At 59.9% G+C, this 57487-nt stretch carries 56 protein-coding genes and 3 tRNA genes (2 of these 59 running past the window's edge); 35 read left to right on the top strand and 24 right to left on the bottom strand.

What is annotated here, in order from left to right; translation table 11 throughout:
• Window positions 1-1532, bottom strand: the start of a protein-coding gene (locus ON14_RS03015; RefSeq protein WP_010203056.1) for an SCO7613 C-terminal domain-containing membrane protein. It extends 2539 nt beyond the left edge of the window; the window shows 1532 of its 4071 coding nt (coding positions 1-1532); its start codon is at window positions 1530-1532; its stop codon lies off the left edge, out of view.
• Window positions 1533-1583: 51 nt separating this feature from the next.
• Window positions 1584-1769, bottom strand: coding sequence for a DUF2510 domain-containing protein (locus tag ON14_RS15380; RefSeq protein ID WP_081503499.1), 186 nt, complete (start codon window positions 1767-1769; stop codon window positions 1584-1586).
• 208 nt (window positions 1770-1977) lie between these two features.
• Between ON14_RS15380 and ON14_RS15920 the strand changes: the two genes are divergently transcribed.
• Together ON14_RS15920 and ON14_RS03005 are read left to right on the top strand one after the other, a co-directional pair.
• The gene (locus tag ON14_RS15920) at window positions 1978-2151 is read left to right on the top strand and encodes a hypothetical protein (RefSeq protein WP_010203055.1); all 174 of its coding nucleotides are present in this window, start codon (window positions 1978-1980) and stop codon (window positions 2149-2151) included.
• Window positions 2152-2157: 6 nt separating this feature from the next.
• Entirely contained in the window at window positions 2158-3051 is an 894-nt protein-coding gene (locus ON14_RS03005; protein WP_010203054.1) for an alpha/beta hydrolase fold domain-containing protein, read from the top strand.
• A gap of 117 nt (window positions 3052-3168) precedes the next feature.
• On the opposite strand, the gene ON14_RS03000 is transcribed toward ON14_RS03005, so the two are convergent.
• A tRNA-Gly gene (locus tag ON14_RS03000) sits at window positions 3169-3239 on the bottom strand.
• Window positions 3240-3494: 255 nt separating this feature from the next.
• Between ON14_RS03000 and ON14_RS02995 the strand changes: the two genes are divergently transcribed.
• Window positions 3495-3568: transfer RNA gene (locus ON14_RS02995), tRNA-Pro, on the top strand.
• Window positions 3569-3603: 35 nt separating this feature from the next.
• A complete protein-coding gene (gene tig / locus ON14_RS02990) occupies window positions 3604-4935 on the top strand; it encodes a trigger factor (protein WP_010203053.1) in 1332 nt (443 codons plus the stop codon).
• Window positions 4936-5081: 146 nt separating this feature from the next.
• On the opposite strand, the gene ON14_RS02985 is transcribed toward tig, so the two are convergent.
• Window positions 5082-5570, bottom strand: coding sequence for a tetratricopeptide repeat protein (locus ON14_RS02985; RefSeq protein ID WP_010203052.1), 489 nt, complete (start codon window positions 5568-5570; stop codon window positions 5082-5084).
• A gap of 119 nt (window positions 5571-5689) precedes the next feature.
• Here ON14_RS02985 and ON14_RS02980 point away from each other — a divergent pair, with 119 nt between their 5' ends.
• Entirely contained in the window at window positions 5690-6310 is a 621-nt protein-coding gene (locus tag ON14_RS02980) for an ATP-dependent Clp protease proteolytic subunit (protein WP_010203049.1), read from the top strand.
• A 2-nt stretch (window positions 6311-6312) separates the two neighbouring features.
• A complete protein-coding gene (locus tag ON14_RS02975; protein ID WP_010203048.1) occupies window positions 6313-6987 on the top strand; it encodes an ATP-dependent Clp protease proteolytic subunit in 675 nt (224 codons plus the stop codon).
• 129 nt (window positions 6988-7116) lie between these two features.
• Here the strand turns inward: ON14_RS02975 and ON14_RS02970 are convergent, their stop codons facing one another.
• The 3 genes from ON14_RS02970 to ON14_RS15085 are packed head-to-tail and all read right to left on the bottom strand — an operon-like array spanning window position 7117 to window position 9125.
• A complete protein-coding gene (locus ON14_RS02970; protein WP_010203047.1) occupies window positions 7117-7740 on the bottom strand; it encodes a copper resistance CopC family protein in 624 nt (207 codons plus the stop codon).
• An 8-nt stretch (window positions 7741-7748) separates the two neighbouring features.
• Window positions 7749-8489: a YcnI family copper-binding membrane protein gene (locus tag ON14_RS02965; RefSeq protein WP_010203045.1), complete on the bottom strand. Its 741-nt coding sequence runs from the start codon at window positions 8487-8489 to the stop codon at window positions 7749-7751.
• Between the two features lie 57 nt (window positions 8490-8546).
• Complete coding sequence (locus ON14_RS15085) at window positions 8547-9125, bottom strand: hypothetical protein (RefSeq protein WP_010203044.1); 579 nt, start codon at window positions 9123-9125, stop codon at window positions 8547-8549.
• A gap of 192 nt (window positions 9126-9317) precedes the next feature.
• Here ON14_RS15085 and clpX point away from each other — a divergent pair, with 192 nt between their 5' ends.
• The gene (clpX, locus tag ON14_RS02955) at window positions 9318-10595 is read left to right on the top strand and encodes an ATP-dependent Clp protease ATP-binding subunit ClpX (protein WP_010203043.1); all 1278 of its coding nucleotides are present in this window, start codon (window positions 9318-9320) and stop codon (window positions 10593-10595) included.
• A 487-nt stretch (window positions 10596-11082) separates the two neighbouring features.
• Here clpX and ON14_RS02950 read toward each other — a convergent pair whose 3' ends face one another.
• Window positions 11083-13107 (bottom strand): M3 family metallopeptidase, encoded by a 2025-nt coding sequence (locus ON14_RS02950; protein WP_010203042.1) that lies wholly within the window; start codon window positions 13105-13107, stop codon window positions 11083-11085.
• A 23-nt stretch (window positions 13108-13130) separates the two neighbouring features.
• Between ON14_RS02950 and ON14_RS02945 the strand changes: the two genes are divergently transcribed.
• Entirely contained in the window at window positions 13131-13802 is a 672-nt protein-coding gene (locus ON14_RS02945; RefSeq protein WP_337459746.1) for a class I SAM-dependent methyltransferase, read from the top strand.
• 197 nt (window positions 13803-13999) lie between these two features.
• On the opposite strand, the gene ON14_RS02940 is transcribed toward ON14_RS02945, so the two are convergent.
• The 13 genes from ON14_RS02940 to ON14_RS02880 all read right to left on the bottom strand — a co-directional run bounded on the left by ON14_RS02940 (window position 14000) and on the right by ON14_RS02880 (window position 27749).
• Window positions 14000-14656: a PKD domain-containing protein gene (locus tag ON14_RS02940; RefSeq protein ID WP_010203038.1), complete on the bottom strand. Its 657-nt coding sequence runs from the start codon at window positions 14654-14656 to the stop codon at window positions 14000-14002.
• Window positions 14657-14826: 170 nt separating this feature from the next.
• On the bottom strand, window positions 14827-15375 hold the full coding sequence (locus ON14_RS02935) for a hypothetical protein (protein ID WP_010203036.1): 549 nt from the start codon (window positions 15373-15375) through the stop codon (window positions 14827-14829).
• Between the two features lie 144 nt (window positions 15376-15519).
• The gene (locus tag ON14_RS02930; protein WP_010203035.1) at window positions 15520-15750 is read right to left on the bottom strand and encodes a hypothetical protein; all 231 of its coding nucleotides are present in this window, start codon (window positions 15748-15750) and stop codon (window positions 15520-15522) included.
• The gene (locus ON14_RS02925) at window positions 15750-16229 is read right to left on the bottom strand and encodes a GNAT family N-acetyltransferase (protein WP_010203034.1); all 480 of its coding nucleotides are present in this window, start codon (window positions 16227-16229) and stop codon (window positions 15750-15752) included. The genes ON14_RS02930 and ON14_RS02925 overlap by 1 nt, the downstream gene beginning before the upstream one ends.
• 63 nt (window positions 16230-16292) lie before the next feature.
• Window positions 16293-18887: a valine--tRNA ligase gene (gene valS, locus ON14_RS02920; RefSeq protein WP_010203033.1), complete on the bottom strand. Its 2595-nt coding sequence runs from the start codon at window positions 18885-18887 to the stop codon at window positions 16293-16295.
• 139 nt (window positions 18888-19026) lie between these two features.
• Complete coding sequence (locus ON14_RS02915; RefSeq protein WP_010203032.1) at window positions 19027-19713, bottom strand: hypothetical protein; 687 nt, start codon at window positions 19711-19713, stop codon at window positions 19027-19029.
• A 115-nt stretch (window positions 19714-19828) separates the two neighbouring features.
• Window positions 19829-20419, bottom strand: coding sequence for a TetR/AcrR family transcriptional regulator (locus ON14_RS02910; RefSeq protein WP_010203029.1), 591 nt, complete (start codon window positions 20417-20419; stop codon window positions 19829-19831).
• A gap of 4 nt (window positions 20420-20423) precedes the next feature.
• The gene (gene nikE / locus ON14_RS02905) at window positions 20424-22118 is read right to left on the bottom strand and encodes a nickel ABC transporter ATP-binding protein NikE (RefSeq protein ID WP_010203027.1); all 1695 of its coding nucleotides are present in this window, start codon (window positions 22116-22118) and stop codon (window positions 20424-20426) included.
• A complete protein-coding gene (locus ON14_RS02900; protein WP_010203026.1) occupies window positions 22115-22996 on the bottom strand; it encodes an ABC transporter permease in 882 nt (293 codons plus the stop codon). The genes nikE and ON14_RS02900 overlap by 4 nt, the downstream gene beginning before the upstream one ends.
• Window positions 22993-23991: an ABC transporter permease gene (locus ON14_RS02895; protein WP_010203025.1), complete on the bottom strand. Its 999-nt coding sequence runs from the start codon at window positions 23989-23991 to the stop codon at window positions 22993-22995. The genes ON14_RS02900 and ON14_RS02895 overlap by 4 nt, the downstream gene beginning before the upstream one ends.
• A 12-nt stretch (window positions 23992-24003) precedes the next feature.
• The gene (locus ON14_RS02890; protein WP_010203023.1) at window positions 24004-25638 is read right to left on the bottom strand and encodes an ABC transporter substrate-binding protein; all 1635 of its coding nucleotides are present in this window, start codon (window positions 25636-25638) and stop codon (window positions 24004-24006) included.
• A gap of 147 nt (window positions 25639-25785) precedes the next feature.
• Complete coding sequence (locus ON14_RS02885; RefSeq protein WP_010203020.1) at window positions 25786-26385, bottom strand: biotin transporter BioY; 600 nt, start codon at window positions 26383-26385, stop codon at window positions 25786-25788.
• Window positions 26386-26537: 152 nt separating this feature from the next.
• The gene (locus tag ON14_RS02880; protein WP_010203019.1) at window positions 26538-27749 is read right to left on the bottom strand and encodes a TDT family transporter; all 1212 of its coding nucleotides are present in this window, start codon (window positions 27747-27749) and stop codon (window positions 26538-26540) included.
• Window positions 27750-27908: 159 nt separating this feature from the next.
• Between ON14_RS02880 and ON14_RS02875 the strand changes: the two genes are divergently transcribed.
• From ON14_RS02875 to ndk, 7 genes are all read left to right on the top strand, one after another.
• Window positions 27909-29162 carry a cation:proton antiporter gene (locus ON14_RS02875; RefSeq protein WP_010203018.1) on the top strand — a complete coding sequence of 418 codons (1254 nt, stop codon included), beginning with the start codon at window positions 27909-27911 and terminating at the stop codon, window positions 29160-29162.
• Between the two features lie 64 nt (window positions 29163-29226).
• Entirely contained in the window at window positions 29227-29577 is a 351-nt protein-coding gene (locus ON14_RS02870) for a GntR family transcriptional regulator (protein WP_010203017.1), read from the top strand.
• Entirely contained in the window at window positions 29574-30578 is a 1005-nt protein-coding gene (locus ON14_RS15915; RefSeq protein ID WP_010203016.1) for a DUF1648 domain-containing protein, read from the top strand. The genes ON14_RS02870 and ON14_RS15915 overlap by 4 nt, the downstream gene beginning before the upstream one ends.
• A 248-nt stretch (window positions 30579-30826) precedes the next feature.
• Window positions 30827-34117, top strand: coding sequence for an isoleucine--tRNA ligase (gene ileS / locus ON14_RS02860; protein WP_010203012.1), 3291 nt, complete (start codon window positions 30827-30829; stop codon window positions 34115-34117).
• Window positions 34110-35639 carry a bifunctional folylpolyglutamate synthase/dihydrofolate synthase gene (locus ON14_RS02855; protein WP_010203011.1) on the top strand — a complete coding sequence of 510 codons (1530 nt, stop codon included), beginning with the start codon at window positions 34110-34112 and terminating at the stop codon, window positions 35637-35639. Before ileS ends, ON14_RS02855 begins: the two co-directional genes overlap by 8 nt.
• 32 nt (window positions 35640-35671) lie before the next feature.
• Window positions 35672-36037: a DUF4233 domain-containing protein gene (locus ON14_RS02850; protein WP_010203009.1), complete on the top strand. Its 366-nt coding sequence runs from the start codon at window positions 35672-35674 to the stop codon at window positions 36035-36037.
• On the top strand, window positions 36034-36450 hold the full coding sequence (gene ndk / locus ON14_RS02845; RefSeq protein ID WP_010203007.1) for a nucleoside-diphosphate kinase: 417 nt from the start codon (window positions 36034-36036) through the stop codon (window positions 36448-36450). The genes ON14_RS02850 and ndk overlap by 4 nt, the downstream gene beginning before the upstream one ends.
• Window positions 36451-36625: 175 nt before the next feature.
• Here ndk and ON14_RS02840 read toward each other — a convergent pair whose 3' ends face one another.
• Window positions 36626-37225: a vitamin K epoxide reductase family protein gene (locus ON14_RS02840; protein WP_026037495.1), complete on the bottom strand. Its 600-nt coding sequence runs from the start codon at window positions 37223-37225 to the stop codon at window positions 36626-36628.
• A 329-nt stretch (window positions 37226-37554) separates the two neighbouring features.
• Between ON14_RS02840 and ON14_RS02835 the strand changes: the two genes are divergently transcribed.
• The 5 genes from ON14_RS02835 to ON14_RS16285 all read left to right on the top strand — a co-directional run bounded on the left by ON14_RS02835 (window position 37555) and on the right by ON14_RS16285 (window position 43784).
• A complete protein-coding gene (locus ON14_RS02835; protein WP_010203003.1) occupies window positions 37555-40425 on the top strand; it encodes an Rne/Rng family ribonuclease in 2871 nt (956 codons plus the stop codon).
• Between the two features lie 143 nt (window positions 40426-40568).
• Window positions 40569-41531, top strand: a complete 963-nt coding sequence (locus ON14_RS02830) for a permease (protein ID WP_010203002.1) — start codon at window positions 40569-40571, stop codon at window positions 41529-41531.
• Entirely contained in the window at window positions 41521-42270 is a 750-nt protein-coding gene (locus ON14_RS02825; protein ID WP_010203000.1) for a TIGR03943 family putative permease subunit, read from the top strand. The genes ON14_RS02830 and ON14_RS02825 overlap by 11 nt, the downstream gene beginning before the upstream one ends.
• Entirely contained in the window at window positions 42251-43654 is a 1404-nt protein-coding gene (locus ON14_RS02820) for a hypothetical protein (protein ID WP_202800889.1), read from the top strand. The genes ON14_RS02825 and ON14_RS02820 overlap by 20 nt, the downstream gene beginning before the upstream one ends.
• Before the next feature lie 10 nt (window positions 43655-43664).
• The gene (locus ON14_RS16285; RefSeq protein WP_141629909.1) at window positions 43665-43784 is read left to right on the top strand and encodes an ACT domain-containing protein; all 120 of its coding nucleotides are present in this window, start codon (window positions 43665-43667) and stop codon (window positions 43782-43784) included.
• 10 nt (window positions 43785-43794) lie between these two features.
• Here the strand turns inward: ON14_RS16285 and ON14_RS02815 are convergent, their stop codons facing one another.
• On the bottom strand, window positions 43795-44067 hold the full coding sequence (locus ON14_RS02815) for a DUF4031 domain-containing protein (RefSeq protein WP_010202997.1): 273 nt from the start codon (window positions 44065-44067) through the stop codon (window positions 43795-43797).
• Between the two features lie 316 nt (window positions 44068-44383).
• Here ON14_RS02815 and rplU point away from each other — a divergent pair, with 316 nt between their 5' ends.
• The 15 genes from rplU to ON14_RS15375 all read left to right on the top strand — a co-directional run bounded on the left by rplU (window position 44384) and on the right by ON14_RS15375 (window position 57011).
• Window positions 44384-44692, top strand: coding sequence for a 50S ribosomal protein L21 (gene rplU / locus ON14_RS02810; protein WP_010202995.1), 309 nt, complete (start codon window positions 44384-44386; stop codon window positions 44690-44692).
• A 28-nt stretch (window positions 44693-44720) separates the two neighbouring features.
• Complete coding sequence (gene rpmA / locus ON14_RS02805) at window positions 44721-44972, top strand: 50S ribosomal protein L27 (protein ID WP_009772526.1); 252 nt, start codon at window positions 44721-44723, stop codon at window positions 44970-44972.
• Window positions 44973-45087: 115 nt separating this feature from the next.
• Window positions 45088-46632 carry a GTPase ObgE gene (gene obgE, locus ON14_RS02800; protein ID WP_010202993.1) on the top strand — a complete coding sequence of 515 codons (1545 nt, stop codon included), beginning with the start codon at window positions 45088-45090 and terminating at the stop codon, window positions 46630-46632.
• Window positions 46625-47422, top strand: a complete 798-nt coding sequence (gene proB / locus ON14_RS02795) for a glutamate 5-kinase (protein ID WP_010202991.1) — start codon at window positions 46625-46627, stop codon at window positions 47420-47422. Before obgE ends, proB begins: the two co-directional genes overlap by 8 nt.
• Window positions 47423-47461: 39 nt before the next feature.
• Window positions 47462-48730, top strand: a complete 1269-nt coding sequence (locus tag ON14_RS02790) for a glutamate-5-semialdehyde dehydrogenase (protein ID WP_010202989.1) — start codon at window positions 47462-47464, stop codon at window positions 48728-48730.
• A 30-nt stretch (window positions 48731-48760) separates the two neighbouring features.
• On the top strand, window positions 48761-48955 hold the full coding sequence (locus ON14_RS02785; RefSeq protein WP_010202988.1) for a hypothetical protein: 195 nt from the start codon (window positions 48761-48763) through the stop codon (window positions 48953-48955).
• 9 nt (window positions 48956-48964) lie between these two features.
• Window positions 48965-49570, top strand: coding sequence for a nicotinate-nucleotide adenylyltransferase (nadD, locus tag ON14_RS02780; RefSeq protein ID WP_010202987.1), 606 nt, complete (start codon window positions 48965-48967; stop codon window positions 49568-49570).
• Window positions 49567-51501: a hypothetical protein gene (locus ON14_RS02775; RefSeq protein WP_010202985.1), complete on the top strand. Its 1935-nt coding sequence runs from the start codon at window positions 49567-49569 to the stop codon at window positions 51499-51501. The genes nadD and ON14_RS02775 overlap by 4 nt, the downstream gene beginning before the upstream one ends.
• A 36-nt stretch (window positions 51502-51537) precedes the next feature.
• Window positions 51538-51927 carry a ribosome silencing factor gene (gene rsfS / locus ON14_RS02770; protein WP_010202984.1) on the top strand — a complete coding sequence of 130 codons (390 nt, stop codon included), beginning with the start codon at window positions 51538-51540 and terminating at the stop codon, window positions 51925-51927.
• 133 nt (window positions 51928-52060) lie between these two features.
• Complete coding sequence (locus tag ON14_RS02765; protein WP_010202982.1) at window positions 52061-53050, top strand: methionine ABC transporter ATP-binding protein; 990 nt, start codon at window positions 52061-52063, stop codon at window positions 53048-53050.
• Window positions 53047-53748 carry a methionine ABC transporter permease gene (locus ON14_RS02760; protein ID WP_010202981.1) on the top strand — a complete coding sequence of 234 codons (702 nt, stop codon included), beginning with the start codon at window positions 53047-53049 and terminating at the stop codon, window positions 53746-53748. The genes ON14_RS02765 and ON14_RS02760 overlap by 4 nt, the downstream gene beginning before the upstream one ends.
• A gap of 72 nt (window positions 53749-53820) precedes the next feature.
• Entirely contained in the window at window positions 53821-54648 is an 828-nt protein-coding gene (locus ON14_RS02755; RefSeq protein ID WP_010202980.1) for a MetQ/NlpA family ABC transporter substrate-binding protein, read from the top strand.
• Between the two features lie 199 nt (window positions 54649-54847).
• A tRNA-Ala gene (locus tag ON14_RS02750) sits at window positions 54848-54924 on the top strand.
• Between the two features lie 248 nt (window positions 54925-55172).
• Window positions 55173-56582 carry a DUF2130 domain-containing protein gene (locus ON14_RS02745; RefSeq protein ID WP_010202979.1) on the top strand — a complete coding sequence of 470 codons (1410 nt, stop codon included), beginning with the start codon at window positions 55173-55175 and terminating at the stop codon, window positions 56580-56582.
• Between the two features lie 36 nt (window positions 56583-56618).
• Window positions 56619-57011 (top strand): DUF2510 domain-containing protein, encoded by a 393-nt coding sequence (locus ON14_RS15375; RefSeq protein WP_010202978.1) that lies wholly within the window; start codon window positions 56619-56621, stop codon window positions 57009-57011.
• Window positions 57012-57069: 58 nt separating this feature from the next.
• Here ON14_RS15375 and ON14_RS02735 read toward each other — a convergent pair whose 3' ends face one another.
• On the bottom strand, window positions 57070-57487 hold the end of the coding sequence (locus ON14_RS02735) for a cation:proton antiporter (RefSeq protein WP_010202977.1). Its footprint extends 782 nt past the window's final position; only the last 418 of its 1200 coding nucleotides appear in the window; its start codon lies beyond the right edge, outside the window; the stop codon is at window positions 57070-57072.

Below are 57487 nucleotides of genomic sequence, written 5' to 3'. Positions count from 1 at the left end.
CGCGAAAATTTGAGTCCGCTACTTTCGGTGAGTACCGCGAGCGTCGTGAGCGTTGCCACTACGGCGAACACGGTTATGGCAGGGGCGCCGACCAGTCTCTGGCCCGAAATCGCATCTGCGACGAGATTCCACAGTGCCCAAGCAACGAGAACACCCGCGGTGGTTGCGAACAGCTTGCGGATGAAGCGGGTGAACCCTGCACGATAGGCGGCAGCACTGTGAATGGCTGCGGTGGCACCGAGAATGAGTACCCACCCTGCGGTCGACGAGTTGGTGCCCTCGATGAGGTCGAAGAACGAACTTGTGAAGCCAAGTGTGAGCGCCAACATCGCGTAGCCGAGAGTGATGCCCCTCTCAGCTCTACCGGGATAGTTATCGTGTGAGGCGGTCAGGTAAATGAGGGCAGCCAGGGAGAGGGCGACCATGGGAACAACCAGGGTTGTCTCGAGGGAACTACCGGCTGCGAGCCCAGCCACGAACAAAGCCACCGCTGGCGGGAAGACTACATAACCGATGATGTTGACGAGAGCGATTCTGCTTGCCCGGTGCCAGAATATGAACCCAATCGAGGCGAGCATGAGCGCAGCGCCCCAGTATGCACGCCCGGCAAGGTCTCCGATCACCAGCAGGTCGTTGGCGCGAACAGCATAGATATCGAGCGCAACTAAAACGACCGCGAGTGCTGAGAGGGCTTCGGCTGTCGCCGACAGTCCTCGTTTTTTTACGACAGTGGCGCCCACGATGCTTGCGATCGTGATGGTTGCGATGATTGCTGACCGCCAGATCAATCCAAAACTGATAAAGGCGTAGATGAGGAAGAAGATCGCGCCGACCGAGAGCAGTGACACTCCGACGATCAGCAGGATGACTTGGATGCCAACGTGTGAGCGAGCCGGGGGAGCCAGCGCGGTCGCAGAGTTAGGTGGCGGTAGCGTGCCGTCGGCCTGCGATTGCTGAGCGGTCGTCGCTGAGTGGGGCGTCTGCGCGATGTGGGGCGCCGGTGCGACGAGATTTGATTGATTCGCCGGCGAGTGTTCGGTTGCAGCGGTGCTCAGATGCACGGTTGTTGACGAGCTGGATGCAGACAGCGACGAAGGGCTGAACATGTTTACGGCCGTGGCCTCTGCTGCCCGGCGTGTGGCGGCAGTTGCTCGGCGTTCAGCGTCTGCTTCACGAAGCGCTCGCTCTGCGGCAATTGCGCGAGTTGCCGTTGTGGCGATTGCTGCGGCGGCGGCTTCGGCCGCTTTGCTCTGCTCGACGAAAATTCGGGTGCGTTCAGCTTCGGTCTCGAACCGTATTTTGCCGATGAGCTCTAGGCGGCGGTCTAGCGACGCTGCTGCGGCTAGCGACTCTTCCCGTAAAAGAATCGCGTCAGAATGATTGAGGTCGAAGCCGCAGCCTGCGCAAATGAATGAGGGCGGAACCGTCACAAAGCAAGCAGGGCACCGAGCGACGTCAGTGAGATCTTTCGGGCCACGAGGAAAAAGCACATGTCCGACATGCTCAAGAAAGGAACGCGGTGCATCGACCATCTACTCTGGGTTCCTTTCGGGCGGAACCCTCAGAGTAGCGGTGAATAATCCTTAGGAAGCGATTAGTCGAGAAAGTGTGGACTGTTGTTGTGAGTAGCCCTTGGCCGTCTGAATCTCGGGACGAGGCTTTTCAAGGCGGTTCGTCCAGGCTTGGCCATCCCACCAGCGGAGCATGTGGCTACCAGCGGGGTCAGGGTACCAACCGAAAGGGGGAAGCTGAGTTGCAGTGTTAGACATCGGGGAGTCCAAGGTGCCCTGCCGCGGGGGGCGATACGGGTGCGACGAGTGACCCAGCCGCGGAGGATCAGTTCGGGGGAACGGCTAGCCCCAGTATAGGGGGCAACAGAGAATTGTGACAAGGGGTCATTTGTGGGGAGAAGTGACCCAATCTATGGAGCATCCGCGCGTCTTCGACTGCAGTGCCTAGCGTGGGTAAGATGGGGGCGTGAACATCTTCGGCTTCGTAATCTCTTTGGCGCTCTTTGTCGGCGGAATCTACATGATGGGTGAAGCTTTCTACGTAGAGGGCCTCGAATCTGTCGTCTTTATGGGCGGGCTCCTCGTCACGAGCCTCGGTGTGTTCATTCCCGTTCACATCATGAAGCGCATCGACAGCTAACTAGTCATGGCGAGCTTTCTGAGTCGGCTCGCGCCTGTTGTTTTGACCCTTCGCGGCTCAAAACGCATGTTCAGCGATCCGCAAAAGACACTTGAGCGGGTTGAACAACTACGGCAGCGTCCTGCAAAAGCCGTACCGCCAGCATCCATTTCTCGTCACGTAGATGTCACCTCTCGCGTCGTCGACGGATGGACCGTGTTTGACGTTTCTCCGCGTTCGGGAGACAGCATCGCGCGGGCAGTCTTTCTCCACGGCGGCTGCTACGTCTTCGAGATCGATCCGCTGCACTGGAGATTCGTCGCCCAGCTGGTTCGCGAAACCGGGGTAACGATCAGCGTGCCCATCATGCCGCTCGCACCTCAGGGGCAGGCATCCGTCGTGGTCGATAAGGTTGCCAACCTCGTGCAGTCGATCATCGCCGGCGTCGGTGCGCGCAATGTCAGCATTGTTGGTGACTCGTCTGGTGGCGGAATGGCCCTCGCTGTGTCCATGGAGCTGCGCGATCGAAAGCACGAACCGCTGCAGGCGATCGTGTTGTCCGCGCCGTGGCTCGACATCAGCGGAACAGATCCGAAGCTTGCCGAAATTGCGCCAAGCGACCCGTGGCTTGCCGTGCCCGGGACAAAAGCCGCTGGTGCTCTCTATCGCGCAGAGCTGCCCGAGACTGATTGGCGCGTAAGCCCGATCCATGGAGATCTCACCGGGCTTGGCCCAATAACGGTGTTTACGGGAACCCGAGACATCGTTCACGCTGACGCGTTGCGGCTTCTCGCCCGAGCGACCGAGCAAGGAATCTCTCTCGACTTTCACGTGGGAGAAGGCATGATTCACAACTACCCGATCCTGCCGATTCCCGAGGGCGCGGCAGCGCGAGCGATCGTCGCGAAGGCTATTTCATGATCGAGTTTTGAGCTTCGCCTCAGTGCCGGCAGCGCCAGATAGCTTCCGGCAGCGCTAAACGATTCATGGCGGTTAACGACTAAAGGCCGCCTCAATCGAGGCGGCCTTTATCAGCGGAGGGGATACGGAGAATCGAACTCCGGTCATCAGTTTGGAAGACTGAGGCTTTACCATTAAGCTACATCCCCGCTCGGCACCCGATCGTTCTGTGCGCCGAGGAATACTGTACCTGAAACCTGGCGAAGAACGAAGTCGAGATCGCTGGCCGCGTAATTTGCCCCAGTTTTGCTGGGTTGTAGGCGGATAAACGCCGAATGCGCGCCACGAAAGCGGTCGATCTCCGTATCTCGTCAACATTCTGTTCTCGCTCACGCTAGACTTGCCGAGGCCAATTGAGTACCGGCGTGATTTTCTACGTCGCGGTCAGATCTATGTACGGCGCCCGGGGCGTAGCTCAGCTTGGTAGAGCGCTCGGTTTGGGACCGAGAGGTCGCAGGTTCGAATCCTGTCGCCCCGACGAAATACACACAACGAATTACAGGAGTCCACAACGTGAAGACAACCGTTGAGAAGTTGAGCCCGACCCGCGTCAAGCTCAACATTTCGGTCACCCCAGAAGAACTCAAGCCGAGCATTGACCACGCGTACAGCCACATCGCGTCGCAGGTCAACATTCCCGGCTTCCGCAAGGGCAAGGTTCCGCCGCAGCTGGTTGACCAGCGCGTCGGCCGTGAAGAGATTCTCAACCACGCCGTAAGCGACAGCCTCGACGGTTTCTACCGCCAGGCAGTTACCGAAGAAGAGATTCGTGTTCTTGGCCGCCCCGAGGCAGACATTGTCACGTGGCCCGAGGTTAAGGACTTCAGCGGAGAACTCGTTCTCGCTATCGAGGTTGACGTTCGCCCCGAGTTCGATCTTCCTGACTACAGCAAGCTCACCCTCACGGTTGACGCTGCTGAGGCATCCGCCGATGACGTGAAAGACGAACTCGACACCTTGCGTGCTCGCTTCGGCACCCTCGTTACCGTCGAACGCCCCGCTAAGAAGGGCGACTTCGCTCAGCTCGACCTCGTTGCCAAGATTGGCGACACCGAGGTTGACTCGGCATCGAGCATTTCCTACGAACTCGGCTCGGGCGAACTGATCGAGGGCATCGACGAGGCACTTGACTCGCTCAGCGCCGGCGAATCGACAACTTTCGAGTCAGTACTGCTCGGTGGAGACAACGAGGGCGAGACCGCGGTCATCAGCCTGTCGCTTCTCACCGTCAAGGAGCGCGAGCTTCCTGAGGCAGACGACGACTTTGCGCAGATGGCTAGCGAGTTCGACACCATCAAGGAACTCAAGGCCGATCTCAAGGAGCAGGTCAAGCGCTCGAAGGCCTTCGGCCAAGGTGCTGCAGCTCGCGACCAGATCGTTGACGAACTGCTCAAGACTCTTGAGATCCCCGTTCCCGAGAAGCTCGTTGAAGACGAAGTTCACCGTCACCTCGAGAACGAGAACCGCCTCGAAGACGACGAGCACCGCGCTGAAGTTGTTGAAGCCAGCGAAAAGACTTTTCGCTCACAGATCCTCCTCGACTCCATCGTTGAGAAGGAAGAGATCAAGGTCAGCCAAGAAGAGCTCACCTCGTACCTCGTGCAGGGCGCTCAGCAGTACGGCATGGAGCCCGGTGAATTCATCCAGGTTCTCGACAAGAACGGCCAGATTCCCGCGATGGTTGCCGAAGTTGCTCGCAGCAAGGCCCTCGCGGTCGTGCTCAGCAAGGCAAAGGTCGTTGACACCAAGGGCAAGGCAGTAGACGTTTCGGCATTCACCGCCGTAGCAAACGCTGACGTTGTCGAGGATGACGCTGCAGCGGTAGAAGCAGCAGACGAGTCCTAAAACTCAGCTTTATACTCGTGGCCAGCTAGTTATCTAGCTGGCCACGAGTTCGTTAACGGATTATTCGCTCTGGGTGCGAGTCGGGCAGCATATGGTGCCCGAGGAGTAGCCGGCAGCGGGGCAGTGCCCGTGGGCCCCGGAATCTCTCAGTCGGCGAGAAGTTCTGCCGCATAGCCCCGCACTGACCGTTGATAGATCGGCAGGTAATCGGCCAACGCCATCAGCGCTACCGCGACAGCGTGAATGGGATCGCCACGACTCGTCAACGCTAAGGCGAGAAAAGCAGCGGAAGGGCCAGTCCACTCATCGTCTGGATGCTCGTTTAGTTGCTGCTCCAACAGTGCGATCGATTCATCGATGCGACCGAGATTGCGCAAGGTGCTGGCTAACTGGATGGTGGCACGTGGACGCAGCGCGGCATCCAACCCGTTCTCCAAAGCTCGCCGGTACAGCGGTTCGGCTTCAGCCTCGCGACCGGCGTAGTCGCGAGCTCCGGCCGCCTCGAAGAGGGCTTCGGCATCATCGCTCGCGCGTTCAGCAACTAATTCGTCAATGGCGGCAACGACATTGTTTTCTGCCATTGATTCCGCTTGGGACCAGATATCTGCGACTTGATCGCGCCAGTTCTGCTGCATTTTGCGAGCCTACAAGCATCAATCCACGACCCGGTACTTTGCCTAGGGCGAACAAGCCAGAATCGCGCACCGTAACGGGATAGATTCTTATCAAGCGATTACTGAAACGGAGCGCAACAATGGCCCAACCGGCATTGGTCTCAAGTGTTTTTGACCAACTCCTCAAAGATCGCATCATCTGGCTTGGTTCAGAGGTGCGGGACTCAAACGCGAACGAGATCTGCGCAAAGATCTTGCTCCTCGCGGCAGAGGACCCCAAGCGCGACATCTACCTGTACGTCAACTCGCCCGGTGGTTCAATCACCGCGGGTATGGCGATTTACGACACGATGAAGTTCGTTCCGAACGACATCGTCACCGTAGGTATTGGCCTTGCCGCTTCGATGGGGCAGTTCCTGCTCTCGTCAGGCACCAAGGGCAAGCGCTACATCACCCCGAACGCGCGAGTGCTCTTGCACCAGCCGTCCGGCGGATTCGGCGGCACCTCGGCTGACATCCAAACTCAGGCTGGCGTCATCCTCGACATGAAGAAGCGCATGGCTGAACTCACCGCTGAGCAGACCGGCAAGAGCGTTGAGCAGGTTCTCATCGACAACGACCGCGACAACTGGTTCACCGCACGTGAAGCACTTGAGTACGGCTTTGTTGACCACCTGCGCGAGTTCGCGTCCGACGTCGTTGGTGGCGGCGGTACCGAAGAGGGCGCATCCAACAACGACGCCACCAGCAAGAAGGACTAGCAATGACGAATTTCAACCTCGGAGCACAGGCGCCTGCCGGCATTGGTCGTCCGGATGTCGATGCTCGCTACATTCTGCCGACGTTCGAAGAGCGCACGGCCTATGGCTACAAGCGTCAAGACCCGTACGCGAAGTTGTTCGAAGACCGCATCATCTTCTTGGGTGTGCAAATTGACGACGCTTCGGCTGACGACGTCATGGCTCAGCTTCTCGTTCTCGAGAGCCAGGACCCTGATCGCGACATCGTGATGTACATCAACTCACCCGGTGGCTCGTTCACCGCGATGACGGCGATCTACGACACGATGCAGTACATCCGCCCCCACATTCAGACGGTTGTTCTAGGTCAGGCAGCTTCGGCTGCTGCCGTGATCACCGCCGGTGGAACCAAGGGCAAGCGTCTCGCTCTGCCCAACGCTCGCATCATGATTCACCAGCCCGCTGGTGGTTCAGAAGGCTCGAGCCAAGCCTCAGACATTGAGATCCAGGCTCGCGAGATTCTGCGCATGCGCACGTGGCTCGAAGAGACTCTGGCGCACCACTCGAATCGTACGGCCGAGCAGGTCAACAAGGACATCGAGCGCGACAAGATCCTGAGCGCCGCTGACGCTGTTGAGTACGGTCTTATTGACCAGGTGCTCACCAGCCGCAAGACGCTGCCAGCGATCACGAGCTAACAACGCGACACGAACTGGCGGCCCAGCGCCGCTAGTGAGCAAACACAACTGAGGCGATCATCCGAACTATGGATGATCGCCTCAGTTGTTTAATGACCGGCAATATGAGTCAGCGGTCGTTGTCACAAACTAATCGTTTGTGTCGTCAGTTTTCTTGCGTCGCACGGAGATCAAGAAGATCGCCACGGCAGCAACAAGCACCAAAGCAATCGCAGACGCGATCAGCACCACCGTCGACGCATCGACCGTGGAGACCGCATCAGCACTGGAGGATGCTTCGTCTGGTTCCGGTGTGGCCTCGTCGAGAGTTCCTCCACCACACGCAGGGGGAGCGGTGAAGCCCTCCGAGAGCGTTTGGCTGGAATCGGGCTGCCAGTCGAATCCGACCTCTCCCGAGATCGTGTGACCATCTGCAGAGACAACCTGCCACTCCATGCGGTAGTCGCCAGCTGCTCCGAGCGCCGCGCCAGTAGAGAGCGTTGCATCTCGGATGGCGAAGCATCCGTCACCGAAGTATTCTCCCGAATCGTTGGTGATCTGGATGGCGAAGCCGCCAGCATCTCCGGAAAGGTCCAGCAGGGTGTCGTTCGTGGTCACTGAGAATTCAGCCGGCAACTCGGTAATGGTCGAGCCCTCTTCAGGATTGCTCGTAACTAGGTAGTTGTGGGCGTACGCAGGCGCGGCCACGAGCAGCACGAGGGCTGCAATCATGGCCGCGCTGAGCGCAGCGCCGGTGCGAGTAATTCGACGCATTTGAGGAGCTACTTGCTGGTTGGGCGACGGAAGGCGAAGGCCATGACCGCCGCTGCGAGTCCAGCAATGAGTCCAGCAATTCCGAGACCGCGTGCGACAGGGTCACTGCCGTTTGCTGTGTCAGCATTGTCACTTGTCGCCATTTCATCGTGGCTGTCGTCGGCGCCGTTGGCGTCTTCGTCAGTTGCGGCAGCATCGTGATGGTCAACTGGCGCGTCATTGATGTAGAGCACAGGGGCGGGCTTTTCCGCGCCCTCTTCGGTTTCACTCCAGCTCACGACTGAACCATCGGTGTACGTCTGGTCTGCGACGAGCACAATGCTGCCAACGTCGGGTACGGGGCCGAGCGAGACAGGCAAGAGCAGAAGCGCACCGTCACCGAGCTCTGAACCAGCCTGGGCCGTCCAGATGATCGACGTCACGGCTTCAGTAACTTCGGCTTCGCCGACCATGACGGGCTCAGGAAGCTCGCTGCGCACAAGCTCGGCGTCCCAACCGGGAACCGGAACAAAGCGCACACTCGTGAACGGGGTGTCGGTGGGCAATTTGAGCTCTACCCGGTTAGTTTTCTCAGTTTCTGACTCATTCGGAACCTTGACCGTGATGAGTGCATACGACCCAGCTTCGGCTTGCCCCGGGTCGATCGATACGTGGGCAATTGCGGCCAATGGGGCAGCAATCGCCAGGGTGGCTCCTGCCGCGAGGGCGAGGGCAGATTTTGTGAAGGCAGCTTTATTGAAAATAGTCATTTCGGTCTCTCTGAAGGGTCGCGAGTGTGCGACGAAAGTAATGGGATGCTGTGCGGGCTAAGCCGCGGTAGTCGCGACGGGTGGGCCGCGATAGCGCATCGTTGAGAGAAAACGGGAGGCAAACGGTGCGAGGTGAAGCACTTGTTCAGGGAGGGGAACACGAGCTGTTCGCACAGCGATCGCGACAACGGGGGTGAGAAGCCGTGCCAGGAACAGCCGTGCCGTGGTGAGAAGACCCCAGAACGCGACCTCGGCGTAACGGAACATGATGATAGTGACAACGGCAGCACCTAGGTGCGAGAGCGACATGACCGAACCGGCACTCTGCGTAACAGAACTGAAGTTCGCCGACATCAGCGACATGTCATGACGTGCAATGCCATCCGGCGCGAGCATAGTGCTGAACAAGGTGTGGTAGAGGGTCTGGCTGACAACGATCGCCACAGTGAGCCGCGCAAGTGACACAGTTCTCCCGGCGAGCAACGTGCACACGGCAACTGAAATGACTAGCGAGATTGCCATGCCAAATAGTGACGGGGAAACTCCACCAGCAAAAAGATGAGAGAGAGCTGCGGCGAGGGTGGCAAAGAAAGCTGCTGCACTTCCACGAAGCACGCGCATGGCACGGGAATGCATGGGGCTCCTTCTCTCATTTGCGGCGAACTCTTAAACTCTAGTTCGTATCCGTGGGCAGATTCGCTTGGTCAGTTGCCCACGGGATGGCCCAAGCTTCGACGCGCCGAAATTCCGCTTGTAATGGTGACAGAGAGTGCCTGAATATCGGGTTAGGCTCGTAATCAAGGTATTTACTCAAGGAGAGGAACCGGCATGGCCCGAATTGGGGAAAGCGCGGACCTGCTCAAGTGTTCCTTCTGCGGCAAAAGCCAAAAGCAGGTACAGCAGCTGATTGCCGGTCCCGGCGTCTATATCTGCGATGAGTGCGTAGATCTGTGTAACGAGATCATTGAAGAGCGACTGGCAGAAGCCGGCGAAGAGGCATCGAGTGAATTCGACCTGCCCAAGCCCCGCGAGATCTATGCGTTCCTTGAGGAATACGTCATTGGCCAAGAGGCAGCCAAACGTGCTCTCTCTGTTGCCGTCTATAACCACTACAAGCGCGTGCGTGCTCGCAACACCATCACGTCGGCTGATGCCCTCATCGATGACGTCGAGATCGCCAAGTCAAACATTCTGTTGATCGGCCCGACCGGTTGCGGAAAAACCTATCTTGCGCAGACTCTCGCCAAGCGACTGAACGTGCCATTCGCCGTTGCGGATGCCACAGCACTGACCGAAGCCGGTTACGTCGGCGAGGATGTTGAAAACATTCTCCTCAAGCTCATTCAGGCCGCTGACTATGACGTCAAGCGTGCCGAGACCGGCATCATTTACATCGACGAGATCGACAAGATCGCCCGCAAGGCGGAAAACCCGTCGATCACTCGCGACGTATCGGGCGAGGGCGTGCAGCAGGCTCTACTCAAGATTTTGGAAGGCACTGTCGCCTCCGTTCCGCCGCAGGGTGGCCGCAAGCATCCGCACCAAGAATTCATTCAGGTCGACACGACGAACGTGCTCTTCATCGTGGCAGGAGCTTTTGCCGGGCTTGAAGAGATCATCTCGAACCGTGCTGGCAAGAAGGGCATCGGCTTCGGCGCCCCGCTCCACAGCAAAGGTGACGACGTTAACCTCTTCGGCGAAGTTCTGCCGGAAGACCTTCACAAGTTTGGTCTGATCCCTGAATTCATCGGTCGGCTCCCCGTGGTCACCACGGTAACCCAGCTCGACCAGGTCGCGCTCATGGACATTCTCACGACGCCCAAGAACGCCCTAGTGCGTCAGTACCAGCGCATGTTCGAGATCGATGGCGTTGAGCTCGAGTTCGAACGTGACGCTTTGGAATCGATCGCGGATCTCGCCGTTCTTCGCCAGACCGGTGCTCGTGGTCTGCGGGCGATCCTCGAAGAAGTTCTCGGACCGATCATGTTCGATGTTCCCTCGGATGAGACTGTTGGTCGCGTGATCGTCACCAAGGCTGCTGTGTTGGAGAATGCCGCACCGACGATCATCCCGCGCGAATTGTTGCGTGAAGAGAAGTCGGCCTAACAGCGCCCTTAGCTTTGTGACGTGATTGCGTGATTGCGTGATCATACGACAGCGCGCTGGTGCGATAACGCGACGCGTCATGACGTCATTGCGTACTGCCGACGCGCGGTTCGCGTTGCGTCAGTGATTGGCGCTGGACAAGTGATGTTCCTGAGGGCGATCACGCTGGGCAAATGGATCGCAGTCAGATTCGGGTAAGGCTGCAATCGGATCGCCCTCAGGGCATCGTGCTAGATGACGTCTAAGAATGAGGGGCTGCGCGGAACGCGACCGGGACTATTCTGCCCTCTGAGTGGTGTTTGCGAAAGGTTTTCACCAATTTTTGTGGATTGGGCACAATAATCCGCTGTCGAGGCCCGGCGTAACGTGCGGAAGCGACAACCGCTTTCGCCCAACGCGGTGCGGGCGTTGCGGCAAGACGGGAGCCAACCGGGCGAGCCCCTTGGGCGTGGTGGCGAAGTGAGGCCGCCGCCACCACACGCACTGGCTAGTTCAGTCCGCGACGATTCAACAGTGGCTGCAATTCGGCGTCTTGACCGCGGAAGTCACGGAATGCTTCGAGCGGATTCTTCGACCCACCAACACCGAGGAGCAGCGCGCGAAAGCGGTCGCCATTGCTGCGCGAAAGTCCGCCATTCGCGGTGAACCATTCAACGGTGTCAGCATCCAAAACTTCACTCCAGATGTAGGAGTAGTAGCCGGCATCGTAGGCAGAATTCGCGAAGATGTGCTGAAAGTACGTGCTCGAGTAGCGTGATGGTACAGCCGGGTTATCGAGGCCAACTGCGGCAAGAGCCTGCGCCTCGAAAGCACTAACATCCGTCACCTCGTCGTCGGCGCCGATACCGTGCCAGGCCTGGTCAATGAGGGCCGCCGCCAGATACTCGCTTGTCAGGAACCCCTCATTGAACGCCGCGCTTGCCTGAAGACGCTCCACAATTTCGTGGGGCATCGGTTCGCCGGTCTCATAGTGCTTGGCATAGTTGTCGAGTACCTCGGGCCAGAGCATCCACATCTCATTCACCTGACTCGGAAACTCGACAAAGTCGCGGTACGTGTTGGTGCCCGCGAACTTGGGGTAAGTGACCCGAGCGAAAAGCCCGTGCAGGGCATGGCCGAACTCGTGGAATAGCGTATTGACCTCGTCGAAAGTAAGGAGTGTCGTTTCGCCCGCTGCTGGCTTCGGCACGTTCAAGTTGTTGGTGACGATAACCGGATGCCCGAGCAGATCAGACTGCGAAATGAGCGAGTTCATCCACGCTCCGCCGCGCTTGGAATCACGAGTGTAGAGATCGAGAGTGTAAAGGCCAACCTCGGTGCCATCCTCATTCGTGACCTCAAAGACACGAACCTCGGGGTGATAGGTGGGCAGGTCATAACGCTCACTGAACGTCACGCCATAGAGCTTGGTCGCCGCAAAGAAAACACCGTCGCGCAGCACCCGCTCGGCCTCGAAATACGGGCGCATCTGGGTCGTGTCGACGTTGTACTTCTCGGCACGTACCTTCTCGGAGTAGAAGGCCCAATCCGCCGCCGTTACCTCGGTGCCCGCCAGCTTTTCAAGTGCTGCGTGTTCTTCGCGAGCGTTGCGTGCCGCCGCTGGAGCGAGCTTGCCGAGCATGTCGGTGACTCGCTGAGGGTTCTGTGCGGTCTCATCAGCGGTAACCCACGCTGCGTGGCTCTCAAAGCCCAAGAGGGCCGCACGCTGAGCACGAACCTGGGCGATCTCGAGAACGAGAGCGCGGTTGTCAAACTTGCCTCCGCGGATGCCGCGTGCACGTGACGCTGCCAAAACACGGCCGCGCACGTCAGCGTTATTCAATACCGAAAGGTGCGGTTGGCTCGTAGGCAAGATGAGGGAAATCAGGTACTTGCCCGTGAGCCCGCGGTCATTCGCCGCACTCGCGGCGGCCGAGATTTCTGACGCACCCAAACCGTCGAGCTCATCAATGCTGTCGAGCACCACGGCAAGATCGTTGGTATCGGCCAACAAGTTTTTCTCGAACTTCGTCGTGAGGCTCGAAAGCCGCGAGTTGTAGTCGCGCAACGTCGCCTTCGCATCCGCGGTAAGGCCCGCGCCGGCAAGCGTGTACTCCGTGAAATAGCGTTCAACTAGGTAGCGAGCTTCGGCATCCAACTCAGTCGACTCAAGACCATCACGGATCGTGCTGATGCGGGCGTAGAGCGCGCTGTCGAGACTGATGGCATCGTTGTGGGCGGCAAGTTTCGGCGCAATGACCTCCTCGAGAGCATCCGACGCTGCATCGCCATCGGCAGAGGTCTTATTGAAAAACACAATCGCGACCCGAGTGAGAAGCTGCCCGCTTGTCTCGAGCGGAATCATGGTGTTTTCGAACGTCGGAGCATCCGCCTGTGAGGTGATCGCCTCAATCTCTGCCAGTTGCTCAGCCATGCCTTTCTCGAACGCGGGCGCATAGTGCTCGTCTTCGATATCGGCAAATGGGGGCATGCCGAAAGGCTGCGTGCTTGGCTCAAAGAAAGGGTTGGTCATGCATCCACTCTATTCTCGTCAGTATGAGTAACGAACGTTATACCCACGGCCATCATGAAAGCGTTTTGAAGTCGCACACGTGGCGCACGATCGCTAATTCGGCGGCGTACTTCGAACCGCACCTTGAGGTGGGGCTATCACTGCTCGATATCGGGTGTGGTCCGGGCACCATCACCGCCGAGTTTGCCGAACGACTGGCACCTGGTCGTGTCGTGGGGCTGGATGCCGCTGCCGCGGTCCTAGAAAAAGCCTCGGCTTTCACCGCCGACAACTTGAGTTTTATTGTGGGCGACGCGTATGCACTGCCGTTCGATGACAACAGTTTCGATCTCGTGCATTCGCACCAGACGTTGCAACATTTGGGTGATCCGGTCGCGGCTCTCGTGGAGATGAAGCGTGTGGCCAAACCGGGTGGGTTGATTGCGGTGCGCGATGTGGACTACGCGGGAACCATTTGCTTCCCCGAGCTGCCGGGACTTCGCGTCTGGGCGGAGCTGTATGACGCCGTGCACCGCAGCAACGGGGGAGAGCCGAACGCCGGGCGTCGGTTGAAGGCGTGGGCGTTCCAGGCCGGGCTGACCGATCTGACGGTCACAGCATCCGTCTGGAACTTCTCGGATGACACCGACCGCGAATGGTGGGGCAGCATGTGGGAGGCGCGAGTGTTGAGTCGGCGTTTGCGTCGGATGCTCTGAGTAAGTTATTCGCGACTCAGGAAGTGTTGCAGCAGATTAGTAGTGCGTGGCGTGAGTGGGCGGATTCGCCCGAGGGATGGATGGCGATGCCGCACGGAGAGATTCTTGCGCGCGTCTAGACGGCGATTGGGGCGAGCTAATGTCTCGCCGGTGCCGGTGCCGGTGCCGGTGCCGGTGCTGTTGACCGATTCACGTCGCTAGCAGCCGACACCGGAGGGGTTCGCGAGACAGTCTTTATCGACGAGCACAGTGGTCGCGTGGCCTGCGGTCGCGGAGAGCGGTGGCGCGACGATGGTGATGGTGCCGACGACGGTCTGCCAGTTGCTGCCGGCGACGCGGTACTCGGCGGCGTAAGTTACGGCAAGCGTGATGCTGTAGTTGCCGGGTTCTTCGTAAACGTGACTGGTGGGGGTCGGGTCGAATTCCGCTATTCGGGACTGGGCCCAGGTTCTGCCGGGATTGCTCGTGGTGGCGGTGTGGCCGTCGCCGTATTGCCAGCGGTAGCTCACCGGGGTGAAGCGAACTTGGGCGGTGCCGCCGAACAGGGTGCCATCAATAATGTGGGCGGATGCGGTGGCGTAGAAGTTGGTGTCGAGGCCAACGATCATCCACTGGTTGGGTTGCATTCCCGCAGTCGGTGGCTGTGGGCGAAAGGTGGCGATGTCGGAGATCGTGATGGGGCCGATGACGCCGGATACGTCGTCGGCCGGGGGAGTCCACGGGACGCACTCGATGCGCTGGATGTCACACCAGGAGTCCTCGACGCTGTCGAGGGTGTTGTCGACCGCGATGTACGCGACGCCGTCGGTGGTGCCGTAGTAGCTGCCGAGGTTAGGTTCGCTGGATCCTGGCACCTGTTGTGTTGCGCCTAACTCGACCGAGTCACCTTCAGCGCTCGATGTTGGACACCCTCCAGCTACGTTAGCTTCGAGGCTGCAGGCATAAACTGGCGTCGCAATGACGAAGACGCTCACTACCGGGGCCGCGAGTAGAAAAAGAATCCCTAGCGCGGAATTAGGTCCTTTCAGCATGCGTCTGTATTCCAGATATCACGCGCAGACACCAGCAACCTCTTCGAATCGGGGTCGAAATCGAAAACTATCTGCATGGTCATAGGGGATAGCGGCTTCTCTGGTCCGATTTTATCGTCACCGCGAAAGATCTCGAGGCCGGATAAATCATCACAGAGATATACCGCGATAACTTCGTAGGGCGAAGCATCTCGCGAGTATCGCTGGAGGACCACTTGATCGAAAGACTCATCTCCGAGAATGTACCTGCCGTCGGAGATGCGCTCTTCGAACTCGAGCAGCAATTCCGCTAGATGGTCACCACTCGCGACGGAGCTAAGCGGGTTCGGATCAGTCGCTTCTCGACGGTAAGTGCCGAGGATGACGCGGATGTACTCCCCGTAAGCCTCTTCAGCCGCAGCCAGCGCCTCTTCGTCGCTCGCGTAGGGCGCAGCGAAGCTCGCGCTCGGCTGGGGCGGTGCTGGTTCGGAGGGAACGCATCCGCTGAGCGTCGCTACGAGGAGCGCACCGATCGAGAGGGTGACGAGATTCGGTAGCCGCATATATTGACGCTAAACGTCGGCCGGGGCGAGGGGGCTCAACTATCCACAGCGAGGAGTTGTGGTTGCCGGCTCCGCGCTCGGTACGCGACCGAGCACGAGAGGCGGGGCCGCTGGCGCGGAGCGGGCAACAGTGAGTTGTGTGGGCTAAGAGGTGGGTTCTTCTACGCTGACGCTGCCGTCAGCGGCTTGGCGCACGGTGGTGCCGTCGTCGAGTTCGGCGACGGGACGCGATTCAAGCCACGTGAGGGTCCACCGCCACGCGTTCGTATCGAGGTGGGCAACATCCGCTTCAACGCCCGCGATTGCCTCGCGCATTGCTGCATCGAGACGTTCGGGTACATCGTCGCCGACCGACCACCGTGTGCCGAGCTGCATTAGACGTTCTTTTCGTACAGGATCCACGACGTGCGGTCAGCGACCTTGTCGTAGAGGCGCTTGGCGCTGTCGTTTTCCTTGTTGGTGATCCAGCGGAGCTTTCCGCCGCCATCTTCTGCCGCCCGGGCAGCGATGTCGTCGATAATCGTCCCGGCAACTCCGGCACCGCGGTGCTCGGGATCAACGTAGAGGTCATCCATAAACCAGCCCCAGGAGGCGGTGAAGGTGTCGGGCAGGCGGCGGTACAGCCCAAATGCGGCTACATGGCCGGGGTCGGGGGCACCCTCAGGAGCTACGGCAACAACTGCGTTCAGCTGTGCTGAGTCATCCATCAACCATTCCCAGACGCCCTGAACGATTTCATCAGTGAATTCGGTTTCGTAGAACACCCCATATTTCACGAAGTGATCTTTCCACTCCTCGAAATCGTCTTTCTGGATGTCGCGGATCGTGTATGAAGGCTTCTCTGAACTCGTCATTCACTCAACAATACGCGGTTTCAGGGTTCGGCGCCGGGGTGGCGCCGAACCCTCAACAGACTTCTAGACAGAAGCCTCAGGTGCAGCCTCAACCAGGACGATGTCGCGAACCTCAATCTCGTCGGCTTCCACGATCGTCAGATCATGGATGCGGCCGACAGCCTTCAGATCGTCGATAGCAGCAGCGATCAATGCTGGGCCCGCGAGAGTGGCCGAGCGCACCTCGGTCTTCTGCGATGCCTTGGCGTCAGTCTTGGCACGACGAATGGTGATGAGCGCCTGGCCGACGGCATGGAACAGTCCGCTCGGCTCAGCGGTGACGCCGAGTTCGTCGGCGGTTGGCCATGATGTTGCGTGAACCGAAGTGTCGTGCGTCCAGCGCCAGACTTCCTCGGTGGCAAAAGGCAGGAACGGCGCGAAGAGGCGCAAGAACACATCAATGGCGGTGTGGAGAGCACGGTTGGCGCTCGCCTGAGCTTCAGGAGTTCCGGCACCATAGGCGCGTTCCTTCACGAGTTCGAGGTAGTCATCACAGAAGGTCCAGAAGAACTTCTCGGTGACTTCGAGAGCCTTCGCGTGATCGAAGTTCTCGAGAGCCGTGGTGGCTTGAGAAACGATCGAAGCAAGCTCGGCGAGCATCTCAAGGTCGAGGGCTTCAGTGACAACCGCAGTCGAGCCCGCAGCAACAGTGGGCGCCGGGAAGGAGTACACGAACTTCGAGGCGTTCAGCACCTTGATCGCGAGGCGGCGACCGATCTTGATCTGCTTCGGGTTCTGCGGGTCAAACGCTGCGTCAGTACCGAGGCGACTGGATGCTGCCCAGTAGCGCACCGCATCCGAACCGTGGTCATCGAGCATGCCCTTAGGGGTAACAACGTTGCCCTTGGACTTGGACATCTTCTTGCGGTCGGGGTCGACGATAAAGCCGGAGATGCCGGCGTTCTTCCACGGCACCGTTCCGTGCTCGAGTTCCGAACGCAGCGCGGTCGAGAACAACCACGTACGGATGATGTCTTGGCCCTGGCTGCGCAGCGAATAGGGGAATACGAGGTTGAAGAGCTCGGGGTCGGTCTCCCAACCACCAGCAATCTGTGGGGTCAACGACGAGGTAGCCCACGTGTCCATGATGTCGAGTTCGCCCTCGAAACCACCGGGAACACCACGCTGGTCTTCCGTGTAGCCGGGGGCGGTATCCGACGATGGGTCAATCGGCAGCGAGGCTTCACTGGGAACAATCGGGGCACCCTTTTCACCGTCGGCATTGAGCTCGTACCAGACGGGGATAGGCACACCGAAGAAACGCTGGCGCGAAATGAGCCAGTCGCCCGTAAGGCCACCCACCCAGTTGTCGTACCGAACCCGCATGTGATCAGGGGTGAAGTTGATTTGCTTGCCAGCCTCGAGCAAACGGCTGCGCAGCTTCTCATCGCGGGCACCATTGCTGATGTACCACTGGCGCGTTGAGATGATCTCGAGAGGCTTGTCGCCCTTCTCGAAGAACTTCACCTGGTGCTGAATCGGCTTGGCGTCGCCAATCATTTCGCCGGATGCCTTCAACAGGTCAACCATTGAGGCTTTCGCGCTGAAGACAGTCTTGCCAGCGAGTTCGGCGTAGGCGGCCTGAGCAGCATCGCCAACAATGACATCGGGAGCGTCGGCAATGATGCGGCCGTCAGCACCGATGATCGTGCGGTTGGGCAGATCAAGCTCTCGCCACCACACAACGTCAGTGACGTCACCGAACGTGCAAATCATCGCGATTCCTGAACCCTTATCTTGCTGAGCAAGATGGTGGGCCAGAATCGGAACCTCAACGCCGAACACGGGCGTCGTGACCATCGAGCCGAAGAGGTGCTTATAGCGCTCGTCGTCGGGGTGTGCCACGAGAGCAACACAGGCCGGCAAAAGCTCGGGGCGCGTCGTCTCGATGTGGATGTCGTCGCCATCCGCCTGATGGAAGGCAAGACGGTGGTAGGCGGCAGGCTGCTCTTTGTCTTCGAGCTCGGCCTGAGCAACAGCGGTGCGGAACGTGACATCCCACAGCGTCGGAGCGAACGCCTGGTAGGCCTCACCACGGTCAAGGTTGCGCAAGAACGCACGCTGCGCGGCACGCTGAGCGTCGTCACCAATGGTGCGGTAGGTGAGGTTCCAGTCAACGCTCAACCCCAGCTGGCGCCAGAGGTCCTCGAACTGCTTCTCGTCTTCGGCAGTCAACGTCTCGCACAGCTGAACGAAGTTGCGACGAGAAATCGGCAACTGCGCGGCAGCCTTCGTCGACTTGCCTTCGCCGCCCTGCTGAGGAGGCTCGAAGCTCTCGTCATAGGGGAGCGTGGGGTCGCAGCGCACCCCGTAATAGTTCTGAACCCGACGCTCGGTGGGCAGACCATTGTCATCCCACCCCATCGGGTAGAAAATCTCCTTGCCACGCATGCGCTGGAAGCGAGTAACCAAGTCCATGTGCGTGTAGCTGAAGACGTGGCCAATGTGCAAGCTTCCGGATGCCGTTGGCGGGGGAGTGTCGACCGAAAATACGCAGTCAGAACCATCCGCCAGTGCCTTCTGGCGATCGAACCGGTACGTGCCCTCGTTCTCCCAGACAGGAGCCCACTTGTCTTCGAGTCCTTCTAGGGCGGGCTTTTCGGGAACGCTCGACGACATAACTTCTCCGGTTCGATATATGCGGCACCGAGTCAAAGAAGAGGTGCCTGAGTGTGAGTGGTGCTCTCAATCGTAACCGACAGCGGCAGGCTAGGGCAGACCCCGACGATAGTTGCGAAGGTGCGCGGTCGACCGTGAGCTACTCCTTGGTGACTGTCACCGTTTTGTGCGTCAAATTGCCGGCGGCGTCTTCGAGAGTGACGGTGTAATACTCGCTCTCTTGCCCGCACTGATAGTTGAAGTAGTACGTGGCGGTAGTCGGCACCTCTTCATAGGGGCCCTCTTTCGCATTCAGGGTTCGCACTCCGAACCACGCGGTAGCGGCGTCGGTGCTGCTCCAGGAGAACGTCATCCGGCTCTCGGGGTTCGCCACGGTGCAGCCCGACGTCGTCGGCGCCGAGAACGTGGCGAATGACGGACTCGCTGTTGTCGGTGGGGGAGCCGTTGTCGGTTCCGGGGCGGGGGCGGGCTCTTCAGCTGGGCTAGTGCTCGGCTCCGGTGAAGGGCTCTCACTCGCAGTGGCCGAAGGAGTAGCGGTCGGCAGCACCGAAACGGGGTCGCTAGAGCTGCGCGTGAACAACAGCGTCAACGCGATAACCACTGCGATCAGCACGAGCCCGGCGACAACTGCCAGAACGATGATGAGCGTGCGAGATTTGCGCTCAGGGTCAGCAGGCGGTTCGGCGGGAGGACCACCAGCGGGAGGACCGCCAGAAGGGGGTGGGGGCGTTCCCCCAGGCGGCATCCCGGCCGCCGGTTCGAAACGCACCGTGGGCGCATCATCGTTTTGAGCATCGAAACGTTCGGTCGGTTGATCGTTACTCATGGCGTCGCTCCAAGACGGGGGATCAGGAAAGCAGTCCAGTGTGGCTGAATCATAACCCCGCCCCGCAGCCGTGTCGAGAGCCGCTCAACAACGGGGCGCGCGTGCGATTCGTGCTCTATCGCGGAGCGAGAACCGAGTTGATTACCCGCTCGACGTAGGGCTCAAAACGTCCACGCTGAGGCCCAACCTGTGCCCACTCTTGAGCGGCAGCCACCACACACGCGATGAGCGAATAGGCCTGAGCGCGAGCGGTTGCCGAATCAACACCGTGATGCTGCGCATAACCACTGAGCAAACGGGCCTGCGTTGCGAAACGGCTCATGGCAGAGGCTTGCAACTCTGCCGCACTGCCAATCAGGTCGTACTGCGTGAGAATAAACGGCACGTGGTGTGACTCCAGCGGGGCAACGGCGACAAGCATTGCCGAGCGGATGGCGTCGGTCACATCAGCAGGCTGCGCCGGCTGATCAGCCAACGCCGTTTTCAGTCGCTCGGTCGCGGCATCCAGCTCCACCCAAAAGACTTCGCCCTTGGCATCGAAATAGTTGAAGAAGGTATTGCGGCTCACTCCAGCGCGGGTAGCGATCTGATCGACCGTTGTGCCCGTGTACCCATTCTCGATAAACAGATCGAAGGCAGACTCTTGCAGCAGTTCGCGGGAGGCGGCGGGCGGGCGGCCACGGGTGGCAGGGCGGGGAGGTGTCACCCAATCATCTTCTCACTCGAGGCAGGGCTGCGAGAAGGGACCGAGTGTAAGGATCGCGGGGAGCGATGAAAATCTCCTCCGTTTCGCCCGTCTCCACAATGCGCCCTTCGTTGATGACCGCCACCCTGTCGCTCATGTGGCGAATGACCCCGAGGTCGTGAGAGATGAAGAGATAGCTGAGGTGCAGGTGGCGTTGCAACTCGTCGAGCAGATTCAGCACCCGGGCTTGAGTGGACACATCCAGCGAGGACACCGGCTCGTCGCACAGGATCGTCTGCGGCCCCGGCGCCAGGGCGCGAGCAATTGCCACCCGCTGACGTTGACCCCCAGATAAGTGAAGGGGGCGTCGGTTTTTGAGCGATTGCGGCAGGTCAACGGCGTCGAGGAGCTCGGATGTCGTCGTGAGTGACTGACGAGTACCGGATGCCCCAACGCCGAGAGCATCGGTGAGGATTCGCTCGACGCTTAACCGTGGATCAAACGAGCTCAACGCATCCTGATAAATCGCGCCGAGGGTGTGGCGAAGCGGACGGCGCTCGCGGGCACTCAGTGAACCCCACTCGTTGCCATTCAGCAGCACATCGCCGCTGTCGGCGGTCTCTAGCCCCAGAGCAATACGAGCAATCGTGGTCTTGCCCGAGCCCGACTGGCCAACCAGCCCCAGGGTCCTACCAGCGTCGAGTGTGAGAGAAACGGCGTCGAGGGCCTGAATTGCTTCGCCGCGGGGGGTGGGATAGCGCCGGGAGACCGAGCGTAGCTCGAGTGCTGGAGGCCGTGCGGCCGCGGGGTGCTCGAGGCTCGCGGTGCTGAATGTCGCAGACGGGAGGGTGGGGGAAAGTGCTACGGGCGGAGAGGATGCGGCGCTCGCGGTTGGGGCGTCGGCATCCGCCGGCACACTCAGGGCAACCCCGCGCGGTACATCGACCGGGATGGCCGCGAGTAACTGTTGGGTCGGCAAAGCAGTGGGTGCCCGCAGCACCGCCGACGTTTCTCCGGTCTCCACGATGCGGCCTTCGCTCATCACGGCCACGCGACCGGCGACGCGAGAGACAACAGCCAAATCGTGGGTGATGAGGATCATGGCGGTGCCGTTGTTACGCAGTGACGCCAGCAAGTCGAGCACGCGGGCTTGCACCGTGACATCGAGCGCAGTGGTGGGCTCGTCGGCGATTATTAGGGCGGGGCCTGCGGCGATTCCCGCGGCGATGAGGGCGCGCTGGCGCAGTCCGCCCGAGAGCTCGCCGGAGCGTTGCCGGGCTCGCAGCGCAGGATCGGGAATGCCCACGGCATCCAGCAACTCCAGTACACGGGCTTGACGTTCACGCTGGCTGAGCGTGGTGTGTAGTCGCAGTACGTCATCGATCTCACGGCCAACCGGGCGCAGCGGGTCTAGCGAGACGAGCGCATCCTGCAACACCAGCCCAATGGATGCTCCGCGAATCGTGCGCCACCGTCGAGCGCCGGGTGCCGGCAGGCTTTCTCCCGCCAGAGTCAACTCGCTGAAGCTCACGTGGGCTCCGGCGGGCGCAAGGCCGAGCAGGGAGCGTGCCGTGACGCTCTTGCCTGAGCCCGACTCTCCGACAATGGCGAGGCATTCGCCAGCGGCGACGTCGAAGCTCACGTTGTCGACGGCCGGGCGGGCGCTGCGGTCGAAGTGCACGCTGAGGTCGCTCACACGCAGGAGCGGGGAGCCGGTCATCCGCGGGCCTCCTGGCGGGTGCGGGCGTTGAGGGCGCGGCCGAGCACGGTGAACGATGCGGCGGTGGCGACGATAGCGAGGCCAGGGAAGACCGTGAGCCACCACGCGACGTCGATGTAGGTGCGGCCGCTGGAGAGCATCGCGCCCCACTCGGCGGCGGGCGGGGCGACGCCGAGCCCGAGAAAGCCGAGCGAGGACGCCCAGACAATGGCTTGACCAACACCGAGCGTGCCGAGCACAAAAATGGGGGAGAGTGCCCCGGGCAGAATGTGTTGCCACACGATGCGCGCCCGAGAATGGCCGAGAACTGTTGCGGCCTCCACGTAGCTGGCGCTGCGCACACTGCGCAATTGGCTGCGGATGATGCGGGCATAGCCGGGCGCGGTCGACAGGCCCACCGCGACTGTTGAAGTGACCACGCCGGGCCCCGCGATTGCGATGAACACGAGCGCGAGCAGCAGGCCGGGGAGCGCGAACATCACCTCGACGATGCGCGTACTCACGAAGTCGCCGAGTCTGCTGCCGAGGCCACCGAGGAGGCCGAGAATGAGCGCGAGGCCCAGCCCGACCGCGGTGGCGGCGATTCCGATGAGCAGTGAGTTTCCGGCTCCGAAAACGACACGGGTGTACACGTCGCGACCGGATTCATCGGTGCCGAAGAAGTGGGCAGCCGATGGCGATTGGAAGGCCTCGGCCGGGGCAACGGCATCCGGGTCAGCGGTCGTGATGAGCTGCGGCGCAAGAGCGGCCGTCAGAATAAGGGCGAGCACGGCGAGCGCGATGATGACGCCCGAGTTGCGAAGCCAGCCGCCGCGGCCACGGATGCCGGGAGCGCGACCCGCAGGCCGCGAGAGACGGCCAGCCAAGATTTCGGTCATCGTGCTGCCACCTCCGTCACGCGAGGGTCCACGATGCGGTCGACGACATCCGTTGCGATCGTGACGATGATGAAGGTCAGCGCCGAGAGCAGGGCAACGGCGGTAACGACGGGGATGTCGCGGATGGTGACCGCGCTGAGGAGGGTTCTGCCGAGGCCCGGCCGCGCAAAGATCGTCTCTACAACAACGGCACCGCTCAGGAGCGAGCCGAAAGCCCAACCCGAAAGAGAGATACCGGGAAGAGCCGCGTGGCGCAGCACGTGACGAAGGCGCACTCCCCATTCGCTTTCACCCCGAGCTCGGGCCGATAGCACGAAGGGTTGTTCGTAGGCGTTAGCCAACGACTCGCGCATCACTTGGCCGAGGAAGCCGGTGAGGGGCAAAGCAAGAGTGAGCACGGGCAGAACAAGACCGAGGGGGCCGGGGACGCTAATCGGCGGAAGCCAATGCAACGTATTGCTCAACAGGATAATGAGCAGCGATGCCAACCAAAAATGGGGAACAGCCGCAGCTAACAGCTCAAGAGCAGACCCCAGCGCGCGCGCAACACGACTGCGACCGCTCGTGGCCAGAGTAAGGGCAAGAGCACCCAGCCACGCGACCACAAGGGAAGCGATTGTAAGCACTAGGGTCGACCACAGTTGCGTCAAAACATAGGGAGCCACCGCCACCTTGAGCGCGTACGACGTGCCGAAGTCGGCGACCGCAAGCTTGCCCATCGCCAGAAAGTACTGAACGATGAGCGGCTGATCGAGCCCATAGTCGGCGCGAATCTGGGCTACCGCTTCGGCAGATGCTTGAGAACCCGGCCCGCCCAGAATCGCATCCACCGGATCGCCCGGAATCAGACGCAGAGCAAAGAAAATGATCGTCGCCACAGCCCAGAGCACGAACACTCCACCACCGACGCGGCGCGCGATCCACCCCAGCGAACGCAATCGCGTCGCTGGGGTGGAGACACTCGCTGTTGTAGGAGTGTCAGTCGAAACCGTCACAGAGGCGTTCCTTTAGTTACTCAACCACGCATCGTAGAACGTCGGTGCCGACACCGTCGGCAAGGCCCGGAAGCCCTCAACGCTCGTGCTGTAGAGGTAGTGATTCTGCTGGTCATACAGGGGCAGAACATAGAAACCGTCAACAATGATTGACTGAGCCTCGGCGTACAGGTCTTGGCGCTCGCTGGCATCCGAAGTCTGACTTGCGGTGGTCAGGATCTCATCAAGGGCCGGATCACTCAGTTGGGCCAGGTTCGCGTAGTAACCGCTCGGGGCGGGGATGATCGAGTCCGAGTGGTACAGAATGCGCAACACATCGGCGCCGACCTTCGTGTACGGAGCGCTCACGAGGTTGTACTCGTTCGCGAAAAGGGCGCCGTACCAAGAAGACAAATCGGTCGGCTGCAGGATGACCTCAAACCCCACGTCTTTCGCGGAGGCCTGAATTTGCTCAAACAGTGACTGCTCAGCGGGGATCGACTGGTTCGTGCTGACCGGGAATGTGAGGGTGAGGCGCTCGCCGTCTTTCGTGCGGTACCCGTCGGAGTCGATCGTGTTCCAGCCGGCCTCGTCGAGCAGGATCCTGGCTGCTTCCGGGTCGGTGGTGAACACGTCGGGGGTCGAGATGCCCGCAAGCTCAACGCTCGAGAGCACCGAGTAGGAACGCTCGGCTGTGCCGAAGAACAGGCTCTCGATTCCGGGGTTCACATCCACGGAGCGGATGAAGGCTTCGCGCACTCGAATGTCGTCGAACGGTGCTTTGCCCGAGTTCAGTTCGATGCGGTTGGCGGCACCGGGTCGCGGCGCATCGAGTTCTTCGATGGTGGTCACGTCGGCGGCGGACGAGATGTTGTTGGGCTGCGCGTTGTCGATGACGTCTACATCGCCAGATTGGAGGGCCGCATAGCGAGTGGCGGCATCCGGAATGAAGCGCCACTCGAGCGACTCGAGCAGGGCGGGGCCAGTGTGCTCCGCATCTTCCGGTGCCGAGTTGTAGTCCTCGTTGCGCTCGAGGGCGATCGACTGCTGCTTCACCCAGTCGGTGACCACAAACGGGCCGGTGCCGACGGGGCTTTCACAGTTGACAGCCTGTTCGCGCTCGAGCGCGGTGGGCGATTGGATGCTCACCCACGGTTGCGAGAACGATTCGAGAAGAGCGCTGTCTGGGGCTGAGAGAGTGAAACGCACGTGGTCGGCGGCGACGACTTCGATGCCGTCGATCTTTCCTACCGCGAGGTAGCCCGTTGACGAGGCGGTTTCGGGGTCTTTCAAGTGCTCGATGTTCGCCTTGACGGCCTCAGCATCAAACGGGGTGCCGTCGGTGAAGTTGACGTCATCGCGCAGGGTGAAATCCCACGTGAGTCCGTCTGGGCTCTCGGTCCAGTCGGTCGCGAGCCACGGGATGATTTCGCCGTCGCTGTTCTTCGAAACGAGCGATTCGAGGTACTGGGTGCTGATGAGCGCTTGAGGGTAGTTGCCTCCGACGTGGGGGTCGAGGCATCCGGGCTCAGCGTCGCCGGTGGCGTACACGAGGGTGCCACCCGCAACGGGATCACCGGCGGGTTCGGTGGCTGCCGTGCATCCGGCAAGCAAAGCCGCGCTGGCCACAAAGGAGAGGGAGAGGAGGAGGGTGCGGGGCGCGCTCAAGGGGGTCCTTTTGAGTGGAGGGAGGGTGCTCGGGTGCGAGCCACTCAATTATTGTTGAACTCAGTACATTAAGTCCAACTGGACAAAAAACCGGGCCGGTTCGCGTGAGCGAAACCGACCCGGTTTAGTGAGCAATTCGAACGAGCGTTAGTCCTGTTTGCGTGAGAACTTGGTCGCGATCTTCCAGGTGGTGGGGATCACGGCTGCGGCAATGCCGGCCTTGATGAGGCCACCGATGATGAACGGGTAGAGGCCCCAAGCGAGAACCTGTTCAAACGTTCCGCCAGTAGCGATTGCCAGCCATGTGAGCCCGAACGCGAACGTCACTGCAGTGCCGCCGAGGAAGGAGAGAGCTGCGCCAAGGAACTTCTTGTCCCAGTCGCGCTGAGCCAGCCATCCGGTGAAGCCGGCAGCGAAGATAAAGCCGATGATGTAGCCGCCAGTGGTGCCAGCAATAACGCCGAATCCCGACGAAGCCTCGCTGAACACGGGCAGTCCGACAATGCCGAGAAGCGCGTAGAGCAGCATCGAGATCGCGCCACGGGTAGCGCCGAGTGACGCACCGACAAGGAGAACGGCAAGCGTCTGGCCGGTGATCGGCACAGGATAGAGCGGCACGACAACCTGGGCCATCACAGCGGTGAGCGCAGCGCCGGCGCTAACCAGAGCAATGTCAGTCGCGAGGCTGCGAGAAAAGACGGTGTCGGCAAGCGTGGGACGGCCGAGGGTCAAAGTGAGAGTCGACACGCGACGCTCCTTTCCTTTGTCAGCGAACTGTAGAGAGACCTGCCTGAATAGGCCGGTGCCTGAATAACCCTAGTCATAGTTAGCGCGAACGTGCGCGTGTGTCCGACCAACAAACCAGCTCAGATTTGTTGGATGCATAACAATCGCGCTTCTCACGCCGCGGGCGCGGCGGGAACCGTCGGCGTTCCAACGTCTGCCGCAACAGGAGGTGCCAAGAACAGCGTGCCGTGAATGACGCTCCCGCTAAAAGTGCGCACTGCGACGAGCACCCACGCTCCAACAAGAGCAACAAAACTCAGGAGTGCCATCACGTCGAGCACCGTTGAACCGGTGGCGACGGCGAGAACACTCAGCGCTACGACCATGTTGCCCACCGGGAACGTGAACGACCACCACGTGAGACTGAACGGCAAGCCGCGGCGCGCGGTGTGCACCGTCATCGTGATCGCGAGCGCCATCCAGAGGAGAGCAAACCCGAGTGTGGGAACGCCGTAAATGAAGCCGAAAAGGCGGAGAGCGTCGGCGAGCTCAGCCGACACCGCGTAGGGGGCGACCGCGCCAAGAACAATCGCTGCCGTAATCGACTGGCCGAGCGGGCCAAGCACAATCCACAGGGTCGGTACCGCTGCTGAGTTGCCGATGTTGTGTCGTGCCAGTCGTCCCCAGATCAGCGGGAGCATCACCGCGGTGGCGATTATGCTGAGCCCGAACATCGCGTAGCAGGCGAGCAGCATCGTCAGCCGCGCCTCGCCTTCAGGCAAAAACGGGATCAGTGGTGCACCGGCTGCTGCCGAGACCAAGGGCGGGACCACGGGCATCAGCCAGCCTCCGAAAGCGGAGTGATCCGTGACAGATGACGACGTGAAGGTCAAGAACGGCACAATCACGGCGGTCGCGAGGCCAAACACGGTGCCGATCGACCACAAGATCAGTGCGATGGTGAGCGCAGCATCCGCACCGATGATGTCGGGGCCGAAGAGCAACGCACCAGCGCCAATGGTCAGAATCGCCAGGGGCGGCGCACCATAGAAGTGAACCATCACCGGATGCCGGTGGTGCGAAAGCGCAGCCTCGCGGTGGGCGATCCAGTGCGCTGCGCTCGCGGCGATAAGCCCTACCAATAAGACGGTCGCGATCACCCAGACGGTGCTCGCAAACACGTGGAGTTGTGGAGCGATGAGCGGCAGCGTTGCGGCGGCGTTCGCGACGATCCCTGTGCCCATAACGGAGGCGAACCAGTTAGGGCTGATGTTCGAGATCACGAGGCGCGGGCTGCTGAGCTCCCGCAGAAGCAGGCGTCGGCGCACGCGCACGACCGGTGCACTGGTGCCCGGGTGGTTCGGGCGAGGGATCTGGCGGCGCATGAGTCGTTTCTGGTGTGCGGATGGGCAACGTGCGTCGGCCCACCGGTGCAACCGCGCGTATTCGTGCAGCATTCCCGTAGCCTTGAGCCACCCCGGTGCCGCGCAGTGGTTGTGCTCAGCCGCGGGGCGTGCCGTACCTCGTTCTGCAGTGGAGGAACTATGACCGAACTCGCGATCGTCGCCGTAGTCGTGTTCGCCTTCGCGATGGTCTCGCGCAAGCTGGCATTGTCTCCCGTCACGGCACCGATGGTCTTCACTGCTGCGGGCATTCTGTTGGGTGTCGTCGGGGCTCAGTGGTTTCAGCTCGACCTCAAGAGCGAGGTGGTGTCGATTCTTGTGGAAGCCACCCTCGTGCTGGTGCTCTTCACGGATGCCGTGCGCATCGATCTTCGAGCGTTGCGCAACCAGATCTTTCTCCCGCTGCGCCTACTGGGCATCGGCCTTCCACTCACAATCGCGCTCGGAGCGCTCGCGGCCTGGGCCCTGTTCGGCGAACTCACGTTCATCGAGGCTGCGCTCATTGCCGCAATCCTGGCACCGACGGATGCTGCGCTCGGTCAAGCGGTCGTCAGCGATAAAAGGTTGCCGGTTCGCATTCGGCAGGCCCTCAACGTGGAGAGCGGACTCAACGACGGAATCATGGTTCCGGTCGTCACGGTCTTCCTCGCGATTGCGGCGACCGAAACGGGAGCGGGCGCGGGGCAGGGCTGGGGTCTGTTCGCGGCGCAGCAGATCGGGTTCGGGGTTCTCTTCGGCAGTGTGGTCGGGCTGCTGGGCGGCTGGCTGCTGAGTCGAGCAGCGAGTGCGGGCTTCGTGGACGGCATTTACCGTCAGCTGGCCACCATCGCTATTGCCGTCGCTGCCTACGCGAGCGCCGGAGTTGTCGGCGGCAATGGCTTCATTGCCGCCTTCGTGGCGGGACTCGCCTTCAGCGCTGTTGCCCGCGACCATTGCGAGGATGTTCAAGACTTCACCGAAGATGAGGGGGAGCTGCTGAGCTCAATCACGTTCCTGGTGTTCGGCGCGGTACTCGCGGCGCCCATCCTCACCTCGCTCACTTGGCAGATCGCACTCTACGTAGTGCTGTCGCTGACCGTGGTGCGCATCCTGCCTGTGCTCATAGCGCTGGCGTGGTCGGGAACCCGCTTCGAGACGCGGCTTTTCATTGGCTGGTTCGGGCCGAGGGGACTTGCCTCGATTCTGTTCGCGCTGCTGGTGTTCGATGAGCTGAGTGGTTCCGTGGCCGACACTGTGTTCTCGGTAGCGGTGTGGACGATCCTCGTCAGTGTCTTTGCCCATGGTGCGACGGCAAGCCCGTGGACTGCCCGGTTGGCACGTCGACTGAGTTCGGCGCCCGCATCTGCCCCCGAGCTCAAGCACGTGCAAGAGATGCCCGCGCGACGCCGGTTCTGAGGCGGCAGCCGGTCTCCGTAAAACTAACTTGTGCTAGTTCAACTAGAACAACTATAGTGGAACCATGTTGGTTCGAGTCGATCCCGCGTCCGAGACGCCGCTATTCGAGCAACTCGCGGCGAGCATCCGCCAATCAGTCATCGATAAGTCGGTCACGCCAGGGGAGAGGCTTCCCAGTGCGCGTGAATTAGCCGGCTCGCTCGGAGTCAATATGCACACCGTGTTGCGGGCGTATCAAGAGCTTCGCGACGAGGGGTTCATCGAACTCCGCCGCGGTCGCGGAGCGATAGTTGCCGCCACCGCCCACAGCTACGACTCCCTCACCGAGGGCGTCGCCGCGATCGTGGCGGAAGCCCGCACCCAGAAGATTTCCTTAGCCGCACTGACCGCCCTCATCCGAGAGGAATACCAATGACCCTTCCCGCCGAGAACGTTGCGCCCCAACTCACGCGCAACCGCCGCCTCATCATCGTGATTGGCGTGGTGATCCCGCTTCTCATCACTGTGGTGGGGGCTTTCGTCATGGCCCTCTGGATCCCCGAACTCCCGAACCCTGTTGCCTCGCACTGGGGGCCGTCTGGCGTCAACGGGTACTCAACTGTCGGCGGCATGATTGCGCTTCCACTGATGATTACACTCGCCTTCGTCGCGTTTTCCGCCATCGCCAGCTGGAGGGGTGGCCCCAATGGCGGGATGCTGTGGGCGCATAAAGTGATGGTGGCGACCTCTGTCTTCTTGGCGGTATCGATCACCGTTCTTGCCGCGGGTTCTCTCGCGATTCAGCGCGGGCTCGAGAGCGCGGAGAACGCGCCAGATCCCATTGGTGTATTGCTCGCGGCGCTGCCCATCGCGGCGCTGATGGGGTTCTTGGCCTGGCTCATGCTTCCTGCAGCAGAACGAATTCAGCCCACAGCGGTGCAGGCGCGTCCTGTCGCAGGTTCGCCCACCGAACGTGTGTACTTTTCGACGACCACCCGCCTCGGACCTGGCGTGGTGCTGATTGCGGCGGTCGCCCTCGTTGCGCTCGGCCTGGCGTTAGCCATTCAGGCGGTTTCAAATCCGGCCGAGTTGTTGCTGCCAGCAGCGGTCGGTATTTTCGTCATCACACTCGCGGTCAGCACTCTGTCGTGGCGCATCACGATCGATCACCGGGGCCTGCGCGTGCGATCGGCGCTCGGTTGGCCACGAACGACGATCGCGCCTGATCAGATCTCCTCTGTCGCCGTTGTATCTGTTGATCCCCTCGGTGAATTCGGCGGCTACGGCTGGCGTTGGGCCCCGGGCGGCCGCAGCGGAATTGTGCTCTCCAAAGGTGAAGCACTCGAGGTGACGCGGATGAACGGCAAAAAGTTCATCGTCACGATGCACGACGCGCCGCTTGCTGCCGAAGCCCTCGCCACGGTCGCCAAAAAGTAGCGCTCAACGGTCAGCTAACTCGCGTATCATTGACGCCAGACGCTATGAACCGGCTATCACCGGGGAGCATTCGGAAGAAATCGTCTCAACCTCAGCTACGGCAGGGGAGCCGGCGACAGTAGAACCGAACGGGTAAGCCCGTTACAGCGATATGAGTGGTGTACCGCAGGGTGCACAAGCGGGGTGGTACCGCGGCTGAGAAGTCGTCCTCGTGCAGATTATTCGCACCTACGTACCACTGGAGCCTCATGTCGTATCCTCGCCACCGGTCAGATGATTCCGTAGCGCCGTCACCAAAATTCCCGGCGATCGAAGAGCAAATTTTGTCGTACTGGAAATCGGACGGCACTTTTCAGGCATCCATCGATCAGCGCGAAGGCTGCGATGAGTGGGTCTTTTACGATGGCCCACCGTTTGCCAACGGACTGCCGCACTACGGTCACTTGCTGACCGGTTATGCCAAAGATCTCTTCCCGCGCTACCAGACCATGCGCGGCAAGCAAGTGCACCGCCGTTTCGGCTGGGACACGCACGGTCTGCCTGCCGAGCTTGAAGCGATGCGCCAGCTCGGCATCACCGAGAAGGCTCAAATCGAAGAGATGGGCATCGACAAGTTCAATGCTGCAGCTCGAGAGTCGGTGCTCAAGTACACCGGCGAATGGCAGGAGTACGTGACGCGCATGGCGCGCTGGGTTGACTTCGAGAACGACTACAAGACGCTCGACGTCAACTTCATGGAGAGCGTGATTTGGGCGTTCAAGCAACTGCACACTAAGGACCTCGCCTACGAGGGTTTCCGAGTGCTGCCGTACTGCTGGAACGACGAAACCCCGCTCTCGAACCACGAACTACGGATGGATGACGACGTCTACAAGATGCGTCAAGACCAGACCGTCACCGTCACGTTCCCGCTCGACGGCGTGAAGGCCGAAGCGCTCGGCCTCACCGGTGTGAAGGCTCTCGCCTGGACCACGACCCCGTGGACTCTGCCCACTAACCTTGCCCTCGCGGTCGGCCCCGACATCGACTATGCCGTGCTGCCTGCTGGCCCCTTGGGTGCCGGTGATGGCTCAGAAGAAGGCTCGGCGCAGTTTATGCTCGCGGGAGACACCGTCGCTGCCCACGCAAAAGAGCTCGGCTACGAGACCGCCGAAGAAGCACTCGCCGCTGTGACGCGCACAATCAAGGGTGCCGAACTTGCTGGCGTGCACTACGACCGCCTGTGGGATTTCTACGAAGACGCCGAAACGTATGGCACCGAAAACGCATGGCAGTTCCTGGTTGCCGACTACGTTGCTACCGGTGAAGGCACCGGCATCGTTCACCAGGCCCCTGCCTACGGTGAAGATGACCAAAATGTGTGTGCTGCTGCCGGTATCCCCGTGGTCATCTCAGTTGATGATGGCGGCAAGTTCTTATCTTCTGTGCCGCCCGTCGAGGGTCTGCAGGTGTTCGATGCCAACAAGCCACTCACGAAGCTGCTGCGCGAAGAGGGCCGCCTGCTCAAGGTCGCCAGCTACGAGCACTCGTACCCGCACTGCTGGCGCTGCCGCAACCCGCTGATCTACAAGGCAGTCTCAAGCTGGTTCGTGAAGGTTCCCGAGTTCCGCGATCGCATGGGCGAGCTCAATCAACAAATCAACTGGGTTCCCGAGAACGTCAAAGAGGGCCAATTCGGCAAGTGGGTCAGCAATGCCCGCGACTGGTCGATCAGCCGCAACCGTTACTGGGGCTCCCCGATCCCGATCTGGAAGAGCGACAACCCTGACTTCCCGCGCGTGGATGTTTATGGCTCGCTCGCTGAGATGGAAGCCGATTTCGGCCGTCTACCCCTCAACCACGAAGGCGAGCCCGACCTGCACCGCCCGTTCATCGACGAACTGACGCGTCCGAACCCGGATGACCCCACCGGTCAGTCGACGATGCGTCGCATCGAAGACGTGCTCGATGTCTGGTTCGACTCGGGTTCGATGCCGTTCGCTCAAGTGCACTACCCCTTCGAGAACCAAGAATGGTTTGATAGCCACAGCCCGGCCGACTTCATCGTGGAGTACATCGGTCAGACCCGCGGATGGTTCTACACCCTCCACACGCTCTCGACGGCTCTCTTTGATCGCCCCGCATTCTCGAACGTCATCAGCCACGGCATTGTTCTGGGTAGTGACGGACAGAAAATGTCCAAGAGCTTGGGTAACTACCCCAATGTCTCCGAAGTCTTTGAACGCGATGGCGCCGACGCGATGCGCTGGTTCCTCATGTCGAGCTCGGTAATCCGCGGCGGAAACCTCATGGTCACCGAAGAGGGCATCCGCGATGGTGTCCGGCAGATGCTTCTCCCGTTGTGGAGCACGTATTACTTCTTCACTCTGTACGCCAACGCGGCAGACAACTATGAAGCGACCTGGCGCACCGATTCGACCAACGTTCTCGACCGCTACCTGCTCGCCAAGACCGGGGAGCTCATCGACGATGTAACCGCCGAGCTTGAAGCGCTCGATAGCCCCATGGCCGCTGCGAAACTGCGCGACTTCGCCGACGTGCTTACCAACTGGTACGTGCGCCGCAGCCGGGACCGTTTCTGGAGCGGCGACGACACTGACGCCTTCGATACGCTCTACACGGTTCTCGAAACTGTTGCTCGGGTTGCGGCACCGCTGCTCCCGCTGGTCTCCGAAGAGATGTGGCGCGGCCTCACCAACGGTCGCAGCGTGCACCTCACTGACTGGCCTGATGCCGCCGCTTTCCCCGCTGATCACGATCTGGTCGAGTCGATGGACCGCGTGCGTGAGATCGCCTCGAGCGGGCTCGCTCTGCGCAAGGCTCGCAGCCTGCGTGTGCGCCTTCCGCTGGCATCTCTCACGATCGTTAGTGATGCGCCGGATGCTCTGGCTCACTTCAGCGGCATCATTCGCGACGAACTCAACGTCAAGACGGTGCAATTCGAGGCGCTCGAAGAGGGCTCGTTGGAGAGCTTTGGTATCACCAAGAAGCTCACCGTCAATGCCCGAGCCTTGGGGCCGCGCATCGGCAAGCAGGTCCAGCACGTCATCAAAGAGGCCAAGTCCGGCAACTGGGAGACGACTGCCGCTGGGGTGTCGGTAGACGGTATGCCGTTGGAGTCGACGGAGTACGAACTGCAGATGGAAGCAGCCGATGAGGCGAGCGCAATCGCGTTCCTCTCCGATGGTGGCTTCGTGATCATTGATACGCAACTCACACCGGAACTCTCGGCTGAAGGCTTGGCTCGCGACACCATCCGTGTCATTCAGGATGCGCGTAAGGCCGCCGGCTTCGAGGTGAGCGACCGGATCGCTCTCGTCATCAGTGCCCTTGATGCTGCTGACCATGAAGCGATCGGCTTCCACAGCGCCATGATCGCCTCAGAAACGCTTGCAGCGCAATCCACCGTCCAGAGCTTCGCGAATGAACTTTCAGAGGGCACAATTGAGACCTACCGCACCGAACTGCCGGCAGGAAAATATGCCAACGCGGGCGCGCTGGTGATTGACATCACCAAGATGGGAACGATCAATGTCTGACCGCGATGATGAATTCGACGACACCGCCGAGCCTGAGGAATCTTTCGATGATTCGCTGACGGACGAAGAGCGAGCCGAGCTTGAGCAGGAAGCAGCAAACCCGCTCGCCGACCTCAGCCCCTTCGCCGACGGCTTTGAGGGCACCAACATTGATGACGACTCTGACTTCGAACTAGAAGACTCCGAGTACGCGCAAGATGCCGCCCTTGTCTATGACGAACTTCTTGCGCGCATCGGGGAGCAGGCTCCCCAGCCGCGCCTCGAAGCCACCCGTCGTGCTGTAGAGCTCATCGGTGACCCCCAGCGCACCTATCCCGTGATCCACGTCACTGGCACCAATGGGAAGACCTCAACGAGCCGCATCATCGAGAGCATTCTGCGCGCATACGGTTTGCGCACCGGTCTGATGACGAGCCCCCACCTGGTTCGCGTGAACGAGCGGATCGTCATCGATGGGCGGGCAATTTCTAACCGCGCTCTTGCGGCCAACTGGGCCGACATCCGTCCCTTCATTCTTATGGTGGATGCGGAGCTCCTGGCCAAAAGCGAAGAGCCGCTGACCTACTTTGAAGCACTCACGGTTCTCGCCTTTGCTAGTTTCGCGGATGCACCGATCGATGTTGCTGTGCTCGAGGTCGGAATGGGCGGGGAATGGGATTCCACTAACGTCGCCGATGGTCAAGTCGCCGTGTTCAGCCCCATTGCCCTCGATCACACCCAGCGGTTAGGCACCACGATTTCGGAGATCGCGCGAACAAAATCGGGAATCATTAAGCCTGCTGCCTCAATCGTCTCGGCAGTGCAAACCCCGGATGCTCAAATTGAGCTAGAGCGTGCCGCTGATCTCACGGAGTCCAAGCTCGGCTTCGAGGGCGACGCTTTCGAACTACTCAGCAGCAATGTTGCCGTCGGCGGCCAACTCATTTCGGTTCGCGGGCTCGCGGGCACGTACTCCGATCTGTTCGTGCCGCTCTTCGGCGAGTTTCAGGGGCATAATGCCGCCCTCGCAATCGCCGCGGTCGAGTCATTCCTCGGAGATGGTAGTCAGGCGCTGGTTGGCGATGTGCTGGCCGAGGGTCTCGCGACGGTTACCTCACCTGGCCGGCTACAGGTTATCGGTGCCGAACCTACGGTGATCGTGGATGCGGCGCACAACCCCCATGGCGCAACCGCGCTGGCGGCGGCGCTCAAGGAATACTTCACCTTCGACGAGATCGCCTTCGTTATCGGCGTTCTTGACGACAAGGATGCCAAGGGCATCGTTGAGGCCCTTGCCCCGGTCGCTAATCGCTTCTACGTCACCACTTCTCAGTCCGATCGGGCTATCGCGCCAGAAGACCTCGTTGAGGTCGTTCGCGAGTTCTCAGAAGAAACGACCGACTTCGACTCCTTCGCTGAGGCGATGGAGCTGGCGCGTGCGTGGGCTGGCGAGAACGAACGCCGTGCCGTTGTTGTTACTGGCTCCATTTCCCTCGTCGGTGAAGCACTGGCACTGGCAGACTCGGAGGGCTGGAAGCCGTGAGTCGAACCCCTCGCCCGCGCAGAACACGTTCAGTGACCGAGTTGCTGCTGAGCATCGTTTTGGTGCTTGACGCAACGCTGATCTTCTTTGTGGCGTTGGCCGCATTCGGCCTCAGGGCTCTGCCGCCCGCACCGGCGTTTATCGGGGGAGCGGTACTGATCGTTGTCTTCGTGACGCTCGCAAGAATGCTCAACCACGGTTGGGCGATGTGGGTTGGATGGGCGCTTCAGGGTGGACTAATTGCTCTTGGCTTCATCCTTACCCCCATGTTTGTCGTCGGCGCTGGCTTTGCGGCAATCTGGACGTATTGCTTCATCAAGGGTCGCCAGATCGACACCGCCAAAGCCGCCATTCTTCGTCCATCTACCATGACCACCCCCGCTGAGGAGACACAATGAACATTGAAGAAACACTGGTACTGATTAAGCCGGATGGCGTTGCTCGCAACCTGACGGGAGAAATTCTTCGTCGCATCGAAGCTAAGGGCTACCAGCTCGTTGACGTGCGCCTCGTCCAGGCCGAAGTTGACCTGCTTGCGGAGCACTACGCCGAGCACGAGGGCAAGCCGTTCTACGAGCCGCTGATGGATTTCATGCAGTCGGGCCCCACCGTCGCGCTGCGCATTGCTGGCAACCGCGCTATTGAGGGTTTCCGTTCGCTCGCCGGAACCACTGACCCCACCACGGCAGCTCCTGGAACCATCCGTGGAGATTTGGGCCGCGACTGGGGCCTCGCCGTACAGCAGAACCTCGTGCACGGCAGTGACTCGCCAGAGTCTGCCGCTCGCGAATTGGCTCTCTGGTTCGCCTAAAGCTCAACGAATCGTGCTTAGTGATTAGCTCACAGGCACCGCAAATGGCGAGAGCCTGACTTCGGTCGGGCTCTCGCCATTGGCATGTACTCACAACGGAATATGTCGAGTGAGTACGCAGTGCGGCGTCAAGAATTTGCGTAGCTCGGGCAGCGAAAAACCCTTCGGAAATCTTCTATAGGTAGCTAAGAACGTCGAGCCGTACTTGTGCGACGATCGCAATGATGATGTAGCCAGCGAGCGTAATTACGGGCACCCAGCTGTACGCGGCGGCGGCGGCTTTGCGCAGTCGGCGTGGAGCGGGGATCACCCCGACCTTAAGGTTCCTCAGCGTGACGGCCCAGAACATGGGGATCGTCACCGACCAGACGACCATGCACCACGGGCACAACGTGCCGAGGTTGAAGATGCTTTGGTAGGCAAGCCACAGGCAGAACGCAAAAGCGCCAGCGATACCCGCGTTGAACAGAGCCCAGAACCAGCTGTTGAATCGAGCGCCGGCCAAGATTGCTGCTCCAACCACAACCGGGGCCATGAAAGCGACAAGCCCGATAACGGGGTTCGGAAACCCGAAAACTGCGCCCTGTGAAGATTCAAGGTTGACCGCGCACTGCAGAACAAGGCTGAAATCGCAGCTGAGAACAGCATCCGGATTCTGCAGCACGTGAATTTTCTCGATCATGAGTTGAAATGACGCCCACAGTCCAATCACGCCGGTAATGATTAAAAATATGGCGAGGACAATGGGCCTGTTTCGAACCCCGGATACAGTCATGCTGGGATTATCGCATGCGCGTCAGGCTCACTTTCTGAGAATGCGTGCGATAATGAACCGTAGTTACTCCGAGCCGCGCTCGAAGTAATACCAAGAAGGCTTACCGGGCATAGCGACCGGACCAGTTACGCAACGCTTGTTGCGCGAGTCGGATAGCCAGTTCCGAAGTGTCGTGACAGGGCACAACTGCAACGCGAGCCACGGGCCCGTTGCAGGACCTGAAGAATTAGTAGCGGTTCTCTAGCCATAGGTTTGGCGGGGGAATAGCGCACGAGAGAGTACCCGGTAGGTGGCGCGGTCGCCTATACAGGGCAAGGAGTACACCAGAGATGGTGAATGAAAACGATAAGTCGAAAGAAGTTCCGAAGAAGAAGGGCCTTTTTGGCCGCATGCTTCCGTCTTCTAAAGCAGCAGCAGTGAAGCCCGTGGTGCAAACGCCGCCGGTCGAAGCACCTGCAGCAGCTGTAGCACCGGTAACACCAGCGCCAGCATCTGCGGCACCAGTGGCACAGCAGCCGACAGCTAACACGTCGACCACGGTTGACGCCCCTGCGAAGGCGCCGCGCACAGCGCCGGCAACCAAGAGACCGGCTGCCAAGACCGCAGCCCAGCATGTGGGGCTCGAGGTTCCCGCATCGGTTACTGAGGTTCCTGCCGCTTCTGGTTCTGACGCAGACAAGAGCACCGGCGCGCGCGCCGAGGGCTCTGCTCCTGCGCGTTCGCGTTCCCGCAAAGCTCCCGCGTCGTCAACAAAAAAGACTGACGATGGCGCGCAGAGCGACAAGGCACCCGCAATGAAGAAGGCAACGGTGGCGAAGGCTCCGTTGACGACCTCTCTGCTGTTCCAAGCTCCCGATCTGCCCGACCTTCCTGCACGCGCACCGCGGGCGCGCAACGACAACAAGTCGAATGCCGACACCCGCAGCGATGACAACGGTGAGCAAGATGAGGCAGGCAATGTCCGTCGTCGTTCCCGCCGTCGCTCAGGTGAAGATGCTCGCCCCGGCGACGAGTCACCCAATACTGTCGTTCGAGTTCGCCAGCCGCGCAAGCAGGCCGAGCCGAGCAACGAACCGACCAAGGTCAAGGGCTCTACACGACTAGAGGCTAAGAAGCAGCGTCGTCGTGACGGCCGCGATGCCGGTCGTCGTCGTCCCGTTGTGACCGAGAGCGAATTCTTGGCGCGTCGCGAAAGCGTTGACCGCGTCATGGTGGTTCGCTCCAAGTTCGATCGCATCCAGATCGCTGTTCTCGAAGACGGCGTTTTGGTTGAGCACTATGTCGCTAAGGCGCAAGACGCGAGCCTCATCGGCAACGTGTACCTCGGTCGCGTTCAGAATGTTCTGCCCAGCATGGAGGCAGCGTTCGTCGACATCGGGCGCGGTCGTAACGCCGTGCTGTACTCGGGCGAAGTTGACTGGGATGCTGCAGCGGAGAACTCTGCTGATGGTAAGCCGCAGGCGCGTCGTATTGAGCTAGCGCTCAAGCCAGGCGATCGTGTTCTCGTCCAGGTCACTAAAGACCCCGTCGGCCACAAGGGTGCTCGACTCACAAGCCAGGTTTCGCTGCCCGGCCGCTACCTTGTCTACGTTCCCAACGGTTCGATGAGTGGCATTAGCCGCAAGCTTCCCGATACCGAACGCTCGCGACTCAAGAAGATCCTCAAGGGTGTTCTTCCTGAGAACGTCGGCGTCATCGTGCGCACGGCTGCAGAGGGCGCAACTGAAGAGCAGCTCACGCTCGATGTCAGTCGTTTGACGAGCCAGTGGGCAGACATCAGCGCTCAGGTCGACAACGCACAAGCTCAGGGGCCAGCACTGCTGCACTCCGAGCCTGACTTGCTGATCAAGATTATTCGTGACGTTTTCAACGAAGACTTCCACAAGCTCGTTATTGAGGGCAGCGATGCTCGAAAGACGATCGAGGGCTATGTTCGTTCAGTCGCTCCCGATCTACTCGACCGTTTGCAAGAGCACGAGAGCACGGTCGACTCGTTTGAAGAATACCGGGTTTCTGAGCAGATCGAAAAGGCTCTTGACCGCAAGGTCTGGCTGCCGTCTGGCGGATCTCTCGTCATCGACCGCACAGAAGCGATGACCGTTGTTGACGTCAACACCGGCAAGTTTGTCGGTTCGGGCGGAAACCTCGAAGAGACCGTCACCAAGAACAACGTCGAAGCCGCTGAAGAGATCGTTCGCCAACTGCGCCTGCGCGATATTGGGGGAATTATCGTCATCGACTTCATTGACATGGTTCTCGAATCCAATCGCGACCTCGTATTGCGTCGACTCGTCGAATGCTTGAGCCGTGACCGCACCAAGCACCAAGTCGCTGAAGTCACCTCGCTTGGGCTCGTGCAAATGACTCGCAAGAAGTTGGGTCTCGGATTGCTCGAGACGTTTAGTGAGAACTGTGAAGTGTGTGCTGGCCGAGGTGTCGTTGTGCACCACGACCCCGTAACAAAGCACCGTCAGCAGCCAAGTCAGAATGAACAGGCTGGCAGCGGGCGTCGTGGTCGAAACCGCGGGGGAAACAGCAACAGCGGCAGCAACAACGGCGGCAATAACGGTGGCAACAGCGGCGGCAACAACAATGGTGGAAATGCCGGTGGTAATAACTCCGGTTCGGCAAATAACGGTGCTTCACAAAGCCAGCAGTCGAACGGTGCCGCGAAATCAGCAAACACCGCAGCGAACAATGGCAATGGTGGCAGCAATGGCACCCATGCGATCACTGAAGACGTTCGCAATGCTCTCGCTCGCGTAGCGGCCAGTACGGTAATCGCCACGGCAGATCACGGCTCTGAAAAGGATGCCGCGGTCGAGGTGCCCTCCAGCCCCGCAAAGTCCGCTTCGTCAAGCAAGCAATCTGCGTCGAACAAGCAAGCGTCATCCGACAAAACAACTTCGTCGCAGAAGTCTGATTCAGCAAAAAGCGACAAGCGTAATCAGAAGCCAGCTGCTCAGACCAGTGACGTTGTTGAAGCGACAGAACCTGCTGTTGCGCTTCTCGACTTGCCGGCATCGACGAGCCCTTCGGCGTCGCCCAAGCTCAGCAGCCAAGATGCCGAGCAGATTCTCGGATCAGTTTTGGAAGCTCTTCCTGAGCCCAAGCAACCGGGTCAAGGTCGATCGCGTGGATCACGTCGTGCCAGCAGCCAGGGCAAGATCGTCACCGCCACCCCTAGCGACGACCAGTAGTTTCGGTTGTCCACGGGGTTTTGAGAATTATTATTTTGTAGGGTTAGCGCGTGAGCCTTACTGCGTCTGCGAGCGTCGATGATCATCATCGGCACGATCATCGACCTCGCCGACCTCGTCGTTCACCACGGCGCTGGTTGTGGTTGGCGATTGGCACACTCGGGGTCGTCGGCTTGCTTGGCCTACGGGCATTCACTGGGCAGTTAGGGATTCTCGGAGTTCCCGGTCTCGGGCAAGATCTTTTGACGCTGGCAACCAGCGTCATCATCGAGTCACTTCCGTTCGTCGTGCTCGGAATTGTGCTGTCAATCGTGGTTCAGGCGTGGCTACCAGACAATTTCTTGATGCGTTATTTGCCCCACCGGCCCGTCTTTCGACGTGCAGCAATCTCCCTTTTTGGCATTGCGTTGCCCGTCTGCGAGTGCGGCAACGTGCCTCTCGCCCGTGGCCTCATCCTCAAAGGCTTCTCGGTTCCGGAAGCGATGACGTTCCTGCTCGCGGCGCCGATCATTAACCCGATCACAATCATCACTACGTACCAGGCCTTCGGGCTCGACGACGGAATCCTCGTCGGCCGAATTCTGGGTGGTCTTGCCATTGCTAACATTGTCGGCTGGCTTTTTAGTCTGCATCCGCAGCCCCCGGCCATGCTCACGGACCGCTTCGCTGCTCAGTGCTCGTCCAATTCAAGTCATCACCGTCAGTCGCGCTCCGAGAAGAGCCTCGATATTTTCATGCGTGAATCGAGCGTGCTCATGCCCGCCGTATTTATTGGCTCCCTCATTGCCGGAGCGATTCAGGTTGCTGTTCCTCGCGATGTTCTTGTTTCGCTCGGCGGCAATCCGCTGTGGTCGATTCTGGCCATGATGCTGTTGGCCTTTGTGATCTCCGTGTGCTCGAGCGTCGATGCTTTCTTCATCCTGCCGTTCGCAAGTACTTTTATGCCCGGCTCAATCGTCACGTTCTTGGTTTTCGGGCCGATTATTGACATCAAAATGCTCGCCATTATGCGCACTACCTTTACGGCGAAGGTTCTAGTCCAGCTTTCGCTGGTTGTCGCGCTGATGAGTGCTTTCATTGGGCTGGTGATTAACTATGTGGCCTAGCCTCCGACGCTGGTGGGGCGTCATCCTGATCCTGACGGCGGTCAGCGCCACTGTCTGGCTTGCAGCGACCCAGCAGTTGGTTCTCTACATTCACCCTCGCTACGTCGTCTTCACGGTCGTAATGGCCGCGATCGCGCTCGTGCTTGGCGTGCTCAGTCTCGCGGTCAGACCAATGTCAACGGATGAGCCCGAAACTCGACGTGGCTGGTCTCGTGTCGTCGGGGGACTAGCACTTCTGGTTTCCGGTGCGGTCGCTATTTCGTTGGTTATTGTGCCCCCGACAACTCTGTCGAGCGCTACCGCGAGTCAGCGCGACATCGTGGGCTCAACGGTGGGTAGTGACAGTCAGAACGTGGATGACGTGGCAAACGCAGACGACGAACTAATCGCGAGCTTCACCGTCGTCGATTGGTCCTCGCTGCTGCGCCAGACGAGTGACCCGAGTTTCTATACGAATAAGACGGCGGATGTCGTTGGCTTCATCACCGCCAGCGATGACGATCCTGCCAACATTTTCTATCTCTCGCGCTTCACGGTCACGTGCTGTGCTGTCGATGCACAGCCGACGGGAGTTGCGGTGTATGCGCCGGACTGGGCGAATGACTTTGATGTTGATGAGTGGGTCGAGATCACCGGTTCCTTTGAGGTCAACCCGAGTTCGCGCAGTGATCTGCCGCTCGTGCTTGTTCCCGAGACCATGACTGCAGTGGAGCGGCCGAGTGAGCCCTATCTCTATTAGTCCTCGTCCGCCGGAGATCGGGCACACTGCTCAGTCTTTCCGGCGCACTTTTGCGTGGACGGTTGCTGTGCTGCTCCTACTTTGCGGAGTTTTTCTGGCTTTGGGGTATCTTCAGGGCCCCAAGTTATCTAGTGCTCAGCTCGACACGGACGCGGTGGTGTCGTCGTCGGATCAAACCCTGCGTCTCTTTGCGAACCAGACCATCGCACCGGTCGACTCCACTTCGGTCACTGTAGAGCCGGCGGCTGCCGCAACGGTGTCGAGTGATGGTGACTTGGTGTCTGTGCAGTTCGCTGAGGCTCTGGATTACGACACGGAGTACACGGTCTCGGTCGAGGGCGTCGTGAGCCCCTCGGGCGGACCAACCTCCACGCTGAGTTATTCGTTCACGACGGGGCAGCCGCAGCTCTATTACCTTGACCGTGGTGAGTCGGCGGATGAGATTGTGCAGACGGAAATCGACTCGCAAGAGCGCACCGTCTTGTTCTCCGGTGAGGATATTCAAGAGTTTGTTCCGGTGGGTGACGTGCTTGCGGTCACGACTGCTGCGGCGGATCGTACGGGCACTCTCGTCCTAGTGAACCCTGACACCGGTGTGAGTGAACGCGTGTTGCTTCCCGAGGTCGGTGAGGTGGCGGCTTTGGATGCCACGCGCACCGGTTCGCTCTTAGGATTCACAATTTCGAGCCCCGACCCTGGGCCTATTCCCACGATTTCGCACACGCTGTACACGATGGATGTGAATCGGGGGCGCGATGTCGTTGCGGTCGCCGACTTGGACGGCGATCCGATGCGTGTTGTTGGCTGGCAGTTCGTGCCGGGTTCGACGACCATCGTGGCGCTCACTACCGAGAGCACGCTGGTGCGGGTCGACATGACGACAGGGCTTGTCGTGCCTCTCGGCGGTTACTTTGAGTTCGATCGTGTGTCGGCCGACGGGTCGACGGTGGTGGTCGTCGATCCCCGCGGCAGCGCGGCTGTCACTCTGTCAGACGGAGACGAACTGCGGCTGCACCCGTCAGAAATCGATGGAGAGCAACCGTTCCTCGGTCAAACCGATGCGGATGCTGCGGGAAACCTTGTCGCCAAGATGGTGTTGGTTGCCGAGAACGGTGGTTCGTTTAGCAGTGTGCTTGCTTTCGACGATGGCGAGCTATCGCGCATCCTGTATCGAACGGTGGGGGATAAAGGGGCGATCTTGGACTTCCGTGTTTCCCCGAATAACCAGTTTGTGGCTGTCGAGGTGCAACCGAACGTCGCCAACTACGACTCTGATGAATACGTGATGAATCCGCGTCCGCAGAGCGTCACGACCTATTTCGTGGAGATCGCGACGGGCGCGGTGACCCGCAGTGTCGAAGGCTTCGGACTCGTCTGGCGCTAGATTCGTGGTTATGACGGCGATTTCTGATCTCGACGAGCTGGTGGGCTCGATGGAGCCACGACTCAACGATGGCGTCTTTGTGTTTGCAACGTTTTGTCCGCTCGCTAGTCGGCTTACTCCACACCATTAGCCCGCAATTGTCACTTCCTTGGGCGGTCGCGCTGGGCGACCCGAAGCCCACTGGCTTCGAGCCGACGCACAAACTCGCGCACTCCGACTGGTTCTGCTCCGAGAGCGACAAGCTGTTGCCACATGCGGGCAGGCACGTCGTAGTGATCCAGATCAAAGCCGCGTCGTGGAATGCTGGCGCGCTCAGCAAAGTCATGCAATTCGTCGAGTGATGTGTCGCTCACGATGTGCGCCCACACGGTGTCATGGGCGGGCCAAATTGCCTGATCGATCAACACAGTCATGATCTGAGCCTAATTGAGGGCTGATCGTGACGTTGAGCTTTTGACCGAGCACGGGTCTGCGGCGTACTATTGTTGTCGCTGCACTTGAACTGTGATTGTGATCGTTGAGATTGCGATCAATCTCCGGTGTGCACGTTCTCAATTTCACCGAGTTGTCTCTAAAGACTGACTCAGGGAAAAGCGGCAGGGGCGTGTCGTTTGACCGGGAGTGCCCACGTCGAGTATCGTTGATCCTTGGCGTGTGCAGGGCTTTGCCCGCAGAATTCGCCACAATCTTCAGTAGTTCTAGCTATTAATCGTTAAGTAAGGGTCAAAAGTGGTTTACGCAGTTGTGCGCGCCGGTGGGCGGCAGGAGAAGGTAGAGGTCGGCACGATTGTCGTTCTCGACCGCATCGCAGCCGACAAGAACGGCAATGTTGAGCTCGCTCCAGTTCTGTTCGTCGACGGCGACAAGATCACTCACGACGCTTCGGCGCTTGAGAAGATCAAGGTCGTTGCCGAGGTTCTGAACGATGAGCGCGGTCCTAAGATCGTCATCCAGAAGTTCAAGAACAAGACCGGTTACAAGGTTCGCCAGGGTCACCGTCAAGAGTTGACCCGCATCAAGATCACCAGCATCAAGTAGCTGACGAGCGTAAAGGACTTCCAGGAATATGGCACACAAAAAGGGCGCAAGCTCCACCCGTAACGGTCGTGACTCCAATGCTCAGCGCCTCGGCGTAAAGCGTTTCGGCGGCCAAGTTGTTCTTGCCGGCGAGATCATCGTTCGCCAGCGCGGCACCCACTTCCACCCCGGCGTTAACGTCGGCCGTGGAGGAGACGACACACTGTTCGCTCTCGCAGCGGGCTCGGTACAGTTTGGTGCCAAGGGCGGCCGCAAGGTCGTCAACATCGTCAACGTTTAGTTTCACCGTTGCCTGTTCGCAGGCGAACGTTACAGCGAAGAGCGAGCTTCGGCTCGCTCTCGCCATTTAACAGCAATATTTTTCACCGTGGCTCACGAGAACAGGAGGAACCATCATGGCATCGTTCGTCGACCAGGTAACTCTTCATCTCGTGGCAGGACACGGCGGAAACGGTTGTGTTTCGGTCAAGCGTGAGAAGTTCAAGCCCCTTGCCGGCCCTGACGGCGGTAACGGTGGCGACGGTGGCAACATCGTTCTGTTCAGTGATCCTCAGGTCACGACGCTGCTGAACTTCCACCGTTCACCGCACCGCAAGTCTCAGCACGGTCAACCAGGTCAGGGTGACCACAAAGCGGGCACGGCAGGCGCAGAGATGCTGCTGTCAGTTCCCGTCGGCACGCTCGTGCGTGACCAGTCCGGTGAAGTTCTCATCGACATGGATGCTCCGGGGATGCGATTGGTCGTCGGCCCCGGCGGCCAGGGCGGCCTCGGCAACGCGGCACTGTCATCCACTAAGCGCAAAGCTCCTGGATTTGCCCTGCTCGGTACGCCTGGCTTCGAAGGCGACATCTTTCTCGAACTCAAAACCGTCGCAGACGTTGCGTTGGTTGGTTACCCGTCAGCGGGTAAGTCGAGTCTGATTGCCGCCATGAGCGCGGCTAAGCCGAAAATTGCTGACTACCCCTTTACTACTTTGCACCCGAACCTGGGCGTCGTTGAGTCTGGCGACGTGCGTTACACGATCGCCGACGTTCCTGGTTTGATCGAGGGCGCTAGCGAGGGCAAGGGCCTTGGGCTCGAGTTCTTGCGTCACGTGGAGCGTTGCACCGCATTGCTGCACGTTCTCGACTGTGCAACTCTCGAACCCGGGCGCGACCCCATCAGCGACCTTGATGTGATTCTCGGTGAGCTTGCCGCTTACCCGGTTCCTGAGGGCCAAAAACCATTGCTCGAACGCGAGCAGCTCATTGCGCTCAACAAGATCGACGTGACTGACGGTCACGAGCTTGCCGATCTCGTCAAGATTGAGCTTGAGGGTCGCGGCTACCGCGTCTTCGAGGTTTCTGCGGTCTCCCATGCTGGTCTCCGCGAACTTTCCTTTGCTTTGGCTGCGCTCGTTTTGGAAGATCGCGAAGCGCGCATTTCAGAGCCTGTCAAGGAGCGAATCATTCTTCGGCCCCGTGCCGTCAACGCCAAGGACTTCGTTGTCAAGGTCGAGGGCGGAACGTACGGAAACGTGTACCGCGTTGTTGGCGACAAGCCCGAACGTTGGGTTGCGCAAACAGACTTCGCGAACGAAGAGGCCGTTGGCTACTTGGCAGACCGCCTAGCGCGCCTCGGTGTTGAAGACGACCTCTTCAAAGCTGGTGCTGTTCCCGGATCCACCGTCATCATCGGTGGTGGCGGCGGCGTTGTCTTCGATTGGGAGCCCACGCTGTCATCGGCAGCTGAGCTCGTGGCGGCTCCTCGCGGAACCGACCCACGTCTTGACGATAACGAGCGCGCGACTAACCGCAGCCGTCGCAAGAACTACCTCGAGCGCATGGATGCCAAGGCCGCCGCGCGTGCCGAACTGCAGTCCGAGCGTGAAGCTGGCGTCTGGGTTGACGATGACGGTTTCGCCATCGAGAAAGACGATGAGTCGGAGAACCGTGACTAGCAAGCCCGCTGTGCGCGCCGATATTACACAGGCGCGCCGCATCGTTGTCAAAGTTGGATCGTCATCGGTCAGCGGTGTCAACGTGGGTCAGATCGGCGCTCTCGTCGACGCACTTGCTGCTGCGCACTCGGCAGGGGCAGAAGTCATTCTCGTCTCGTCGGGCGCTATCGCTACCGGCATCCCCTTTTTGAAGCTTGACGGTCGGCCCTCCGACCTTGCGACCCAGCAGGCTGCGGCCGCGGTGGGTCAAAACGTTCTTATCTATCGCTATCAAGAAAGTCTTGATCGCTATGGGGTCGTTGCAGCTCAAATCCTGCTGACCGCCGGCGACATGGACAACCCCACTCACCACAGCAACGCTCAGCGTGCCATGGAACGTCTGCTGGGACTGAAAATTTTGCCCATCGTCAACGAAAACGACACGGTGGCGACACACGAGATCCGCTTCGGTGACAACGATCGCTTAGCAGCACTCGTTTCGGTGTTGGTTCGGGCAGACATGCTTGTTCTGCTGTCGGACATTGATGCGCTCTATACCAAGCCGCCGTCGGAACCAGATGCTGAACGCATCGATTTCGTTGCCTTCCATGACGATCTCAGCCACGTAACCTTCGGCGATATCGGCGCTGCAGGCGTCGGCACCGGTGGTGCCGGCACGAAAGTTGCTGCGGCAAAGCATGCGGCGGCCGCCGGTATTCCCGTGCTTCTCGCTGAAACGGGAAGTGTCGCAGCGGCGCTTGCTGGCGAGTTGATCGGTACGTGGTTCGAGGCGGCTACGACCGCTGAATAACAGTCGGTAGCGTGCGGTGACCGCCACTACACTCTGAATATGGTTGATTCCGCAGTAATTGCGCACACAATTGGCGACAAACTTGAGGCGGCTCGTGCTGCGTCACGCACACTGTCCACCCTCACCACGGTGAAGAAAAACGCTGCGCTGGAGGCAATCGCCCGCGATGTCTCGGCCCAGGCCGCCCAGATTATTGCTGCCAATGAGCGAGACCTTGACCGCGGCAAGAGCAACGGTATGACCGAAGGTTTGCAGGACCGACTTCGGTTAACGCACGACCGCATCGAGCAGCTCTCGACAGCCGTTCGCGAAATTATCGAACTCGCGGATCCTGTTGGCATGGTTGTCCGAGGCTCGGTGCTTCCCAACGGCCTCTCTGTTTCCCAAGTTCGCGTACCGTTCGGTGTTATCGGCGCTATCTATGAGGCCCGCCCAAACGTGACGATCGACATCGCCGCGTTGGCGCTCAAGAGCGGCAACGCAGTGGTTCTTCGCGGCGGTTCAGCCGCCGAAGATTCGAACCGCGTACTCGTTGATATTATTCAGGGCGCGCTCCGCAGCGTAGGAGTAGAGCCAACGGCAGTTCAGACTGTTGATGAGTTCGGGCGGGAGGGAGCGAAAGCGCTTATGCAAGCGCGTGGCTTTGTTGACGTTCTCATTCCGCGGGGGAGTGCTCAGCTCATCCAGACCGTCGTTCAAGAATCGACGGTTCCTGTCATCGAAACCGGCGCCGGCATCGTTCATGTGTTTCTTGACGAGTCAGCGGATGACACCACGGCGATCGAGATTGTGCATAACGCCAAAGTGCAGCGCCCTAGCGTCTGCAATGCTCTGGAAACGCTCCTGGTGCACGAGGCTGCGGCCGAACGACTTATCCCTCGCGTGCTTACTCGCCTCGCAGATTCTGGAGTGACGATTTATGCCGATGAGCGCACGCGTGAGTTGTTCCCTCGAGCGTTGGTCGCCGACGACGATGCGTGGACGGTTGAGCACTTGAGCCTCGATATTGCGGTGAGGGTCGTTGCCGATCTCGATGCCGCCATCGACCACATCACCACCTACTCGACGAAACACACCGAATCGATCATCACTAACGACCTTGCCAACGCGGATCGCTTTCTCGCCGAGGTCGACTCTGCGGTGGTTATGGTGAACGCGTCTACCCGCTTCACCGATGGCGCTGAATTCGGATTCGGTGCCGAAGTCGGCATCTCCACGCAAAAGCTTCACGCTCGCGGGCCGATGGGTTTGCCGGAACTTACCAGCACCAAGTGGGTTGTGCGCGGCAGCGGCCAAGTGCGCGGCTAGACTGTTCTAGGTTTTGTGAATGGAGATTTAATGTCGATTTTTCTGAATGTCCTTGCGTCGAGCGAAGAGCTTGCCCCATTGGTGTTGCCTGCGCTCGCTTTTCCGATCATCGCCGCAGTCATCTTCACGACTCTGGGATTCGTTACGTGGAGTTTCCGCGATGTTGCTAACCGCCACGTTGCTAAGCCTGCAAAGGCTGGCGACGCTCACGGCGCAGGCCACTAGGGATTACTCGTGTCGGCTGAGTCGACGCCTCGGCGTGCCCGCATCGGAATTATGGGTGGCACCTTTGACCCGATTCACAACGGCCACCTTGTAGCTGCTAGCGAGGCTCAGCAACAGTTCGATCTCGATGAGGTCGTCTTTGTTCCGACGGGCAAGCCGTGGATGAAATCAACGGTTACCGCTGGCGAGCACCGGTACCTTATGACGGTCATCGCTACGGCAGCGAACCCTGGCTTCAACGTCAGCCGCGTCGACCTGGAACGCGAAGGTTCCACCTACACGATCGACACGCTCCGCGATATGCACAAGGCTTATCCTGATGCCGATCTCTTCTTCATTACGGGTGCGGATGCCATGGCTCAGATCATGGATTGGAAAGACGTTTCCGAGGTGTGGACTCTTGCCCATTTCATAGCAGTTTCACGGCCAGGACACCCCTTAACCATTAGTGGATTACCTGCCCAAGGCGTAAGCTCGTTAGAAGTGCCGGCGCTTGCGATCTCATCCACTGATTGCCGAACCAGAGTCAGTCAGGGCTTCCCGGTCTGGTATCTGGTTCCGGATGGTGTCGTTCAGTACATCGCCAAGCACCACTTGTATCGGAGTATGCCATGACCACTTTTCACGATCCGCCGCCGCAGTCGCGCCGTGCGACGCGTCAGAGTGAACGCGAACGAGCGTCAGACGAACAGCCCACTGTTGAGGGCTTTACAACTTTCCCCTCGCCAGAAGCTGAGAAGAATCACGTCGACGAAGCGAGCGCAAACGCTGACGCCGAGCCGAAGTCTGCGCCCACCACCCCACAGTTAGCCGCGCCGAATGTCGCGCCACCCGCTGCGGCTACTGCGCCGCCAGCCACTGCGCCTTCTGCACCTGCGGACTCTCGCTTGTCGGCAGAAGCAGCGTACCGGGCAGCGCCTCCGCCGCTTCCTCAAACTCAGAATTCGGGCCTCGCGCCACCAGCCCGGCCGACTGACGCTTCGGCGACGCCGAGCGCTCCTACGGTAGCGCCAACCGCTGCTGCCGAGACTGCCACAACCGCAGCAACTCCTTCCGCGTCGGGAGAGCGAGCGCCAGAGCGCACTCTGACACGTCGTGAACTCCGCGAACTTCGGGCACGTCAAGAAGCAGAGCTCGAGGGCGACGCCTCTGACACGCCTGGGGCATCTCAAGCTACGCCAGCGGCAACGCAAGCTACGCCAGCGGCCACGACGTTCGCCTCCGCTCAGACCAGCACTCCTGCTCCGGCAGCGCCGACTCAGGCGAGTAATCCGGCGCCCGCATCGAGCCAGTCAACTCCGGCGCCAACCCCAGCTCCCGCTCCGGCGCCGACACCTGCTCCCGCACCGGCGCCTGCCGCGGCACCTAACGCGAACGCCGATGCTGTGCCGCACTACCCGTATTCGGGTTCTGCGGCCCAAAAACCTGCAGCCCAGACGCCCGCGGCGTCTTTGCCGCAACCGCTGACGGTTGAGCAGGAGGTTCCCGCGTACATCGAGCCGCCAGCACTCGTTGATCCTCTTGCCGTGGTCCCCGAAGCGGCAGCGGCCAGCGCTCCCACAGAAGATGCGCTGAGTGCTTTCGAATCTTTGCTCGCCAACGCCGATGGCTCCGCGAAAGAGGCAGTCGTTAATGACTCGCCCCGCTCGCCGCTTATCGACCGATTGCGCGATTCAGGTCCGGCAAAGTCAGTTTCCGACCTTAACTTCGCCGACACAACGGCACCTTCCGCTGCCGATCCTGCGACGGCTGCTTCATCTTCCGCCGCAAAGCCGAACACGGCGGCAGAGTCACATTCGGATGCTCGATCGACACTCGCTGGTCTTTTAGGCTTTGCCCCTGAGCGTCCCGCTGAGAATCCAGCGGCTGTTGGCACTCCAGTTGTTGATAAGCCTCTTGTTGGCCAGCCCGCAGCAGCAGCAGCGGCTCCCGCCACTAATCTCAGCAATGCTCGCGCAGAGTTTGACGAACAAGCACGCAAACGCCTTGAGGGAGTTCTGCCTGTCGCCGGCAGCACACCAGTCGCTCCTCAAGGTGCGCCGAGCCTGGCACCCACGGTTGATCCGGCCACATTCAAGCTCGCTGCGCCGCTTCACTGGTCGCGACAGGTAGCGCTGAGCGACGAATCAAACGCTGCTGTTGTCAGCAGAACGATTGGCAGCGGAAGCAGCGCAACCAGTGCTCTTGTTTTGCCCGCCATTCCATTTGCAAAAGATATTCGTGGCCCGTTGAACTCGAGCGGTCAAGCGATGCTCACGGGTTCCATTGATTTGCCAAACTCTCTCTCTGCGAGCGGTGTCTCTGATCGCTTCGACCACGCCGACATCGATTCTCTGCTCGATCTCAACGACAGCGATATGGTGTCCACGGATTCGGCCCCGGTTCGTGCAGTCAAAGCCGTGAGCACTTTCTCCAACCAATCAGTGACGCAAACGCAAAAGCCTAAGGGCACGCGCGCGCTCACAGTGCTGCTAATTTCTGCCTGTTCAATGGCTGTTGTGGTCGCCGGGCTACTTGTGGCCGCATTCGCGTTCAACATGTTGTAGATTTAACTCTTTGCTCTTTCTCCGATTAAGGACCCTGTGACTGCTTCTCCTCGTGCTAACGAGCTACTTTCCATCGTCGCGCACGCCGCCGACGCCAAGCAGGCGACCGATATGGTCGCACTGGATGTCACCGGTCCCACGCCTTACGCCGACATTTTCTTCCTTGCGACCGGTCGCAACGAGCGCAACGTGCAGGCAATCGCGTCTGAAATCGAAGAGAAAATGATTGAGGCCGGCGCTAAGCCGATGCGCCGCGAAGGTCGCGCTGAGGGTCGCTGGATCCTTCTCGACTTCGGTCACGTTGTCGCGCACATCTTCCACGAAGAAGACCGTCTTTACTACTCGCTCGACCGTTTGTGGAGCGATTGCCCCGTAATTCCAATCGAAATCGTGGCCCCTGCCCAGCCAGAAGCAGATTCGGTCTAATCGACTCAGTCGGTTTGCTTCACACTTCGTAACTCAATTTGTTGAGATGCCAGTGTGATGGTTTTCTTGATATTGCCGGGCAGTTAGACCCCGCGGCGGTTCGACAAGAATCGCCTTAGATCTCTGGGGTTTCATGATTACGCTATCTTCCGTTACCAAGACTTTTGGTGACGACGCGAACTCGGTTCGCGCGCTCGACGATGTGAGCCTCGCAGTAGAGCGAGGCGAAATTTTCGGCGTCATCGGCCAGAGTGGCGCAGGCAAGAGCACGCTCATCCGCACCGTCAACTTGCTTGAGCGACCCGATTCGGGAACAGTCACCGTCGCAGACCGCGAACTGACCGCGCTGAGTGACCGCGATCTGCTTCAGGCTCGACGCGAAATCGGCATGGTTTTTCAGCAATTCAACCTGCTCGATAGCCGAACCGTGCGGGGCAACGTGGAACTCGCGCTCGAAATCGTCGGGGTGAGTCGTCGTGAACGCACCACCCGCACCAACGAAATTCTTGAGCTTGTTGGCTTGGAACATAAAGCCCAGCAGTACCCCGCACAGCTTTCTGGCGGTCAGAAGCAGCGGGTGGGAATCGCGCGCGCCCTCGCCTCGCGTCCTCGGGTGCTTCTCAGTGACGAAGCGACGAGTGCGCTCGACCCCGAAACCACCGATTCGATTCTTCAGTTGTTGCGCCGCCTCAATAAAGAACTCGGTCTCACAATTTTGCTCATCACGCACGAAATGGATGTCGTCAAGAGCATCTGTGATTCTGCAGCGCTCATGAGCGGTGGCCGCATTCTCGAGCAGGGTCGTTTGGTCGATTTGCTTACCCAACCAGGCTCCCAGCTTGCTCGTGGGCTGTTTCCGCTTGGCGAGTTGCCCGAAGGTAACTCCACGGTCATCGACGTCACCTTCGTTGGTCTCTCCTCTGCGCGGCCCGTAGTGGCACAACTGGCACGCACCCACCAACTCGATGTGGGGCTGATTGGTGCCGCGATGGAAACCATCGGGGGAGCGCAATCGGGGCGAACGCGACTTGAACTCCCAGGAACTATCGAGCAGCACACCGCCGCAATCAACGACTTGCGCGCTCAGGGCCTTGTTGTTGAGATTGTGAGGAGCGGACGATGATTGATTCCAATGCTCCCGGCTTCTGGCCGCAGCTATTCGAAACGCTTCTCAAGGCGACAGGGGAGACTCTGTACCAGGTGGGCGTCACGATGCTCATCACACTGATCATTGGTCTTGCTCTCGGAACGCTTCTGGTGGTCACCGACCGCGGCGGTATCCTTGAGCGTCCCTTTGGCAGCAAAGTCGCCGGCCGGATCATTAACGCGGTAACCCAAACTGTCGTGAACCTTGGCCGGTCAATCCCCTTCATCATTTTGATGATCGCCCTCATACCCTTCACGCGTTTGTTGCTGGGTTCGGCATTCGGGGTTTCTGCAGCAATTGTGCCCCTCACCGTTGCCGCGATTCCGTTCTACGCGCGCATCGTCGAGATCTCGCTGCGTGAAGTCAACGAAGGGCTCGTCGAGGCGGGTCACTCGCTCGGCGCGACGCGATGGCAATTGGTGTCCAAAGTGATTATTCCTGAGGCCGTTCCGGGCCTCATCCGTGGTTACACAACGACAGTGGTGTCGATTGTGAACTACTCCGCCATTGTGGGCGCGATTGGTGGTGGAGGTCTGGGCGATGTTGCTATTCGTTACGGCCACCAGCGCTACAGCGTCATCCACATTGTCGCGGTCATCATCGTGTTGGTAGCGATTGTGCAGATCGTTCAAGTGGTCGGCGCGCGCCTGGCCAACCGAATGTCTCACCGCTGACGCTGTCGGCGGCTTACCCCCACGTAGTTCTCTTCCACCACATTTGTTTCACCCTTCACCAAAGGATTAGTTATGTCACGCTCCAAATTCTTCTCACTCTCTACCGTTGCCGCCGCTGGCGTGCTCGCTCTTACTCTGGCCGGATGCTCGGCTCCTGCAGAGGACGCAGCACCCGCTGATGGCACGCTCGGTTCGCTGACCGTCGGCGCCACAGCGACACCGGCCGGCGAAATCGTTCAGTTCGTCATCGACAGCGGACAGGCTGAGGCTGCCGGCCTCGAGCTCGACATTGTTGAGTTCACCGACTACACGACGCCTAACCCCGCACTGAGCGAGGGCAGCCTCGACGTCAACCTGTTCCAGCACGAGCCGTTCCTCGACCTCTACAACGAGAACACGGATGACGACCTCTTCGTTGTTGGCCAGGTTTACCTTCCGCCGTTGGCGCTCTACTCCAAGACGGTTGACGAGCTTGCCGACCTCAAGGATGGCGCGAACATCGCGCTGCCGAACGATGCGAGCAACGAGGGCCGTGCTCTCCTGCTGTTGGCGGATGCCGGTCTCATCGAAACCACGGACGCCCCGTCGACCGTGTCTGACATCACCGACAACCCCCACGATTACAACTTCATTGAGATCGACGCAGCGAGCCTGCCGTCGGCTCTCGATGACCAAGATGCTGCGATCGTGAACTTCAACTACGCCGGTGCTGCTGGACTCTCCGGTGACCTGCAGCTCGTCACCGAGGGCACCTCGAGCGTGTACTACAACACGCTCGTCACTCGCGACGAGCTCAAGACAGACCCCCGCGTCCTCAAGTTCTACGAGCTGTTGACGTCTGACGAGACGAAGGCGTACATCAACGACTTCTACAACGGACTCGTCATCCCCGTTTCCTGACCACAGGGCAATAACGCCTAGCGTGAACTGCACTGTGTAGGGCGAAGGGCGGTCAGCATCCATCAGGATCCTGGTCGCCGTTCGCTCGTTCACCAAAGTTTTCGCCGACATTCGGCTCTAAATCGCTCAGATGGTGTCGGATGCGCTGAGCGTGTAGTAATCTTGACAAGTTGCGTTTTCGTAAGAAGACAAAACAGATGGGTCCATGGCGCAGCCCGGTAGCGCACCTGCATGGCATGCAGGGGGTCAGGGGTTCGAATCCCCTTGGATCCACCATCTAGCCCCGTAATCGTAAAGATTGCGGGGCTTTTTCGTTTCGGGTCGCGGTGAGTGCGTGCTGCTTAATTACCGATTTCTCTGGCGCCGTGAAGATCTTCGTTCCCGCCCCGTGCGGGGGCTCCCGCGGCGGTGCCGCAGCGACTAACCTGAGCGGAAATGATGTGACCAGCCTCAGATAGTTCTTACGCAATTTCAGCGGGCTGGGCGCTGGCCACCCCAGGCTGAGACGGACGGAACCCTTACCCATGCACGAGATCACCTGCCCGCACTGCCATAAGGCTTTCACTATCGATGAGGCTGGCTATGCAGACATCGTGAAGCAGGTCCGCGACAGCGAGTTCGAGGGCGCTCTCCACGAGCGGCTCGAATTAGCTGAGAGCGCGAAAAAGGCGGAGATAGAACTCGCTGAGGCCAGAGTAGCGACGGCGTTGCAGGCGGAAGCGGCGAAGAAGGATGCGGCGATTCAGGAGTTAACTGCGAAGCTCAATTCCGGCGCAGTAGCGCAGAAACTTGCTGTTTCTGAAGCGCTGAGCACAGTGCAGGGGGAGCGGGATGCTCTCTCGAATGAGCTAGAGAAGGCCAAGCGCGAGCGGGAGACAGCCGCCGAGCTCTCTGAGGCAAAGCGCCTGAGTGAGCTTCACCAAGCCACGGCAGCGAAAGAGCTGGAGATTCACGAGCTGAAGTCGAAGCTTCAGGCAAGTGACTCCGAACAGAAGCTCGCACTGTCAGCGGCGGTCGGCGCTGTTGAGAAAGAGCGTGATGGGCTCAAGGGCAGTCTTGAGCGGGTAGAGCTCGAGATGAAGCTCGTGGAAACGTCGATGAAGGATAAGTACGAGACACAGATCAAGGACCGCGATGATGCGATCGAGCGCCTCCGCGACATGAAGGCTCGGCTCTCGACCAAGATGGTCGGCGAGACGCTTGAGCAGCACTGTGAGACGACGTTCAACCAGATCCGTGCCACGGCCTTCCCGCGCGCCTACTTCGAGAAAGACAATGACGCTCGAAGCGGCAGCAAGGGAGACTACATTTTCAAAGAAGCGGATGAGTCGGGCACCGAGATCGTGTCGATCATGTTTGAGATGAAGAATGAATCTGACACGACTGCGTCTAAACACAAGAACGAGGACTTCCTGAAAGAACTCGACAAAGACCGCACCGAGAAAGGCTGCGAATACGCGGTTCTGGTGTCTCTGCTTGAGGCCGACAACGAACTCTTCAACTCGGGCATCGTCGATATGTCGCACCGGTTCCCGAAGATGTATGTTGTTCGGCCGCAGTTCTTCTTACCGATGATCACGGTGCTCCGAAACGCTGCGCTGAACTCCCTGAAGTACAAGTCAGAACTCGCACTCGTGAAGGCACAGAGCATCGACGTGACGAATTTTGAGGAAGAACTGGACTCCTTCAAGACGGGGTTTGCGCGAAACTTTGACCTTGCTTCTCGCAAATTTCAGACCGCAATCGACGAAATCGACAAGTCAATCGACCATTTGCAGAAGACACGGGAGGCGCTTCTCGGAACGAACCGCAACCTTCGACTCGCCAACGACAAAGCGCAAGATGTCACCATCAAGAAACTGACGCGGGGTAACCCCACGATGACGAAGAAGTTTTCAGACCTTCCGAGCTTGGATAGCGGATCCGCGGAGTGAGTACAGCGATAAGCTCTGTTGCGCAAAGGAGTAATAGTGAGCAATGAGGCACCGTCAGTACCCGCAGGCTGGTATTCAGATCCGAAGGACCCGACCCTGAGCCGGTGGTGGAATGGCACCATGTGGACCGAACATTCGGCGCCGAAGGTAGCGCCGCCCGCTCACGTCGTCGCGGGCGGAAACCGCAAAGATGTCGCAGTCGCCTATATTTTTGCCATCCTCCTGACAGGATTCGCGGCCCACCACTTCTATCTTGGACGCGTCGGCAGCGCGATCGGCTTCATCGCGCTGTGGTGGATCGGAATTGCCACCACATTCATCTTTGTCGGCTTCCTGCTGATCGCCGCAGCGTACGTTTGGCTGATCGTCGACCTGTTCCTCATCCCCAGCTATGTGCGCGCCTACAACGCGAAGTTCGCCGTGCGCTGAACGAGGGGAACCTTGACCGGAACGTCGTAAGGTGAGCTGCGCTGTGGGGTGAGCGGCGCTACGGCGTCGTGATCGGTGTTGCAGGCGGCGCTGAAACGGGCTTGCGCACCCGCGCCTTGAACCAGGCAGTGTCGGGCACACGAGCGAGCAGTGGCCCCGCCACGATCGTCATGAGCACGTACGCGGTCGCCAGCGGGGCGAGCGTTGGTTCGATACCGGCGCCGACAGCAAGCCCCGCGATCACGATGGAGAACTCACCACGCGGTGTGAGCGCTAAGCCAGTGCGCCAGCGGCCGGGCGCCGCGATACCGGCGCGTTTCGCGGCCTTGTAGCCGGAAAAAGCTTTTGTAGAAATCGTGAGAACAGCGAGGGCAAACGCTGGCAGCAGCACCGGAACGATGTCGGCCGGAGAAGTCGAAATCCCGAAAAAAACGAAGAACACAGCGGCGAAAAGATCTCGCAGCGGAGTGATGAGT

This window comes from Salinibacterium sp. PAMC 21357, from assembly GCF_000247645.1.
Lineage (GTDB): Bacteria > Actinomycetota > Actinomycetes > Actinomycetales > Microbacteriaceae > Rhodoglobus.
The sequence above is the reverse complement of the archived record's forward strand: the minus strand, read 5'-3'. Positions and strand labels throughout refer to the sequence as shown.

Coding starts and splice junctions, on each gene's coding strand:
- ileS (WP_010203012.1), top strand. CDS start 30,827: ATGTCGTATCCTCGCCACCGGTCAGATGATTCCGTAGCGCCGTCACCA.
- ON14_RS02785 (WP_010202988.1), top strand. CDS start 48,761: ATGTCGATTTTTCTGAATGTCCTTGCGTCGAGCGAAGAGCTTGCCCCA.
- ON14_RS02965 (WP_010203045.1), bottom strand. CDS start 8,489: ATGACTATTTTCAATAAAGCTGCCTTCACAAAATCTGCCCTCGCCCTC.
- ON14_RS15380 (WP_081503499.1), bottom strand. CDS start 1,769: ATGTCTAACACTGCAACTCAGCTTCCCCCTTTCGGTTGGTACCCTGAC.
- ON14_RS02840 (WP_026037495.1), bottom strand. CDS start 37,225: ATGACTGTATCCGGGGTTCGAAACAGGCCCATTGTCCTCGCCATATTT.
- rpmA (WP_009772526.1), top strand. CDS start 44,721: ATGGCACACAAAAAGGGCGCAAGCTCCACCCGTAACGGTCGTGACTCC.
- ON14_RS03005 (WP_010203054.1), top strand. CDS start 2,158: ATGGCGAGCTTTCTGAGTCGGCTCGCGCCTGTTGTTTTGACCCTTCGC.
- nikE (WP_010203027.1), bottom strand. CDS start 22,118: ATGACCGGCTCCCCGCTCCTGCGTGTGAGCGACCTCAGCGTGCACTTC.
- ON14_RS02870 (WP_010203017.1), top strand. CDS start 29,227: ATGTTGGTTCGAGTCGATCCCGCGTCCGAGACGCCGCTATTCGAGCAA.
- ON14_RS02935 (WP_010203036.1), bottom strand. CDS start 15,375: ATGCGGCTACCGAATCTCGTCACCCTCTCGATCGGTGCGCTCCTCGTA.
- ON14_RS02930 (WP_010203035.1), bottom strand. CDS start 15,750: ATGCAGCTCGGCACACGGTGGTCGGTCGGCGACGATGTACCCGAACGT.
- ON14_RS02985 (WP_010203052.1), bottom strand. CDS start 5,570: ATGCAGCAGAACTGGCGCGATCAAGTCGCAGATATCTGGTCCCAAGCG.
- ON14_RS02900 (WP_010203026.1), bottom strand. CDS start 22,996: ATGACCGAAATCTTGGCTGGCCGTCTCTCGCGGCCTGCGGGTCGCGCT.
- ON14_RS02915 (WP_010203032.1), bottom strand. CDS start 19,713: ATGAGTAACGATCAACCGACCGAACGTTTCGATGCTCAAAACGATGAT.
- ON14_RS15915 (WP_010203016.1), top strand. CDS start 29,574: ATGACCCTTCCCGCCGAGAACGTTGCGCCCCAACTCACGCGCAACCGC.
- ON14_RS02925 (WP_010203034.1), bottom strand. CDS start 16,229: ATGACGAGTTCAGAGAAGCCTTCATACACGATCCGCGACATCCAGAAA.
- ON14_RS15085 (WP_010203044.1), bottom strand. CDS start 9,125: ATGCATTCCCGTGCCATGCGCGTGCTTCGTGGAAGTGCAGCAGCTTTC.
- ON14_RS02950 (WP_010203042.1), bottom strand. CDS start 13,107: ATGACCAACCCTTTCTTTGAGCCAAGCACGCAGCCTTTCGGCATGCCC.
- ON14_RS02875 (WP_010203018.1), top strand. CDS start 27,909: ATGACCGAACTCGCGATCGTCGCCGTAGTCGTGTTCGCCTTCGCGATG.
- ON14_RS02775 (WP_010202985.1), top strand. CDS start 49,567: ATGACCACTTTTCACGATCCGCCGCCGCAGTCGCGCCGTGCGACGCGT.
- ON14_RS02880 (WP_010203019.1), bottom strand. CDS start 27,749: ATGCGCCGCCAGATCCCTCGCCCGAACCACCCGGGCACCAGTGCACCG.
- clpX (WP_010203043.1), top strand. CDS start 9,318: ATGGCCCGAATTGGGGAAAGCGCGGACCTGCTCAAGTGTTCCTTCTGC.
- ON14_RS02835 (WP_010203003.1), top strand. CDS start 37,555: ATGGTGAATGAAAACGATAAGTCGAAAGAAGTTCCGAAGAAGAAGGGC.
- ON14_RS02760 (WP_010202981.1), top strand. CDS start 53,047: ATGATTGATTCCAATGCTCCCGGCTTCTGGCCGCAGCTATTCGAAACG.
- ON14_RS02815 (WP_010202997.1), bottom strand. CDS start 44,067: ATGACTGTGTTGATCGATCAGGCAATTTGGCCCGCCCATGACACCGTG.
- ON14_RS02755 (WP_010202980.1), top strand. CDS start 53,821: ATGTCACGCTCCAAATTCTTCTCACTCTCTACCGTTGCCGCCGCTGGC.
- ON14_RS02855 (WP_010203011.1), top strand. CDS start 34,110: ATGTCTGACCGCGATGATGAATTCGACGACACCGCCGAGCCTGAGGAA.
- ON14_RS02765 (WP_010202982.1), top strand. CDS start 52,061: ATGATTACGCTATCTTCCGTTACCAAGACTTTTGGTGACGACGCGAAC.
- ON14_RS02790 (WP_010202989.1), top strand. CDS start 47,462: ATGGTTGATTCCGCAGTAATTGCGCACACAATTGGCGACAAACTTGAG.
- ON14_RS02945 (WP_337459746.1), top strand. CDS start 13,131: ATGAGTAACGAACGTTATACCCACGGCCATCATGAAAGCGTTTTGAAG.
- obgE (WP_010202993.1), top strand. CDS start 45,088: ATGGCATCGTTCGTCGACCAGGTAACTCTTCATCTCGTGGCAGGACAC.
- ON14_RS16285 (WP_141629909.1), top strand. CDS start 43,665: ATGACGGCGATTTCTGATCTCGACGAGCTGGTGGGCTCGATGGAGCCA.
- ON14_RS02980 (WP_010203049.1), top strand. CDS start 5,690: ATGGCCCAACCGGCATTGGTCTCAAGTGTTTTTGACCAACTCCTCAAA.
- ON14_RS02975 (WP_010203048.1), top strand. CDS start 6,313: ATGACGAATTTCAACCTCGGAGCACAGGCGCCTGCCGGCATTGGTCGT.
- ON14_RS02970 (WP_010203047.1), bottom strand. CDS start 7,740: ATGCGTCGAATTACTCGCACCGGCGCTGCGCTCAGCGCGGCCATGATT.
- valS (WP_010203033.1), bottom strand. CDS start 18,887: ATGTCGTCGAGCGTTCCCGAAAAGCCCGCCCTAGAAGGACTCGAAGAC.
- ON14_RS02745 (WP_010202979.1), top strand. CDS start 55,173: ATGCACGAGATCACCTGCCCGCACTGCCATAAGGCTTTCACTATCGAT.
- ON14_RS02825 (WP_010203000.1), top strand. CDS start 41,521: ATGTGGCCTAGCCTCCGACGCTGGTGGGGCGTCATCCTGATCCTGACG.
- ndk (WP_010203007.1), top strand. CDS start 36,034: ATGAACATTGAAGAAACACTGGTACTGATTAAGCCGGATGGCGTTGCT.